Origin of the sequence: Vibrio sp. MM46 (assembly GCF_027587135.1) — a bacterium.
In the GTDB taxonomy this organism is placed as follows: domain Bacteria; phylum Pseudomonadota; class Gammaproteobacteria; order Enterobacterales; family Vibrionaceae; genus Vibrio; species Vibrio harveyi.
The window spans coordinates 57,672-115,342 of the sequence record NZ_JAPPTO010000015.1 but is presented as its reverse complement, the minus strand read 5'-3'; the positions used below and the strand labels follow the sequence as shown (position 1 = coordinate 115,342).

The 57,671-nt window shown below is 44.7% G+C and carries 51 protein-coding genes (2 of these 51 cut by a window edge); 17 read left to right on the top strand and 34 right to left on the bottom strand.

All coding sequences use genetic code 11. The annotated features are described in order from the left end of the window. Nucleotides 1-651: the final stretch of a heavy metal translocating P-type ATPase gene (locus tag OH459_RS17470; protein WP_050936830.1), read on the top strand. Its footprint begins 1,410 nt before the window's first position; only the last 651 of its 2,061 coding nucleotides appear in the window; its start codon lies off the left edge, out of view; the stop codon is at nucleotides 649-651. A gap of 90 nt (nucleotides 652-741) precedes the next feature. On the opposite strand, the gene OH459_RS17465 is transcribed toward OH459_RS17470, so the two are convergent. The 8 genes from OH459_RS17465 to sohB all read right to left on the bottom strand — a co-directional run bounded on the left by OH459_RS17465 (nucleotide 742) and on the right by sohB (nucleotide 9,659). Continuing rightward, a complete protein-coding gene (locus tag OH459_RS17465; protein WP_269987816.1) occupies nucleotides 742-2,589 on the bottom strand; it encodes an extracellular solute-binding protein in 1,848 nt (615 codons plus the stop codon). Nucleotides 2,590-3,012: 423 nt separating this feature from the next. Beyond that, nucleotides 3,013-3,714, bottom strand: a complete 702-nt coding sequence (gene pyrF, locus OH459_RS17460) for an orotidine-5'-phosphate decarboxylase (protein WP_005444860.1) — start codon at nucleotides 3,712-3,714, stop codon at nucleotides 3,013-3,015. 83 nt (nucleotides 3,715-3,797) lie between these two features. Further along, nucleotides 3,798-4,973, bottom strand: a complete 1,176-nt coding sequence (gene lapB / locus OH459_RS17455; protein ID WP_005444858.1) for a lipopolysaccharide assembly protein LapB — start codon at nucleotides 4,971-4,973, stop codon at nucleotides 3,798-3,800. 18 nt (nucleotides 4,974-4,991) lie between these two features. Beyond that, entirely contained in the window at nucleotides 4,992-5,285 is a 294-nt protein-coding gene (locus OH459_RS17450) for a lipopolysaccharide assembly protein LapA domain-containing protein (protein WP_005444857.1), read from the bottom strand. A 140-nt stretch (nucleotides 5,286-5,425) separates the two neighbouring features. Then, on the bottom strand, nucleotides 5,426-5,710 hold the full coding sequence (gene ihfB / locus OH459_RS17445) for an integration host factor subunit beta (protein ID WP_005444856.1): 285 nt from the start codon (nucleotides 5,708-5,710) through the stop codon (nucleotides 5,426-5,428). A gap of 213 nt (nucleotides 5,711-5,923) precedes the next feature. Next, nucleotides 5,924-7,594 carry a 30S ribosomal protein S1 gene (gene rpsA / locus OH459_RS17440; RefSeq protein WP_005444855.1) on the bottom strand — a complete coding sequence of 557 codons (1,671 nt, stop codon included), beginning with the start codon at nucleotides 7,592-7,594 and terminating at the stop codon, nucleotides 5,924-5,926. 110 nt (nucleotides 7,595-7,704) lie between these two features. Further along, complete coding sequence (gene cmk, locus OH459_RS17435) at nucleotides 7,705-8,385, bottom strand: (d)CMP kinase (protein ID WP_010449241.1); 681 nt, start codon at nucleotides 8,383-8,385, stop codon at nucleotides 7,705-7,707. A 212-nt stretch (nucleotides 8,386-8,597) separates the two neighbouring features. After that, nucleotides 8,598-9,659 carry a protease SohB gene (gene sohB / locus OH459_RS17430; protein ID WP_005444853.1) on the bottom strand — a complete coding sequence of 354 codons (1,062 nt, stop codon included), beginning with the start codon at nucleotides 9,657-9,659 and terminating at the stop codon, nucleotides 8,598-8,600. Nucleotides 9,660-9,937: 278 nt separating this feature from the next. Between sohB and OH459_RS17425 the strand changes: the two genes are divergently transcribed. The 4 genes from OH459_RS17425 to OH459_RS17410 all read left to right on the top strand — a co-directional run bounded on the left by OH459_RS17425 (nucleotide 9,938) and on the right by OH459_RS17410 (nucleotide 16,018). Continuing rightward, the gene (locus OH459_RS17425) at nucleotides 9,938-10,684 is read left to right on the top strand and encodes a YciK family oxidoreductase (protein ID WP_017189398.1); all 747 of its coding nucleotides are present in this window, start codon (nucleotides 9,938-9,940) and stop codon (nucleotides 10,682-10,684) included. Nucleotides 10,685-10,815: 131 nt separating this feature from the next. Continuing rightward, on the top strand, nucleotides 10,816-11,508 hold the full coding sequence (gene imuA / locus OH459_RS17420) for a translesion DNA synthesis-associated protein ImuA (RefSeq protein WP_049536751.1): 693 nt from the start codon (nucleotides 10,816-10,818) through the stop codon (nucleotides 11,506-11,508). Nucleotides 11,509-11,512: 4 nt separating this feature from the next. Beyond that, nucleotides 11,513-12,916 (top strand): Y-family DNA polymerase, encoded by a 1,404-nt coding sequence (locus OH459_RS17415; RefSeq protein ID WP_239923332.1) that lies wholly within the window; start codon nucleotides 11,513-11,515, stop codon nucleotides 12,914-12,916. 27 nt (nucleotides 12,917-12,943) lie between these two features. Further along, nucleotides 12,944-16,018: an error-prone DNA polymerase gene (locus OH459_RS17410; RefSeq protein ID WP_239969892.1), complete on the top strand. Its 3,075-nt coding sequence runs from the start codon at nucleotides 12,944-12,946 to the stop codon at nucleotides 16,016-16,018. Nucleotides 16,019-16,362: 344 nt separating this feature from the next. On the opposite strand, the gene OH459_RS17405 is transcribed toward OH459_RS17410, so the two are convergent. After that, nucleotides 16,363-17,310, bottom strand: coding sequence for a chemotaxis protein CheV (locus OH459_RS17405; RefSeq protein ID WP_005444843.1), 948 nt, complete (start codon nucleotides 17,308-17,310; stop codon nucleotides 16,363-16,365). Nucleotides 17,311-17,542: 232 nt separating this feature from the next. Then, entirely contained in the window at nucleotides 17,543-18,760 is a 1,218-nt protein-coding gene (gene mlc / locus OH459_RS17400) for a sugar metabolism global transcriptional regulator Mlc (RefSeq protein ID WP_005444840.1), read from the bottom strand. Between the two features lie 319 nt (nucleotides 18,761-19,079). Here mlc and pyk point away from each other — a divergent pair, with 319 nt between their 5' ends. After that, nucleotides 19,080-20,522 (top strand): pyruvate kinase, encoded by a 1,443-nt coding sequence (gene pyk, locus OH459_RS17395; protein WP_269987815.1) that lies wholly within the window; start codon nucleotides 19,080-19,082, stop codon nucleotides 20,520-20,522. Nucleotides 20,523-20,571: 49 nt separating this feature from the next. Here the strand turns inward: pyk and OH459_RS17390 are convergent, their stop codons facing one another. Beyond that, on the bottom strand, nucleotides 20,572-21,717 hold the full coding sequence (locus tag OH459_RS17390) for a patatin-like phospholipase family protein (RefSeq protein ID WP_269987814.1): 1,146 nt from the start codon (nucleotides 21,715-21,717) through the stop codon (nucleotides 20,572-20,574). Between the two features lie 18 nt (nucleotides 21,718-21,735). Then, nucleotides 21,736-21,828, bottom strand: coding sequence for a cytochrome bd-I oxidase subunit CydH (cydH, locus tag OH459_RS17385; RefSeq protein WP_005444835.1), 93 nt, complete (start codon nucleotides 21,826-21,828; stop codon nucleotides 21,736-21,738). Between the two features lie 127 nt (nucleotides 21,829-21,955). On the opposite strand from cydH, the gene OH459_RS17380 reads away from it, so the two are divergent. The 3 genes from OH459_RS17380 to OH459_RS17370 all read left to right on the top strand — a co-directional run bounded on the left by OH459_RS17380 (nucleotide 21,956) and on the right by OH459_RS17370 (nucleotide 24,586). Continuing rightward, nucleotides 21,956-22,546 (top strand): outer membrane protein, encoded by a 591-nt coding sequence (locus OH459_RS17380; protein WP_017817853.1) that lies wholly within the window; start codon nucleotides 21,956-21,958, stop codon nucleotides 22,544-22,546. 481 nt (nucleotides 22,547-23,027) lie between these two features. Further along, on the top strand, nucleotides 23,028-24,488 hold the full coding sequence (locus tag OH459_RS17375; protein ID WP_009699396.1) for a sodium-dependent transporter: 1,461 nt from the start codon (nucleotides 23,028-23,030) through the stop codon (nucleotides 24,486-24,488). Beyond that, nucleotides 24,488-24,586 (top strand): MetS family NSS transporter small subunit, encoded by a 99-nt coding sequence (locus OH459_RS17370; RefSeq protein ID WP_005444829.1) that lies wholly within the window; start codon nucleotides 24,488-24,490, stop codon nucleotides 24,584-24,586. The genes OH459_RS17375 and OH459_RS17370 overlap by 1 nt, the downstream gene beginning before the upstream one ends. A gap of 62 nt (nucleotides 24,587-24,648) precedes the next feature. On the opposite strand, the gene OH459_RS17365 is transcribed toward OH459_RS17370, so the two are convergent. The 15 genes from OH459_RS17365 to yceD all read right to left on the bottom strand — a co-directional run bounded on the left by OH459_RS17365 (nucleotide 24,649) and on the right by yceD (nucleotide 37,803). Beyond that, nucleotides 24,649-25,050, bottom strand: coding sequence for a hypothetical protein (locus OH459_RS17365; RefSeq protein WP_269987813.1), 402 nt, complete (start codon nucleotides 25,048-25,050; stop codon nucleotides 24,649-24,651). Between the two features lie 232 nt (nucleotides 25,051-25,282). Then, nucleotides 25,283-26,713 carry a PTS glucose transporter subunit IIBC gene (gene ptsG, locus OH459_RS17360; RefSeq protein ID WP_005439576.1) on the bottom strand — a complete coding sequence of 477 codons (1,431 nt, stop codon included), beginning with the start codon at nucleotides 26,711-26,713 and terminating at the stop codon, nucleotides 25,283-25,285. 445 nt (nucleotides 26,714-27,158) lie between these two features. Continuing rightward, a complete protein-coding gene (locus tag OH459_RS17355; protein WP_009698484.1) occupies nucleotides 27,159-27,926 on the bottom strand; it encodes a TatD family hydrolase in 768 nt (255 codons plus the stop codon). Next, the gene (locus OH459_RS17350; protein WP_199451092.1) at nucleotides 27,917-28,879 is read right to left on the bottom strand and encodes a DNA polymerase III subunit delta'; all 963 of its coding nucleotides are present in this window, start codon (nucleotides 28,877-28,879) and stop codon (nucleotides 27,917-27,919) included. Before OH459_RS17350 ends, OH459_RS17355 begins: the two co-directional genes overlap by 10 nt. A gap of 24 nt (nucleotides 28,880-28,903) precedes the next feature. Continuing rightward, complete coding sequence (gene tmk, locus OH459_RS17345; protein ID WP_050924523.1) at nucleotides 28,904-29,536, bottom strand: dTMP kinase; 633 nt, start codon at nucleotides 29,534-29,536, stop codon at nucleotides 28,904-28,906. Continuing rightward, a complete protein-coding gene (mltG, locus tag OH459_RS17340; protein WP_269987812.1) occupies nucleotides 29,533-30,549 on the bottom strand; it encodes an endolytic transglycosylase MltG in 1,017 nt (338 codons plus the stop codon). The genes tmk and mltG overlap by 4 nt, the downstream gene beginning before the upstream one ends. Beyond that, entirely contained in the window at nucleotides 30,546-31,361 is an 816-nt protein-coding gene (pabC, locus tag OH459_RS17335; protein ID WP_005444813.1) for an aminodeoxychorismate lyase, read from the bottom strand. Before pabC ends, mltG begins: the two co-directional genes overlap by 4 nt. Nucleotides 31,362-31,468: 107 nt before the next feature. After that, a complete protein-coding gene (gene fabF / locus OH459_RS17330) occupies nucleotides 31,469-32,716 on the bottom strand; it encodes a beta-ketoacyl-ACP synthase II (protein WP_005444811.1) in 1,248 nt (415 codons plus the stop codon). 93 nt (nucleotides 32,717-32,809) lie between these two features. Continuing rightward, the gene (gene acpP, locus OH459_RS17325) at nucleotides 32,810-33,043 is read right to left on the bottom strand and encodes an acyl carrier protein (RefSeq protein WP_004406112.1); all 234 of its coding nucleotides are present in this window, start codon (nucleotides 33,041-33,043) and stop codon (nucleotides 32,810-32,812) included. Nucleotides 33,044-33,288: 245 nt separating this feature from the next. Next, nucleotides 33,289-34,023, bottom strand: coding sequence for a 3-oxoacyl-ACP reductase FabG (fabG, locus tag OH459_RS17320; protein ID WP_005444803.1), 735 nt, complete (start codon nucleotides 34,021-34,023; stop codon nucleotides 33,289-33,291). Between the two features lie 34 nt (nucleotides 34,024-34,057). Further along, nucleotides 34,058-34,981, bottom strand: a complete 924-nt coding sequence (fabD, locus tag OH459_RS17315) for an ACP S-malonyltransferase (protein ID WP_005444801.1) — start codon at nucleotides 34,979-34,981, stop codon at nucleotides 34,058-34,060. A 75-nt stretch (nucleotides 34,982-35,056) separates the two neighbouring features. Next, nucleotides 35,057-36,007, bottom strand: coding sequence for a beta-ketoacyl-ACP synthase III (locus OH459_RS17310; protein WP_005444799.1), 951 nt, complete (start codon nucleotides 36,005-36,007; stop codon nucleotides 35,057-35,059). 5 nt (nucleotides 36,008-36,012) lie between these two features. Next, nucleotides 36,013-37,038, bottom strand: a complete 1,026-nt coding sequence (gene plsX / locus OH459_RS17305) for a phosphate acyltransferase PlsX (protein ID WP_005444797.1) — start codon at nucleotides 37,036-37,038, stop codon at nucleotides 36,013-36,015. Between the two features lie 10 nt (nucleotides 37,039-37,048). Beyond that, complete coding sequence (gene rpmF / locus OH459_RS17300) at nucleotides 37,049-37,219, bottom strand: 50S ribosomal protein L32 (protein WP_005396978.1); 171 nt, start codon at nucleotides 37,217-37,219, stop codon at nucleotides 37,049-37,051. A 59-nt stretch (nucleotides 37,220-37,278) separates the two neighbouring features. Next, complete coding sequence (yceD, locus tag OH459_RS17295; protein ID WP_005444794.1) at nucleotides 37,279-37,803, bottom strand: 23S rRNA accumulation protein YceD; 525 nt, start codon at nucleotides 37,801-37,803, stop codon at nucleotides 37,279-37,281. Between the two features lie 149 nt (nucleotides 37,804-37,952). Between yceD and OH459_RS17290 the strand changes: the two genes are divergently transcribed. Next, nucleotides 37,953-38,534: a Maf family protein gene (locus OH459_RS17290; RefSeq protein ID WP_005444793.1), complete on the top strand. Its 582-nt coding sequence runs from the start codon at nucleotides 37,953-37,955 to the stop codon at nucleotides 38,532-38,534. A 354-nt stretch (nucleotides 38,535-38,888) separates the two neighbouring features. Here OH459_RS17290 and rluC read toward each other — a convergent pair whose 3' ends face one another. Together rluC and OH459_RS17280 are read right to left on the bottom strand one after the other, a co-directional pair. Continuing rightward, nucleotides 38,889-39,833, bottom strand: a complete 945-nt coding sequence (rluC, locus tag OH459_RS17285) for a 23S rRNA pseudouridine(955/2504/2580) synthase RluC (protein WP_005444789.1) — start codon at nucleotides 39,831-39,833, stop codon at nucleotides 38,889-38,891. Nucleotides 39,834-39,984: 151 nt separating this feature from the next. Next, the gene (locus OH459_RS17280) at nucleotides 39,985-40,158 is read right to left on the bottom strand and encodes a hypothetical protein (protein ID WP_017189381.1); all 174 of its coding nucleotides are present in this window, start codon (nucleotides 40,156-40,158) and stop codon (nucleotides 39,985-39,987) included. 312 nt (nucleotides 40,159-40,470) lie between these two features. On the opposite strand from OH459_RS17280, the gene rne reads away from it, so the two are divergent. Both rne and OH459_RS17270 read left to right on the top strand, forming a co-directional pair. After that, nucleotides 40,471-43,557 (top strand): ribonuclease E, encoded by a 3,087-nt coding sequence (gene rne / locus OH459_RS17275; protein WP_269987811.1) that lies wholly within the window; start codon nucleotides 40,471-40,473, stop codon nucleotides 43,555-43,557. A gap of 327 nt (nucleotides 43,558-43,884) precedes the next feature. Next, nucleotides 43,885-45,444, top strand: coding sequence for a SulP family inorganic anion transporter (locus OH459_RS17270; RefSeq protein WP_005444782.1), 1,560 nt, complete (start codon nucleotides 43,885-43,887; stop codon nucleotides 45,442-45,444). Between the two features lie 62 nt (nucleotides 45,445-45,506). Here the strand turns inward: OH459_RS17270 and OH459_RS17265 are convergent, their stop codons facing one another. Continuing rightward, nucleotides 45,507-45,956, bottom strand: coding sequence for a low molecular weight protein-tyrosine-phosphatase (locus tag OH459_RS17265; protein ID WP_269987810.1), 450 nt, complete (start codon nucleotides 45,954-45,956; stop codon nucleotides 45,507-45,509). A 117-nt stretch (nucleotides 45,957-46,073) separates the two neighbouring features. On the opposite strand from OH459_RS17265, the gene cobO reads away from it, so the two are divergent. Continuing rightward, nucleotides 46,074-46,679 carry a cob(I)yrinic acid a,c-diamide adenosyltransferase gene (gene cobO, locus OH459_RS17260; RefSeq protein WP_005444774.1) on the top strand — a complete coding sequence of 202 codons (606 nt, stop codon included), beginning with the start codon at nucleotides 46,074-46,076 and terminating at the stop codon, nucleotides 46,677-46,679. Between the two features lie 99 nt (nucleotides 46,680-46,778). Here the strand turns inward: cobO and OH459_RS17255 are convergent, their stop codons facing one another. The 3 genes from OH459_RS17255 to apbC form a co-directional block, all read right to left on the bottom strand. After that, the gene (locus OH459_RS17255) at nucleotides 46,779-48,869 is read right to left on the bottom strand and encodes an AsmA family protein (RefSeq protein ID WP_269987809.1); all 2,091 of its coding nucleotides are present in this window, start codon (nucleotides 48,867-48,869) and stop codon (nucleotides 46,779-46,781) included. A gap of 190 nt (nucleotides 48,870-49,059) precedes the next feature. Then, nucleotides 49,060-49,701: a uridine kinase gene (gene udk / locus OH459_RS17250; RefSeq protein ID WP_005433235.1), complete on the bottom strand. Its 642-nt coding sequence runs from the start codon at nucleotides 49,699-49,701 to the stop codon at nucleotides 49,060-49,062. A 181-nt stretch (nucleotides 49,702-49,882) separates the two neighbouring features. Next, nucleotides 49,883-50,959, bottom strand: coding sequence for an iron-sulfur cluster carrier protein ApbC (gene apbC / locus OH459_RS17245; protein ID WP_005444769.1), 1,077 nt, complete (start codon nucleotides 50,957-50,959; stop codon nucleotides 49,883-49,885). A 157-nt stretch (nucleotides 50,960-51,116) separates the two neighbouring features. On the opposite strand from apbC, the gene metG reads away from it, so the two are divergent. Continuing rightward, nucleotides 51,117-53,177, top strand: coding sequence for a methionine--tRNA ligase (gene metG / locus OH459_RS17240; protein WP_101960420.1), 2,061 nt, complete (start codon nucleotides 51,117-51,119; stop codon nucleotides 53,175-53,177). A 212-nt stretch (nucleotides 53,178-53,389) separates the two neighbouring features. Next, nucleotides 53,390-54,196, top strand: a complete 807-nt coding sequence (locus tag OH459_RS17235; RefSeq protein WP_017817846.1) for a hypothetical protein — start codon at nucleotides 53,390-53,392, stop codon at nucleotides 54,194-54,196. A gap of 107 nt (nucleotides 54,197-54,303) precedes the next feature. Here the strand turns inward: OH459_RS17235 and fadR are convergent, their stop codons facing one another. Next, nucleotides 54,304-55,143, bottom strand: coding sequence for a fatty acid metabolism transcriptional regulator FadR (gene fadR, locus OH459_RS17230; protein ID WP_005444763.1), 840 nt, complete (start codon nucleotides 55,141-55,143; stop codon nucleotides 54,304-54,306). A gap of 639 nt (nucleotides 55,144-55,782) precedes the next feature. Here fadR and nhaB point away from each other — a divergent pair. Both nhaB and dsbB read left to right on the top strand, forming a co-directional pair. Further along, nucleotides 55,783-57,369: a Na(+)/H(+) antiporter NhaB gene (gene nhaB, locus OH459_RS17225; protein WP_009698498.1), complete on the top strand. Its 1,587-nt coding sequence runs from the start codon at nucleotides 55,783-55,785 to the stop codon at nucleotides 57,367-57,369. A gap of 85 nt (nucleotides 57,370-57,454) precedes the next feature. Next, nucleotides 57,455-57,671, top strand: partial view of a disulfide bond formation protein DsbB gene (gene dsbB / locus OH459_RS17220; RefSeq protein WP_017189373.1) — the start only. The gene runs 320 nt beyond the window's last position; the window shows 217 of its 537 coding nt (coding positions 1-217); it begins with the start codon at nucleotides 57,455-57,457; its stop codon lies beyond the right edge, outside the window.

The window sequence follows — 57,671 nt, the reverse complement described above, 5'->3', positions numbered from 1 at the left end:
GTGCATGAGAGTGTTGACTTCACACCATTTGAAGATGTGATCAAAAAGTATGAAGCGCAAGGTCGTCACCTTATCTTCATCTCGCATCAAAATGTGTTGATCGGCATGATTGGCTTACGCGATCACTTGCGTGAAGATGCATTAGACACGCTAAATGCACTGCACCAGTTTGGTGTCAAAGAGCTGATCATGATTACTGGTGACAGCCAATTCAAAGCCAGCATTCTTGCTGATGAACTGAAACTAGATCGAGTCTTCGCTGAAGCAGTCCCTTCAGAGAAATCAACTATCGTTGAAGCGCTTCAAGCTGAAGGACGCACTGTTATGTTTGTTGGTGACGGCGTAAATGATGCGCCGGCTTTAACCGCAGCTGATGTCGGTGTCGCAATGGGTCGAGGTACTGAACTTGCCCGCCAAGTTGCCGATGTCGTGCTTCTTCGTGATCAGCTATACGGACTGGCAGAAGCGCGTGAGCTTGCCAATATCGCCATGCATGTGATCAACTCTAACATCAAGATCGCAGAATACGTGAATAGCGGAATCATGCTTGCTGCTGCGTTAGGTTGGCTCAACCCAACGATGAGTGCTCTACTCCATAACGGCACAACATTGTCTATCCTTGGTCGCTCTGCAGCACTTAGACATGGATAAATGTACGCTTTAAGAAAAGACTCCTGAAAGCGATGAGAAAAGCCCCGACTCAATCGAGTATCGGGGCTTTTTATTACCTAAGGGAGAGCATTAGTTTGATGAAAGCTTGTAACGATCATCAATGACTGTCACTTCTGGGAACACTTTGCCACTCTTCATCGCTTTCTCTGTTTCTTTCTTCACAGACTTATCAATCCAGAAGTTACCAATATCCATTGGATGGAACATGCTCTCGGTGGATTTGGTCATTGCATCCTTTGGTGTAATCAGCCAGCGCCAATGTGCAACACGAGTATAAGGTACCATGTAACCTGGGACGATCACGTTTGCATCACCAACATACTTCTGGATCTGACGTGACAAGTCATAACGCTTTTGTTGTTCAAACTCGTTGTCATACGCTTCAATTAACTTATCTAGCTCAGGGCTACTGTAGTTCGTATGTGCATTCGTTTGCGGCTTGTTCGCATTCGCTGAGTGGAAGTATTCCCAATATGCTGGGATTTCACCTGAGCCCATATTTAGGAATGCCAGTTGGTGCTTTTTCTCTAGGATGTATTTAAACGCAGAGGAGCCATCAACAAGGTTAAGGGTAAACTCAAGACCCGCTAATTTCGCTTGTTCTTTTAGATAAGCAATTCTAGGAGTATGAGAATTGTAACCGTAAGTAATCGCAAAACTTAGGCGCTCGCCTTTGTCATTAGCACGAATACCATCCGCCCCTATTTTATCGAAACCCGCTTTCTCGAAATGCTTAACCGCTTCTGCTGGATCAAATTTTGGTGGTGTATTGTTTGGATCATCATACTCACCATGACCAAAGCCTAAACCGTGTGGCTTACGTGAATAGTCACCACGCATGATGTTTTCAATCATGCCATCGTAGTCTGTTGCAGCCATGATGCCTTTACGTACTTCTATATTGCCTAGCATCGGCATTGCTGTGTTAATCCACAGACCACCCGCACCTTGAGGTGATTGGTTGAAGCCCCAATACTTTTGGATATAACCCTTGGTGTAGCCATCGCTGTTTGTTTTGTCGTGCCAAAGGTTAGGTAGCACCATATCAAAGTAATCAAGCTTGCCTTTTTCGAAGTGCTTCATCGCGATGTCTTGGTCACGAATTACAGTGATACGTACTTTGTCTACGTTGTAACGGTTTTTGTAATAACGGTTGTTATAGCCCCACCAATCTTTACCAACGTGCTTAAAGGTAACACTCTTACCCTTTTTGATCTTATCAAGGTAGTAAGGGGCGGCGGTCGGTTCTGCCTTGAAGTTGAACTTGCGGACGAAGTTATCTGGCATACCGTCTTTGTTTTCGTCCTTTTCACCCTCAAAGAAGTGTTCTGGACGAGGTTGGAAGCCGTTACTTGGCATATTGATCAAAACCATGAGAGAGTCGTGGCTTTGCGCAACAGAAAGATTAACGCGAATTGTGTATTCATCAATCTTCTCTACGCTCACAATACTGTTTTTAAAGAAGTCGTTGTACCAAGGATCGATGATGTCTTCTGAAGTGTAATACTTCATCATAAATACGTAGTCGTCTGCGGTGATCTTCTCACCATCTGACCATTTAGCGGTTTCATCCAGCTTAAAGTAAACTGTTTTATTATCTTCACCGAACGCCCACTCTTTGGCTAATTGTGGGATCCATTTACCGGTGTTTGGATGGCGCTGTGCCAATTTAGGTGCGCCATCCATAAAGTAGTGACGTAGACCTGAGTTAGCATCAGGACCAACGCTACGAAGAGTCTGTGGAAAGCTCATCATATATGTGCGCAGAGTGCCGCCTCGTACAGCTTCATCAGAAGCGAAAAGAGGCTCGTTATTATTCGAAATCCATTCGATGTCAGCAGGTAGCTCCGCAGCATTTAACTGAAAGCTGCTCGCCACTAACATTGCCAATGCCGAGAATGGCAGAGTTTTTATCATTGTTTTCTTCCTTGTCGTGTTTGCGTAGTAAGACCAGAAGAACGACAACAAGTGAATCTCGAAGCGACTGTGTTTAATACACAGTAAAGGAAATAATGGGAGCGAATACAAAGTGAAGTCCTGTTCACTTCCGTATAAATATCAGAGAGTTTCACCAGGTCATCCTGACCTTACAACGCAGTGAATGCATCCACTCCATAGTATTCGTTACACATTTGTAACGCAACCCATCCATAACACATGGTTGCACTTTCCGAGTATCACAGCGGTTTATGTTAGCAAAGTGTGAACCTAGCAGTGCCATTAGCCATACAGTCAAGGCAAAACGATATCAATTACAGCTACCTCTATTTTTTCAGTGCAGCAAAAACAAAAAAGGCGAAGCGTTCCCACTTCACCTTTTTCGTTCGGTTCAAATCAACATTACATATTTGCTAAGCTATCGTTGATTGACTTAAGGACCGATGCAGGATCCACAGCCTGAGTAATCGGACGACCAATTACAAGGTAGTCAGAACCCGCTTGGATTGCATCTACTGGCGTCATGATGCGGCGTTGATCACCTTGCTCAGAGCCTGCTGGGCGGATACCTGGAGTGATTAGCTTAAATTCTTTTCCAAGTTCATTTTTAAGTAGAGATGACTCTTGCGCAGAGCACACTACGCCATCAAGACCAGCGTTCTTTGTCAGAGTTGCTAGGCGAATAACCTGCTCTTGAGGAGCGACGTTCAGACCGATTCCAGCAAGATCGCTCTGCTCCATGCTTGTTAACACTGTCACACCAATAAGTAGCGGGCGGTCTTTACCGTAAGGTTCAAGAATTTCACGCGATGCTGTCATCATGCGCTCGCCACCACTTGCGTGTACGTTCACCATCCATACGCCCAGTTCAGCTGCTGCGCGAACCGCTTTTGAACACGTATTCGGGATATCGTGAAACTTCAGATCTAGGAATACAGAGAAACCGCGTTTATGAAGCTCACGTACGAAATCAGGACCAAATAGCGTAAACATTTCTTTGCCTACTTTAAGGCGACATGACGCAGGATCAATTCTGTCTACAAACGCAAGCGCATCAGCTTGGTTATCATAATCCAGTGCGACAATAACTTTTTGGTCGATCATTTCATCTCCTAACTGTTTTTGGTTCTTATTAAATAAAGGTCAAAAAAATGCAGCGGACAGAAACTCTGCCAGCTGCATTAAAATTATTCACCGTCCAATCCTCGGATTGGCTTGATCGTCCCCCACCCTTTACACGATGGACAGTGCCAGTAAAGGGAATGAGTGGAGAAACCACATTTCCTGCATCGGTAGTGCGGTTTAACTTTTAATTGCTCACCAACCATCGCTTGTAGTGTAGAAAGGCTGTCTTTTGCACGACCATCTTCTGCTTCTGCAATATGGTAGTCAATAAGGCGGTAGAAGCCCTTCATAGTTGGGTTTTTCAATAGTTGTTTGGTTAGTAGTTCTTGTGCGGCTCCCACACTCTCATGGTGCGCAACTAACTGTGCCAACATCAATTCAGACGATACACCGGCTTTCTTATCGATACATGCTCGTAAAAATTCCACCAGCTCATCTTCTTGACCAAGGTGGTGATAACACTCGGCAATTGTTGGCAGTACATCACTGATAAAGTCTTTATCTTGCTCAAGCACGCCAGTCAGGTATTTGATGGTGTGTTTGTAGTCTTCTGATTCCAAGTACACGCGACCAAGAGCAATACTCGCACGGACACATTTAGGATCTTCTGAAAGTGCTTTCTTGAAATGTTGAATGGCTTTATTGGTATTGCCATCCGCTTGGTCAAGCATCGCCAGCTCACACCAGAAGTGCGCAATGTTAGCGCGAATACGAGTGCGTTTTTTGCCCATTTTCGCTAACTGGTTTGCGTAGTGAATCGCTTTTTCCCACTCACGGGTTTGTTGGTAAATAGTCACCAACTGTTGAAGGGCACTTTCACGATGGTCTGGCTCATCAACTAGCTGCTCAAAGATCTTCTCGGCACGGTCTAAAAAGCCGGAAGCCATGTAGTCTTTCGCCAGTTGCTGGAGAGCAAGGTTTTTCTGATCCAGAGTCAGACCAGAACGGGAAATCAGGTTTTGGTGGATACGAATTGCACGGTCGACTTCACCACGAGAACGGAAAAGATTACCTAACGCTAGGTGTGTATCTATCGTTTCGTTATCAACTTGGAGCAATTCAATAAAGTGGTCAACCGCCTTATCTGACTGATCAGATAAAAGCAGGTTAAGACCCGTCACGTACTGACGGGATATCTGATGAGATTGCTTCTGCTTGTCTTGCTGAGCGCTACGATGCCCCATGTACCAGCCATAGGCGGCGGCTATCGGCAATAACAAGAAGAGTAGTTCAAGCATTAAAGTTAAGCCTTATCCTTATGCCTGTTTTGCTACTGCTGGTTTAGCAGGTTTCTCTGCTTCAGCGGGCTCATACTTTTTAAGTTTCTTTTTCAGACGACGAACCTGAAGTTGAGTCTTGAATTGGATGCTAGCAAAGATAACCCATGCCAGAGCAAAGCCAACCACAAAGACCACACCTAGTAGCGTTGATAAGTGGAATTCACCCTTCGCTAAAAGGTAATTGAAAGTCACGATCTCTTGGTTTTGAGAACCTAAAGCCAGTGCAATTAAAAAGAGAGCTAAAACAGCAACGATTTTTATAATTTTCATGTTACATCACCCTTCGAGGAGTAAGTAGGTAAGATTATGCAGTAAAATGTTTCTTCAGACCATGTATATTACCAATAATCTAGTTATAAAAAAGCGGCATACACGAGAGTATGCCGCTTTTTCAAACTAATAAGAGAGCCTTAGCCAACCATATTTACACGTTCACGAAGCTCTTTACCAGGTTTGAAGTGAGGAACGTATTTACCTTCCAACTCCACTTTATCGCCCGTTTTAGGGTTACGACCTACGCGAGGCTCGCGGTAATGAAGAGAAAAACTACCAAAGCCACGGATCTCGATACGGTCACCGCTCTCTAGTGTAGAAGCCATGTGCTCTAAAATATCTTTTACAGCATCTTCTACCTCTTTCGCTGATAAATGTGTTTGCTCAGCGCAGAGTCTTTCAATCAGTTCAGACTTAGTCATAGTTGCCCTCTTTGAGTATCTTTATCACTCATTATAGTAAGTAATACTAATTCCAACAAACACTTGCTATCAATTCTAGACAAATTTTACACAAAATGCGCAATCAAAAAATGTCTTTTTTTAGCATAGTTTATCAACATTAGTATTACTACTCGCAAAGTAGCAAGCATAAAAAAGGAGCCTTGCGGCTCCTTTTTAGCTTAAGCGAGTAAATTATTCGCCTTTAGCAGCTTTGAAAGCGTCAGCCATTGCATTACCAAAAGCAGCTTCGTCTTGCTTGTTGATAGATGCCATTGCTTCTTGCTCTTCAGCTTCATCTTTAGCTTTGATAGATAGGTTGATTACGCGGTTCTTACGGTCAACACCTGTGAACTTCGCTTCAACAACATCACCAGCGCTTAGGATTAGAGAAGCATCTTCTACGCGATCGCGAGATACTTCAGAAGCACGGATGTAGCCTTCAACGCCTTCTGCGATTTCAACTGTAGCGCCTTTAGCGTCAACAGCAGTTACAGTAGCGTTAACTAGAACACCTTTCTTGTTGTCAGCAACGTAAGCATTGAATGGGTCGTTTTCCATTTGCTTGATGCCTAGAGAGATGCGCTCACGCTCAGCGTCTACTGCTAGAACAACTGCAGAGATCTCGTCGCCTTTCTTGTACTCACGTACAGCTTCTTCGCCAGCAACATTCCAAGAAATGTCAGATAGGTGAACTAGACCGTCGATGCCGCCTTCTAGACCGATGAAGATACCGAAGTCAGTGATAGACTTGATCTTACCAGTAACTTTGTCGCCTTTAGCTTGTGCTTCAGCGAATGACTGCCATGGGTTAGCTTTACACTGTTTCAGACCTAGAGAGATACGACGACGTTCTTCGTCGATTTCAAGAACCATAACCTCAACTTCGTCGCCAACATTAACAACTTTAGAAGGGTGGATGTTCTTGTTAGTCCAATCCATTTCAGAAACGTGTACTAGACCTTCAACGCCTTCTTCGATTTCAACGAAGCAGCCGTAGTCAGTTAGGTTAGTTACGCGACCAGTTAGTTTGTGACCTTCTGGGTAACGCTTAGCGATTGCTACCCATGGATCTTCGCCTAGTTGCTTAAGACCTAGTGATACGCGAGTACGCTCACGGTCGAACTTAAGAACTTTAACTTGGATCTCGTCACCAACGTTAACGATTTCAGATGGGTGCTTAACACGCTTCCAAGCCATATCAGTGATATGTAGAAGACCGTCAACGCCACCTAGGTCAACGAACGCACCGTAGTCAGTAAGGTTCTTAACGATACCTTTAACTTCAGAACCTTCTTGTAGAGTTTCTAGAAGCTCGTCACGTTCAACGCTGTTCTCAGATTCGATAACTGCACGACGTGAAACAACTACGTTGTTACGTTTTTGGTCAAGTTTGATAACTTTGAACTCTAGCTCTTTGTTTTCTAGGTGAGCAGTGTCGCGGATTGGACGTACGTCTACTAGAGAGCCAGGAAGGAAAGCACGGATACCGTTTAGTTCAACAGTGAAACCGCCTTTAACTTTACCGTTGATGATACCAACAACAGTTTCAGCTTCTTCGTAAGCTTTCTCAAGAACGATCCAAGCTTCGTGACGCTTAGCTTTCTCACGAGAAAGTTGAGTTTCACCGAAACCATCTTCAACAGCGTCTAGAGCTACGTCTACTTCAGCGCCAACTTCAACTTCAAGTTCGCCAGCAGCGTTCTTGAACTGTTCAGCAGGGATAGCAGATTCAGACTTAAGACCAGCGTCAACAAGAACGAAACCGTTCTCGATAGCTACTACAGTACCTTTAACGATGCTGCCTTGTTGGAATTCTGTTTCGTTTAGAAACTCTTCAAAGAGTTGAGCAAAAGATTCAGTCATTTATTTAATCTTCAATAAATTAAACGTCCACGGGTATCCTACCGCATGGGGTTATTAAATTCGCCAATCATCATCCTTGCGACCGACGCTCTTAGCCTAGCCGAGCGTAATTACTCAGCTAGCTTCGATTCGATATATTGTAGTGCCTTTTCTACCACTTCGTCGATAGTCATCGACGTAGAATCTAGCACAAGCGCATCCTCTGCAGGGCGTAGTGGCGCCACTGGGCGGTTACGATCTCGATCGTCACGCTCTTGGATCTCGCTCAAAAGGTCAGCAAATCTAACATCTAACCCTTTATCTTGCAACTGTTTAAGGCGTCGATTTGCACGCTCTTCTGCACTCGCATCAAGGAAAATTTTCGCTTGTGCACCCGTGAATACAACCGTACCCATGTCACGACCATCAGCAACAAGACCCGGAGCAGTCTCAAATGCACGCTGACGACGCAATAATGCTTCACGAACGCGTGGCAAAGCTGCCACTTTAGACGCCGCCATCCCAGTTTCTTCTTTACGAAGTTCACCAGAGACGTCTTCGCCTTCTAGAATCACTTTTACTAGGTCACCTTCAGCAACAAACTGCACGTCTAGATGAGTAGCAAGTGGAACAAGCGCATCTTCTGACTCAGTGTCTACGCCGTGGTGAATCGCTGCGAGTGCAAGTACACGATAAATTGCGCCAGAATCAAGAAGATGAAAGCCCAACTTCTTCGCCAGCAACATACATAAAGTGCCTTTACCTGCACCACTAGGTCCATCTACGGTAACAACCGGAGTTTGAGAGGACATGTTCTTCTCCACCTATAATTTCTTTTTCAGCAATTTGCTCGGTTTTCGAGGCGCGTATTATACGGGTAATTGCCTTTTGGAGCGAGTAAAAATGTCGTGTAAAGCATTACACCCAACGCGCACTTGGATTCACGCTATTGAGAAAAGTTCCAATAAAAAACGGCGAGAATTTTCACTCTCGCCGTTTTAAGTTTCACTCGTTATCTTATCGATTAAACAATCGGTTTTTGACCACGCTCTGCAAGTTTAAGCACGACACTGTCTGCCACTTTACCTGCAACACCAGCGAGCTTGTCTGCCAGTTTCTTCTTCTGCACGTAATGCACTGCTAGTACGGTTTTCTCTTTGCATGCAGCGACAACCAGATCGTCGGAAGTGCTGATTTCATCCACCAGCCCTAGCTCTTTCGCTTGCGTACCAAACCAGTGCTCACCCGTTGCCACTTTTTCAAGCTCTAGATCTGGGCGACGCTCACGGATGAAGTCTTTAAATAGTACGTGTGTTTCTTCAAGTTCTTGCTTGAACTTATCGCGCGCTTTGTCAGTGTTCTCACCAAACATAGTCAGTGTGCGTTTGTACTCACCAGCCGTTAGCTGCTCGTACTCGATATCGTGCTTTTTCAACAGTTTGTTGAAGTTAGGGATCTGTGCGATAACACCGATAGAACCCACAATCGCAAACGGAGCTGAGACAATCTTGTCTGCCACACACGCCATCATGTAACCGCCACTTGCTGCAACTTTGTCGACAGAAATCGTCAGAGGCAGACCCGCTGCTTTGATTCGGTCAAGTTGAGAAGATGCCAAGCCATAACCATGAACCATGCCACCGCCAGACTCTAGGCGCAGCAAAACCTCATCGCCTTCACGAGCGACAGCTAATACTGCAGTGATCTCTTCACGTAGCGAGCCTACTTCTTTTGCATCAATGCTGCCGTTGAAGTCCAACACGAACAGATGCGGTTCGCGCTTGCTATCGAGAGAACCTTCTTTGCTCGCTTGTTTGATTTCTTTCTCGCGAGATTTGTTCTTCTCTTTCTCTTCTTTCTTGACTGCTTTATCACGAGCTTTGATGAAAGCGTCATCGTGCAGGTGATGCTCCAACTGCTCTACCGCATCTTTATGACGTTCAGAAAGGTTGGTAACTTCCAATTCGCCTTTTGCTGCACCCGACTTACCACTCGCTGATTTTGCGATAATCAACAGCACAATTACTGCTGCAACAACGGTAACAATCTTAGCCAAAAACAGACCGTAATCTAATAAAAATTCCAATGAGAGTTCCTCTATCTCATACCAGTGATAGTCATCAATATGTTACGTAGAAAAATCAGAGAGAAGGCAAGAAAATCAGCAACCTCTTGTTCTGATTGATAGCGTTCAAATAACATACCGGACAACCGTTCTGGAATTGGTATAACACATGAATTGGTGTATTGTAACCAACTTGTCACGATTACCAAGATTTTCCATTGAGAAACAGGCGCATTTCTACATAAACGAACATGAAGCCTGTACGTCGGAACTAGATACAATAATAAGGATTAACTACCGTGAACTACTCCATTTCAGCAGATGCTCTAAAAGGTAAAGTCATTCTTGTCACTGGCGCAGGCAATGGTATCGGTCGCCAAGCCGCCCTTTCTTACGCTCAGCACGGTGCGACTGTGATTCTACTGGGTCGAAACGTTCAAAACCTTGAATCCATTTACGATGAAATCGAGTCTGCGGGCTACCCTCAACCAGCGATCATCCCACTCGATCTAAAAGGTGCAACAAAGCAACACTACATCGACATGGCAGAAACCATCGAAGGTCAATTTGGTCGTTTGGATGGTCTATTGCACAACGCCGGTGTTCTCAGCACGCTGTGTCCGTTTGAGCAAGTCAATGAAGAAGACTTCGACGACATCATGCAGATCAACGTGAAAGCGGAAGTACTGATGACTCAGGCGCTACTACCGATCATGCGTAAATCAGAAGCGGGTCGTATTGTCTTTACCTCTTCAACCGTTGGTCACTCTGGTCGTGCTTTCTGGGGTCCATACGCTATTTCTAAGTTTGCTGTAGAAGGTATGATGCAAGTCTTGGCTGATGAGTTGAGTGATACACCAATACGTGTGAATGCAATTAACCCTGGTGCAACTCGTACTCGTATGCGTGAAAAAGCCTACCCAGGTGAAGATGCAAACACGTTAAAAACACCGCTGGACATCATGCCGCTTTACCTTCACTTGATGGACCCAGCAGTCACTGATGTAAACGGTCAGTGCATCGACGCTCAACCAAAGCGTAAATAACCCACTTAGGTTACCTCACATAATTGATTGAAAAGGCAGCAAATGCTGCCTTTTTTCGTATTTCTGCCTATAAAAATCTTGCGACTTTCCATCACAGAAATATACTGTATGTATATACAGGTATTTTATTTATGCAAGACATCATCCAACACTTAAAAAGCCAGCATCTTGTTTGGCAAGCAAATCTAACCAAAGCTGACGATCATCAGTTCTTTAATAGTTCTGGTTTTCCGGAGCTAGATGCTCTGCTTGGTGGCGGCTTTCCTCCTCACGGTGTGGTGGAAATGGAATCCATAGGCAGCATTGGCGAGCTGCGTTTGCTTGCGCCTTACTTAAAAGCATCCCTTTCGAGAGGAGTCACGGCATTCATTCAGCCACCAGCATTGATGAATTCATTGTTCCTACACGGCATTGGGCTAGACATCAACCAGGTGTGGGTGGTCACGCCTGAACATCAGCGCGATGCATTATGGGCAGCGGAGCAGTGCCTCAAGAGCGGTGTTTGTACCAACGTTTTGCTGTGGCAAGATGAGCTAGAGATCCACCAAGTAAAACGTCTGCAAGTGGCGAGCGAGCAAGGATCTTGCCCTCTGTTTATGCTCAAACCTAATATGACAAACCGCTTGTCTTTACCTGTTTCGTTGAGTCTGAAATTGCAAGGTCATGGACAAGGCGTTAGCGTGGAAGTTCTCAAACGAAAAGGCGGTTGGAGCAAAGGTAGTGTCGACATCAATTTCCAACACCACTACCCACAATTGGTGATGCCAACCACGACTCACATTCCATCAACTGTGGTCAATTTCCCATTGGCGAATCAAGGTTAGTGGTATGGCTTTGTGGATTTATTTGCACTTCCCTCGCCTGCAGCTAGACGCACTCTTTGGCGATAACCAAGAGCAACCCGTGGTGATTGTAGAAAGCCAACGTTGTCGGATCATTCAATACAACGAGATTGCCGAGCAACAAGGCATTAAACCAAATATGGGCTTGGGTAGCGCGGCTTCTTTGTGCCGAGATTTGCAAGTGCATCCTTATCATCCGCAAACCGAATTGAGCAAGTTACAAGAAATTGCGCAATGGCTGTATTTGATCACATCTGACGTCGTATTGATGCCAAACCAAGGTATTTTACTGCGCGCAACTCCAATGCTTAATCTGTATGAAGGGCTCCAAAACTATTGGAATAAAGTCAGAGCTCACTTATCGGAGCTGAAACTGAGTTTTCAATTCGGATGTGGCTTTTCGCCTTTTTCTGCCAAATTGATGGCATTAACAGGGACGAACGTCATCAACGAAGACAAATCTGCCATACAACAAGCCTTATCGTCACTACCGTTAACACTGACAGATTTATCAAGCGCTACTGTAGAGAAGTTACAACGTGTAGGCGTCACCACACTGCAAGGCTTACTTGAACTGCCACTACAAGACATTGCACGCCGATTCGATATTGATTTGGTGAACTACGTTGGCCGACTGACTGGACAGTTTAAGCACCCTGTCGACTTTTATCACCCTACCGAATCCTTCCAAGTTTATTTAGAACTGCTGTTTGAGATTGAAAACGTCCAATGGATTGAAAAGCCACTAGCTAAGTTGCTTCGTCAGCTCGAAACCTTTCTCAAGCTGCGTGATAAAGTCGCGTTTGAACTCTGTTTAACCCTCCACCAGCGAGACAAGCAAGCACAGCACCTTCCGCTCACATCCGCACAAGGTGATTACTTGTACCAACGTTGGCAACAGCTCGCGAGTTTGAGTTTGGAATCCGTCACGTTAAACGGCCCTGTTATCGGTCTGACGTTAAAAGTAGAACGCCAAGGTGAGCCTTTAAGTTCTGCACGCGATTTTTTTGCTGGGCAAAAAGGGCAAATGAACGCATTAGAGCTGCTCTCTTTACTGCAAGCTAAATTGGGCAAAAGCGCAATACTCAAACCCAATATTACCTGCGATCCAAGACCAGAGAAAGCCAGCCAATATCGCCCAGCCGATGAGCCAGATGTCTCAATTAACACCGTTCCTGCTCTACTGCGCCCCGCGATGCAATTGCCCGCACCTATCGCGCTACAAGAGCAAATATCTCTAGTACATGGACCTGAGCGTATTGTCTCTGGATGGTGGGATGGTGATGAGATCATGCGTGATTATTACATTGCGCACACCAAGCAAGGTCGCTGGTTATGGGTATTTCGCGATCAGCACAAACATTGGTTTCTCCATGGCTATTTTTGTTAAATCGACAGTTATTTTTATTAGATCGTTATGAGTTACGCAGAACTGTTTTGTCAGTCCAACTTCTCCTTTCTCACTGGCGCTTCTCATGCAGAAGAATTAGTGTTGCAGGCGGCGTTTTATCGCTATCAAGCCATTGCAATCACCGATGAGTGCTCCGTCGCAGGCATTGTGAAAGCCCATACGACCATCGAGCAGCATAAACTCGACATCAAGCAAATTGTCGGCAGCATGTTTTGGCTCAATGATGAGTGCCAAGTGGTACTACTTTGTCCTTGTCGTAAAGCTTATGCAGAGCTGTGCCGGATCATCACTAATGCAAGGCGACGTAGCGAGAAAGGCAGTTATCAATTGTCTGAATGGGACTTGATGTCGATTCGTCACTGTTTAGTACTGTGGCTCCCTACTCATCAAGAAAGCGACCATTATTGGGGGCGTTGGCTCCAACAACACCACGCTCATCGATTATGGGTCGCGATTCAACGTCATTTAGACAGCGACGATAATGCCTACACCACACACTGTGAGTTACTGGCAAGCGAGTTCGAATTACCAATTACCGCTTGTGGTGGCGTCTTAATGCATGCGGTTGAGCGCTTACCATTGCAACATGTCTTAACCGCCGTAAAACATAGTTGTAGCGTCGACAAGCTTGGCTTTGGTCGCTTATCCAATGCCGAGCGAGCACTGCGTCCATTGAACAAACTGTCTCGAATTTACAAATCCGAATGGCTAGCAGAAAGCACTCATATTGCGAGCTTGTGCGCATTCAAGCTTTCAGAGTTGAAATACGAATACCCAACAGAACTGATTCCGGATGGTTACACTCCTACTACTTATCTACGTATGTTGGTCGAGCGTGGTAAAAAGCGACGTTTTCCTGAGGGCGTACCCTCAGACATTCATCAAACCATTGAGAATGAATTAACACTCATCGAAGAGCTGCAATATCACTATTACTTTCTCACCATTCACGACATTGTGATGTTTGCTAAACAACAAGGCATTCTCTATCAAGGGCGAGGTTCCGCAGCGAACTCGGTGGTGTGCTACTGCTTAGAAATCACTGCCGTCGATCCTAGGCAAATCTCGGTCCTGTTCGAACGCTTTATTAGCCGAGAAAGAAAAGAACCGCCAGACATTGATGTCGACTTTGAACACGAGCGCCGTGAAGAAGTCATTCAATATATTTACAAAAAGTACGGGCGCGAGCGTGCCGCTCTGGCAGCCACCGTTATCAGCTATCGCTTTAAAAGTGCCGTGCGTGAAGTAGGCAAAGCGTTGGGGATTGAAGAGACTCAATTGGATTTCTTCATCAAAAACGTTAATCGGCGTGATCGCAGCCAAGGTTGGCAAGCGCAAATCATCGAATTAGGATTGCAGCCAGAGTCGTTAAAAGGTCAGCAGTTTATCCAGTTGGTGAACGAGATCATTGGCTTTCCGCGCCATTTATCTCAACACGTAGGCGGCTTTGTGATTTCTTCTGGTCCTTTGTACGAACTGGTGCCTGTTGAGAATGCTTCGATGGAAGATCGCACCATTATTCAATGGGATAAAGATGATTTGGAAAGTTTAAAACTACTGAAAGTCGACGTCCTCGCGCTCGGCATGTTAAACGCGATCCGTAAATGCTTTCAATTGGTCGAGAAACACCATCAGCGATCACTGTCGATTGCCGAGATCACGCGATTGCAAGACGATCCGTACGTGTATCGTATGATCCAAAAAGCCGATACCGTTGGTGTGTTCCAAATTGAGTCTCGCGCGCAAATGAGCATGCTGCCGCGTTTAAAACCCGCGCGTTACTATGACTTGGTGGTGCAAATTGCCATTGTTCGCCCGGGTCCAATTCAAGGCGATATGGTGCATCCGTTTTTAAAACGACGAAATGGTGAAGAGCCAATCAGCTATCCATCAGAAGAAGTGAAAAGCGTACTAGAGCGCACTATGGGCGTGCCGATTTTCCAAGAACAAGTAATCAAACTGGCGATGGTAGCGGCAGGATTTAGTGGTGGTGAAGCCGATCAATTACGCCGTGCAATGGCGGCATGGAAGAAGAACGGCGATCTTGCCAAGTTCAAACCTAAGCTGATCGACGGAATGCGTGAGCGAGGCTATGACTTGGAATTTGCTGAGCGCATCTTCGACCAAATCTGCGGCTTTGGTGAGTATGGCTTCCCGGAAAGTCACTCGGCCTCTTTTGCTGTGCTAGCTTACTGCTCTGCATGGTTGAAATATTACTACCCTGCTGAGTTCTATACTGCCCTACTCAACAGCCAACCGATGGGCTTTTATAGCCCTTCACAATTGATTCAAGATGCGCGCCGACACGGTGTTGAAGTGCTGCCTGTTTGCATCAATCATTCCTCCTATCAGCACCATTTGGTCAAACGTCCGAATGGTCGCCTTGGTGTGCAACTGGGTTTTCGCTTAGTAAAGGGCTTTAATCAGGAAAGCGCCTTTCGGCTAGTTGAACGACGACCAAGCTCCGGCTATCGCGCTATCCAAGAAGTGAAGCAAATCTTAAGAAACCGCCGCGATATTGAGTTACTCGCTTCTGCTAATGCGTTTCAAATCCTTTCAGGTAATCGCTATAACGCTCGCTGGGCAGCGATGGATTCACTATCAGACTTACCTTTATTCCATCACATGGAAGAGCCAATGGTAAGTTACCAGGCTCAGCCTTCTGAATACGAGAACTTAGTTGAAGATTATGCCAGTACCGGACTATCACTAAGCCGCCATCCGATTACGTTGCTGGAAGAAGCTGGTAAGTTACCGCGTTTTACTCGGATGAAGCAGTTAGTCGAAAAAAAGCATAAATCTTTAGTGACGGTTGTCGGTGTTGTCACAGGCAGACAATCTCCCGGCACCGCTGCTGGCGTGACCTTTTTCACTTTGGAAGACGATACAGGCAACATCAATGTGGTGGTATGGCGAGCAACAGCACGCGCCCAAAAGCAAGCTTATCTCACTTCAAAGGTGTTGATGGTCAAAGGAATTTTAGAGCGTGAAGGCGAAGTCACGCACGTGATCGCAGGTAAGCTCATCGATTGCACGCACAATCTTGCTGAGCTGAAAAGTAAATCACGCGACTTCCATTAAGCAATCATGTTTTAGAGGTAGGAAAAGGCATTGCACCGAAAAAAGTAAAGGGAGGTCAAGCCTCCCTTTTTGATTCTGCTGAATTAATCTTCAGTCATCGTTTCCGTACGCTTAGTCTTGTATTTCCTATACAGTAACAAGGATAAAGTCATGATGACTTTCGATGTTAACCATATCATTAAACGGAAGTACCCTATATTGATAAGTCTAAATAGACTCATAAGTGAAAAGTGACGCGATATACTTTACATATTTCATTCTCAGAAATATGTAAAACAGTTTAGCAATCACCGTTCAATTAATCACCTATTCTTATGGATTAATTTAGGGCTCACTGATTAATTCTACGTATATAAAACTTGACGCATTCTGTCTTGTGCGACTTCAACCAAAAGATCAGGCTGGAACTTAGAAATAAAGCGATCACACCCCACTTTTTGCACCATGGCTTCGTTGAAGCTACCACTTAAAGATGTGTTTAAGGTGATAAACAACTTGGACATTCTAGAATCAGAACGCACTTCATGAGTCAGCCTATACCCGTCCATCTCTGGCATTTCCGCATCCGTAATCATCATCAGCAATTCTTTTTCGATGTCTTTGCCTTCATCACACCAACGTTTAAGAACCGTTAATGCTTCTAAACCGTCGCGACATTCGATGATGTTCAAACCAAGCTGAGATAAGGTGTCTCTTACCTGATTACGCGCGGTTGATGAATCATCAACAATGAGGACATTTTGTCCAATCATCGCTTGAGCCAGTTCTCGATCTAGTATGCCGTCAGAGATGGTCACGTCATAATGAACGATTTCAGCCAGTACTTTTTCTACATCAATAATTTCAACGATTTGAGATGAATCCCCATCTTTCACTTGGGTGATAGCAGTTAGGTAGTTAGAGCGTCCTGATGTAGATGGTGGCGGCTGAATCTCAGTCCATGCAGTATTGATGATGTTGCGAACCGGTCCTACAAGGAAACCTTGAATAGAACGGTTGTACTCGGTGATGATCAAGTTCTCTTCTTCAACTTCACCACGCAATGGAGGGAAACCGATCGAGCAACGTAAATCAATCACAGGCACAGCTTCACCACGCAAAGATGCCACACCACGAATGTTATAGTGAGAACCTGGCAGCTTAGTAAGCGGAGGCAGTTTGATCACCTCTTTCACTTTAAAAACGTTAATCGCAAATAACTGGCGACTATTTAGCGTGAACAGCAAAAGCTCTAGTCGGTTTTCACCTACTAGATTTGTACGCTGATCAACCGTATTTAACACTCCGGACATACCACTACCTAACTTTGAACGACTACCTTTCACTCTTTATAGAAAACTGTGTTGGAACAACAAAGTAATACTTTTTTATGAGTGTTCTACAATACTTACGAAAATTACATTAATGCTATTGATATAGCAATGAAGCAGCGCTCAGATTCGAGTTTTCTCTGCTCATATGATCAAAAAAGGGCGAACCTTCCTGTTCACCCTCAGTAAATGCCCTATTCTGATGTCAGAAAAATTAACCTTCAATCACCTTCATCAACAACTGACCGTCGTACAGTGCTTGCTTAATCAAAGCCGCTCCCGGCATGGTCGCTTGTTTATAGAAACGAGACTCCACCAGTTCAAGGTCTTGGTGGTAAACCGGCAAACTTTGTTCTTCAATACAACGACGAACAGCAGGATAAAGCACCTCTTTCGCTTGGTTGATCACCCCACCAATTAAGATCTTTTCTGGGTTAAATAGGTTAATAACAATCGCAATGGCAGAGCCTAAGTAACGACCAAGCTTCTCGATAACATCAACAGCCAGAGGGTCGCCATTTGCAGCCGCCTCACAGATACTTTCAATGCTCATTTCTTCTTGTTCAGCAAGAACTGAAGCTTCACCTTGAGCAATACGAGTCACAACCTCTTCTCGAATCGCTTGTGAGCTGGCAACGGTTTCAAGGCAACCAATATTGCCGCAATGGCAACGCTTGCCATTCGGATCGATTTGGATATGACCGAGTTCACCGATGTTACCGTGTCGACCTTGTAGCACTCGACCATCCAAGATAATACCTGCGCCTAAGCCGTGGTGAATAGAGATAAGAACCGAGTTGTCGTTGTCTTGTGAATGACCAAACAGTTTCTCTGCTAGTGCCCATGCACGCGTATCGTTGGCAATAAAAACCGGTAAGCCTGTTGCTTTGTATATTTCAGGACCTAACGCTAGGTTCTCAACATTGTAATGCGGCATTTGCAACACGATACCCTGCTCTGAGTTCACTAGACCGGGCAGAGTAATCGCAATACTGGTAACACGATCAAGTTGATCGGCGTAGGTTTGGAAGAATTCATCAATTTCGTAGAGTAAACGTTCCAGCACATCATCTTGGTCACGTTCGTGGATATCGATTTTGGTATCGATAAGAACGTCACCGCCAAGCTCGTGCAGTGCAATCGTCAAGTAGCCTCGACCTAAACGCATCGACAAGAATTGCCAACCTTCATTATTGACCTGTAACCCCACCGCAGGACGACCGCGACTGGTTGCTTCCTGTACCGTTGTTTCATGGATCAGGTGGGCTTCAATCAATTCTCGAGTGATCTTAGTGATACTCGCAGGCGCAAGCTCACTTTGCTTGGATAAATCGATTCGAGATATTGGACCCTTTAGGTCAATTAGTTTGTATACACGACCAGCATTGACCTGTTTGATATGATCAATATGGCCCGGTTGAGCCATGTACATCTTGCACTCCGAAATTCTATAACGGGATAATTTTTTTACTTTGCGAAGTAATTGTGAAGTGAATTGATAAATCCCCGTGACAAGCATCACGTATAAACATGTTTGTTTGTGTATTCAATCAAATAACTAGAAATCGACTCCTGTTAAATTGTTTGAAAAATGACTTATTTTATTCATCAAATTAGGTCACAACACCTGTGTGTTGATGTTTTTTCAGCACTTTGACCTAAATGCCAACAATCCGCGCATACTGTGCATATACTTAGCGAGAATAGAATTCGAGTTATCTAGTCCTACACCTGCATTCTTCGGAGAATCTATGACTTCCATATTAAGAAGAACCAAAATTGTTACAACGCTTGGCCCTTCAACAGATAAAGACAATGTCCTTGAAGAGATCATCAAAGCTGGAGCAAATGTCGTCCGTATGAACTTCTCTCACGGTACCAGTGACGATCATATTCAACGCGCGCAAAAAGTCCGGGCTATTGCGGCAAAACTAGGACGTCAAGTTGCCATTCTTGGTGATTTACAAGGTCCAAAAATCCGCGTATCCACCTTCAAAGATGGCAAAATTCATCTTGATGTCGGTGACAAATTCACACTAGACAGCGATTTACCAAAAGGTGAGGGAAACCAAGAGTCCGTTGGTTTGGATTACAAAGAGCTACCGCAAGACGTTTCACCTAACGATATCCTGCTCCTTGATGATGGACGTGTTCAACTGCAAGTCACCAGTGTCGAAGGGAATAAAGTTCATACACGCGTCACCGTTGGTGGCCCCTTGTCTAATAACAAAGGTATCAACAAGAAAGGTGGCGGTTTATCTGCCGATGCATTAACAGAGAAAGACAAAGCGGACATTCTCACTGCCGCAAAAATCAAAGTCGATTACCTTGCGATTTCTTTCCCTCGTAATGGCGAAGATATGCACTATGCTCGCCGTTTGGCAAGAGATGCAGGTCTAGAAGCAAAACTCGTTGCCAAAGTTGAACGAGCAGAAACGGTAGCCACCAGCGAGTCGATTGATGACATTATTCTTGCGTCCGATGTAGTGATGGTTGCTCGCGGCGACTTGGGTGTAGAAATTGGTGATCCAGAGCTTGTTGGCGTGCAGAAAAAACTCATCCGTCGTGCTCGCAGCTTAAACCGCATCGTGATTACTGCGACTCAAATGATGGAGTCTATGATTGCGGCACCGATGCCAACCCGAGCAGAGGTCATGGACGTTGCCAATGCCGTGCTAGATGGTACAGATGCAGTAATGCTTTCTGGAGAAACGGCGGCGGGCCAATTCCCAGTAGAAACTGTCAAGTCCATGGCAGAAGTATGTATGGGCGCAGAGAAGATGGCTGAAGCAAGCTTGTCGACGTATCGCTTGGATCGCACCTTTGCAACCGCAGAAGAAACCATCGCAATGTCCACTATGTACGCAGCTAACCACATGGAAGGCGTAAAAGCGATGATTGCCTTGACCGAATCTGGTCGCACTGCGCTCATGATGTCTCGTTTGAGTTCAGGTCTGCCTATTTTCGCGTTATCACGCAACGAATCGACACTGAATCGTGCTGCGCTTTATCGTGGGGTAACTCCGGTGTACTTTGACTCAAAAGGCGGCGCAGGTCTAACTACCACGCACGATGCAATTGTGACGTTAAAAGAACAAGGCTTATTGGATGAAGGGGATTTGGTGATCATCACTCAAGGTGATGTTATGGACGTGGTTGGTTCAACCAACTGCATGCGAATCCTGTCAGCATAAGTTCAACACTTGATAAGCAAGGGCACCGAAATGGTGCCCTTTTTATTATCTAGGCTGTCTCTCGACCTTCCATATTTAATTTGTCGTAAAGCTGAATCAGGTTAAAACCGGTTTGCAAACCAAGCTGATAATCATGCTCAAGAGCTTCAGGGTCACTTAAAAGAGATGAGGATTGCAACTCCTCTTTCGGCGCCAATTGCAAAATAAAAGTATCGTCAGGCGGTGCGCTAAGGAAAGCTTGCGTCAACTCGAAGGTTTGATAGTGGATCATCAACATGTCTGCTAATCCAGAATCAAAATTCTCACCAATCAAATGGCTCAAACGATAGAGGTTATCGGCTCCAAATAGCCAACGCCCCCCATTTAATAACTTTCTACCAGACAATTTAGATTGATGTGCTGCGTTAATTTTTTGCTGCAAGAAATTGCTCCAATCTTCCTTCCATTGATGGACCTTATCTTGCCAAGATTCTTGAACCGAGTTTATGGACTCTCGGTACCATTTGATCCCTTCTTCACCAAGCTCACTTTGCGCTTTGGCTTCCGATTCAGAGAAAGGCTCAGTGCGGATCACTATGATATTTCGTGCATTTTTACGCCACGCTTCTTGAACAGGAATCGATGCAGAAACGCCGCCATCAACAAAATGCTGCCCGTTTACATTTACAGCACCTTGATACAGTTTTGGAATAGCACATGTAGCCACCATCGTATTGAGCCAATCACCACCGAGTATTGGTAAGTAGTGGTCTGAGAGCGTATCGACGTTAGTGACCGCAGCAAACGCTCCTCTTTGACCTAGCGCAGAGCGACCAAGATCCAGATCGAGTTTATAAGGGTAATCTTGAATACGTTCGAGCGCCCACTCCAAACCTAAGTACTGTTTTTTACGAATGTAGCGGATCAGATGGAAGAATTCGGGAGCCGTGGTCAGATCGGTTATAAAAGCTTTACCCATACCATGTTGACGACAAAGGAAAGCACAGAGGTTAAGCGCTCCGGCAGACGTGCCATAGAATTCGTCGAATGGGTCGAAATTAGAGAGAAGAAATGCGTCTAGCACACCAGCGGTAAAAATCCCTCTCTGCCCTCCTCCTTGTGCGACAAGGGCAGTTTTGCCATTTCTAAACTGCTCATACACTTGAATGTCGAGCTCAGCATGGTTATCAGTGATAATACCGCTGTTGCGTATCATAGGCGTAATGCCGTTAGTTTAAGCCGTCGTAATCGCAATGATGCCAAAAGAGAGTAAAACTGCGAATACCGTAACGACGATGAGTAGGGCTGATTTTAGATCGTGTTCCATAGACACCTCCTTCTGTTGTAACAAATTAATAACACCAGTGTGAATTATGTTCAAGAATTGCCTAATTTAGTCGCACGATTTTGACTAAGGCATCACAATTAGCTTAGTCATAATAAGGAGATAGCAAATGAACAATAAAATTGGCTGGCTAGTTGGGAGTGTATTATTGGGCTGTTCTATGGCAGCTCAAGCAAACGTTATCGTCACTCCCTACATTGGCTTCACGGGAGGAGGCAAAGTAGAAGATGAAAACAATCGCACCTACGATCTTGACCCTTCAATTAACTACGCTTTATCGGTAGAGACCCCTTTTGAAATGGGTCGCTTAGGTTTGTTCTATTCGAATCAGTCTTCTGAACTACAAGATGTGAACAACTCAGCAGACATCCATTATCTGCAGTTTCAAAGCAGCATCTACTATCCAGTGGCGACAGGTTGGCAAAGTTATGTTGGGCTTGGATTGGGTGCTTCATATGCTGATGCTGATTGGGTGGATGACAAATACGGTTTCTCAGCTAGTGCTTTCGCAGGACTTGAGTACACATTTTCTAAAAACTTTGCATTGACCGCTCAAGTTCGTTGGTTAGGTACCGTTGTTGACAATGACACCTCAGGAGCATGCGTGCTTCCTACTGATGGTTCTTCTTGTGTAATCAAGTTTGAAACCGACTGGATGAACCAATTTCAATCCAATATTGGCTTTAGCTTCCGCTTCTAACGGCTTTCACTTCTAAAGAATCGTTTTGACGCCAAATCGTCTATAGGGTGTATCGAACGCAGAGATACGCCCTAATAATCAAAAAGAGTTTATTTGACCAAGATCACATCAATAAGACAGTCATATACTCTGAAAATAACCCCACCTCACTGATCAGATAACCTAGCAAATCACGATTTAACAATATTTAAACCAGATAAAATCCCGCCGTTAACATTTAGAATCTATTGCGATAAATAATGTAAAAAGTTAGTCTGAAGACAGAAAGCAGAAGAATATTTCAGCTTTTGCAAACACACATCAAAATTTAAAGCATTTAATTCTAATTCTTCATTGGCAAAACAAAGTAAAAAACCAGAAAGTAACAATAATACCGAATTTAGGATAGAAAACTGACGGATAACAGTTGCCCTTTATTCTGCTGGGATTTACACCTGCCAAGAAGAGCTTCATTCCTTAGGGAGTTGTACAGGAGTCAAATATGAAGCGAGAACAATGGGGATCCCGTGCGGGATTCATCTTAGCTGCAGTCGGTTCAGCCATCGGTCTGGGTAACATCTGGCGTTTCCCTTATATGGCTTATGAGAACGGTGGTGGTGCCTTTTTTATTCCTTACCTTTTCGCCATGATTACTGCTGGTATTCCATTTATGATCCTGGAATTCAGTATGGGTCAAAAATACCGTGGTTCTGCTCCGAAAACATTAGCTAAAATCCACGCCAAGTTTGAGTGGCTTGGCTGGTTCCAAGTGGGTGTAGCTGCGGTTATCGCCGTTTACTACGTCGCTGTTATTGGCTGGGCAATTTCTTACTTTGGTATGTCGTTTACCCAAAGTTGGGGTTCTGACACCAATGCTTTCTTCTTTAGTGAATACCTAAAACTTGGTGATAACTCACCAACGGATTTGGGCAGCATTCAATGGAAGATCGCAGTATCCATGCTGATTGCTTGGGCAATCACCTACACGGCCATTGTGAGTGGTGTTAAATCAGGTATCGAACGAGCATCAAAAATCATGATGCCAATCTTGTTCATCATGGTCGTGTTCTTGATCGGTCGTATGATTTTCCTTCCTGGGGCACTAGATGGCGTAAACTACATGTTTGAGCCTGATTTCAGTAAGATTTGGGACGTGAAAGTGTGGGCAGCTGCGTACGGGCAGATCTTCTTTACCCTAAGTATCGGCTTTGCCATCATGCTAGCGTATTCCAGTTATCTGCCTGAGAAATCAGACATCACGAATAACGCCTTCATGACTGTCCTTATCAACTGTGGTTTCTCCATCTTAGCCGGTATCATGATCTTCTCAGTGCTTGGTTACATGGCTCAAGAGCAAGGTAAACCACTGACTGAAGTCGTCTCTGCTGGTGTTGGCCTTGCGTTCGTAACGCTACCTGCCGCTATCAATTTGTTACCAGCGCCATATATTCTTGGTCCGCTGTTCTTCTTTGCTCTCGTTGTAGCTGGCTTAAGCTCGCACATCTCAATCATGGAAGCGGTAACATCTGCAGTTATCGATAAACTGAAATGGAGCCGTAAAAAAGCGGCAAACGTGGTGATTGGTATTGGCTTTATTGTCTCAATGGCATTTGCAACAAACGGAGGTCTATTATTACTTGACCTTGTCGACCACTTTGCTAATAACGTCGGCATAATGGTTGGCGGTCTGGTTGAAATCGTCTTAATGGCTTGGCTACTTAAACAAGTGCCAGAAGTTCGTGACTATGTAAATGAGCGTTCAGATTTCTCTATTGGTCAATGGTTTGTGGTCTGCCTACGTTTTGTTACTCCAATCATGCTAGCAATTATCCTAGCAACTAAGCTATATGCCCTTCTAACAGAAGGTTACGGTGGCTACGACCTAACTCTTGGCTGGGCAATGATTGCCGCGCTATTTGTGTTTGGTGTACTGATTAACGTGGTAAGCAAGGAGAAAGCGTAATGACAACAAGTGCAATTATTATGATGGTTATTGGTCTTGGCATCACTTGGGGTGGCGCAGCTGTGTGCATCAAGCGAGCGATGGATAAGCAGCAATAATACCGATCCTTTATCAAGAATAATGCCGGCGTTGATGCCGGCATTTTTGTATCTGCTTTAACTCAAAAGCTGTATTTAACCCCAAGAGCTACACCAATTTGAAGATCGGGTCCTTTATACAGATCGAGCTCTGGATGAATTTGCGCATAGAGATCCCATCCTTTTGAAAGATCCCAATTCACGCCAAGCGGAACACGAAAACCAAATTCATCATCCCACTCGTACCAACCACCAACACCTACATACCAGGTCAGCGGCATATTTTGCTCAAAAGAACCACGTTTCGCGATATAGTCAAATGCCATACCATCATTACCGATGATACCTCGATATTTATCATCGATTTCAACTACGACACTCAATTGCTGATCCACTGCCATACCAACGGAAAAATTCGTCGGTTGGTTTGCTGCCATACTTACACTAGGTAAAAGTGCTGATGCCAGCATTATTTGTTTTTTCATACACGTCATCACTCTAAAAAACGGCGTGCATAATTCAAACATGATTTAGTTTTGGTATGTCAGCAATGAGTAAGGGAGAGGTACGAAAAACGCTACAACTGTAAGGCTGCGTATTGTGTCACGATGTGGGACGTTAAATTAAAGATAAGCCGTTAGTCGTCGTGGTTTCAGCATGAAAAACAGGCACAAAAAAAGGAGACCGAAGCCTCCTCTTTTCTATGAATGACTGAGATTAGCCGTGGTTACGAATCCACTCATCCATTTCAGTTTTTAGGTTATCAGACTTAGTACCGAAGATAGCCTGAACACCACCTGCTACAACTACAACACCAGCAGCGCCTAGTTGTTTTAGCTTGTCTTGGTCAACAGCAGCTGTATCAGCTACCGCTACACGTAGACGAGTGATACATGCGTCTAGACCAGTGATGTTTGCTTTGCCGCCGAATGCTGCAACAAGCTCACCTGCCATGTCAGAACCAGAAGTTGCAACAGCTTCTTCAGATTCATCTTCACGACCTGGAGTTTTAAGGTCAAGAGCAGTGATTACTGTGCGGAATACTACGTAGTAGATTACAGCGTAAACTAGACCAACAGCTACCATCAGACCCATCTTCTGAGCGTGACCAGATAGAACTAGGAAATCGATCAGACCGTGTGAGAATGAAGTACCGTGTACGAAGCCTAGAGTGTTAGCAACAACGTATGCAGAACCAGCTAGTAGAGCGTGGATACCGTATAGTACAGGAGCAACGAATAGGAATGAGAATTCGATTGGCTCAGTAATACCAGTTAGGAATGAAGTCAGTGCAGCTGACGCCATGATACCCATTACTTTCGCGCGGTTTTCTGGTTTAGCACAGTGAGCAATAGCGATTGCTGCAGCTGGTAGACCAAACATCTTGAACATGTAACCACCCGCTAGCTGACCGAAGCCATTACCAGCAGCACGAGATGCATCATCTGCAACTAGGTAACAAGTTAGTACGCCGTTTTGAGTTTCACCAGCAGCGTTCACACAAGTACCTGCTTCGAAGAAGAATGGTACGTTCCATACGTGGTGTAGACCGAATGGGATTAGAGAACGCTCAACTACGCCGTAGATACCGAACGCAAGCTGTGGGTTTTGGTGTGCAGCCCAGTCAGAGAATGCAGAGATTGCACCGCCGATTGGTGGCCATACGATAGATAGTACAACACCTAGGATGATCGCAGCGAAACCAGTGATGATTGGCACAGCACGCTTACCAGCGAAGAAGCCAAGGTACTCTGGAAGTTGGATTTTGAAGAAACGGTTAAATGCCCAAGCAGCAACACCACCGACAAGGATACCACCTAGTACACCTGTGTCGATTTTCTCAACGCCCATGATGCCAGCCATAACGCCTAGCGTTGCTGTCATGATGCCGTAACCAACGATAGCAGCTAGACCAGCTACACCGTCGTTGTTTGTGAAGCCTAGTGCTACACCAACAGCAAATAGAAGTGCCATTTGGCCGAATACTGAACCACCAGCTTGTTCCATTAGGTTAGAAACCACTTCTGGAATAAAGCTTAGGTGGGCAGCACCAACACCTAGTAGGATACCTGCGACTGGTAATACTGATACTGGTAGCATCAGAGCTTTACCAACTTTTTGCAGGTTTGCAAAAAGGTTCTTAAACATGTTTATGCTCCTGATAAATTATAAGTATTATTTGGGCACTAACGGCACACCCCCGTAGCCTAAATGTTAGCACCCAATGAAAATGTAACCACACGTTGCATTATATTTTCCGGCTCTAAATATATATTGATGGCCCTCAAACTTTCCACACAGTTACGAAATTTAGTTTCAAAACAAGCCGCAGATCACACCTAAAAACCGTCGATGAAAAGGTTTGCATTAAACTTATATCATTGTTTTATAAAGATTTTATTATCTACATAATTAATTTTAAGGCGTAAATAAAATAAAGGTCGATGTTATTTTTAGTAACAAAATTACATTTGAGGGATTTGGATGCGGTTAAATCAACAAATTTAGTAAACATTAAACTAAATGATCTTTTTGGTGCATTTATCAACAAAAAAGGGGCAAAAGCCCCTTTTTTAATCTGCCTATTGATTTTTCATCGCAAAAAAAGATTTCGGAAATTTTCGCTGGTTTTTTGCCCAACTTCAGACAAGGCACACTCTTTCAGCTGTGCAATATAGGCAGCAACTTCGACAACATAGGCTGGTTGGTTCTCTTTTCCACGATGTGGAACAGGGGCAAGATACGGAGAATCCGTCTCAATAAGCAACTTTTCAAGAGGTAGGGCTTTCACAACATCCTTCAATTCCGTCGCTTGGCGGAAAGTCACAATACCTGAAATTGAGATGTAAAACCCTAAATCGAGTGCAGCTTCTGCAAAAGGCAGATCTTCAGTAAAACAGTGTATGACGCCACCACATTTTTCGGCTCCGCCATTGCGTAGAATTTCTAATGTATCTTCACGTGCATTACGAGTATGAATAATCAGTGGTTTGTTTAATTCTACCGCTAGGTCAACTTGCTGCTCAAAACGCTCTTTCTGCAGTGCGGCGGTCTCTGGTTTGTAATGGTAATCCAGCCCCGTTTCACCGATCGCCACAACTTTTTCATGGGACGCGTACTCTCGTAAGATATCCATCGAAAAGGCACTTTCAACATCAAGAGGATGAACACCACAAGACGCGTGAACGTTATTGTAAGGTGTGATCATTTCGAGCATTTTAGGGAAAGAGTCCAAAGTCACACCAACGGACAATAACTCAGTAACATTAGCTTGCTTAGCTTTGTTGATAACGTCTTCAACATTAATATGAAGGTCATCGTAATTCAATTTGTCTAGATGACAGTGCGAATCTACGAACATAATGCCTCTCGTGATTCAATTAACCAATTCATAGATAGTAGCTCAAGGTTTAAGCCTGGAAAGGTTTGTCGTTGAGCTTTCAATTCAAGCAGCTTTTGGGCCGCTTGATACAGACCGTTATATCTACCGGGCTGAAACTGAGCGGCGCCAGGAAGCAGATCCACTTCCGTAACACCAAATTGCGCTTTCTGGGCATCGGTCAACAAATACCACGCCCAGTCTAACGCTTTGTCTGGATTCTTAGCCATTAACGTCGCGCACCGAAACACATCTGACAAAGGCGAAGACAAAGTCTCAATCAAGCAGCGCTCAAACGCTTGATACTCATCCAGCTCACCACTTTTTGCTGCTTCCAGCGTATTTATTGGTGAACCCATATTCAACTTAAGCGCATAAGGGGGCACTTGAGAAGCCCCTTGCTCACTCATCCAGCTCATAGCTTGCTCTGTTGAAGGCGTAGCCACGACCCATTGCTGACAGCGACTTTGAATCGTTGGCAGTAATCGCTCATGGTTCTGTGTAACAAGCAAGAACAAACACTTCTGCCCTGGTTCTTCTAGTGTTTTCAACAACGCATTGGACGCAGACTCGTTCATTGCTTCCGCAGGTTCGATAATGAACACGCGATATCCATTTAGCTGTGATGATTCATGAGCAAGACGATTACAAGCGCGGATCTGATCAACCGTAATTGATTTGCCTTCTTTTTCCGGCTTAACCCAATGTAAGTCTGGATGACTATTAGATTGAGTTAGCTGACAACTGTGGCAAAAACCACACGCCTCACTGGTGTAGTTTTGGCACAAAAGAGAGTGGCTGAAGAGTTCAACCAGTTTTTCAACGGCCAACCCTTTCTCACTTTGTAGTAACAACGCTCCGGGAACTCGCTCTGAATCCAAACTGATTTTGAGGTTATCCCAAACGGGTTGTAACCATGGAAAGTCATTTAACATGAATCACCTCAATCTACCCTCAGCTTACTGAGCTGCAAGCCATACATTTAGTGCAGCTCTGATATCGTGTGCCACTTCGTCAATCGCCTGCTCTGCATTGATAACTACGATAGAGTCATCTGCATTAGCCAACTCTAGGTAACGCTCACGAGTGCGTTCAAAGAAGCTGATGTCCATTTTCTCAATTCGATCTAGCTCACCGCGACCACGAGCACGCTCAAGACCAACACGAGGATCGATATCCATGTACAACGTAAAAGCAGGTTTGAACTCACCAAGCGTAGTGTCGCGTAAGTTTTTCATCAGCGACGCATCGATTTGACGACCACCACCTTGGTAAGCTTGAGAAGACAAGTCATGGCGGTCACCCACCACCCATTGATTGTTTGCAAGTGCTGGCTTGATTACGTTTTCCACAAGCTGGACACGAGCTGCGTAGAGTAAAAGCAGCTCCGTCATATCTTTCAAATCTTCGCCTTCGTGCTCTTCTTTAACCAATGCACGCATCTTTTCAGCGAGAGGGGTTCCGCCGGGCTCACGAGTATTAACGATATTTTCAATACCTGCAGCTTTCAGCGTATCCAAAACCGTTTTGATTGCAGTACTTTTACCCGCGCCTTCTAGGCCCTCAACGACAATAAAGTTTGCTTTCATCATTTGTTCTTTCTTAGTTCTCTTAAATAGGCACGTACAGCACGGTTGTGCTCAGCAAGGGATTTCGAAAATACATGTCCGCCCTTCCCACTTGCTACGAAATATAGATAGTTACTGTTTTCAGGGTTTAACGCGGCTTCAATCGAAGCTTCACCCGCCATGGCAATCGGCGTTGGTGGCAAACCATTGATTGTGTATGTGTTGTATGGTGTAGGAGTGCGCAAATCTTTCTTACGGATATTACCATCATAGGCATTTCCCATACCGTAGATAACTGTAGGGTCTGTTTGTAGACGCATACGTTTGTTAAGACGATTTACAAATACAGATGCGACACGCTCACGCTCCGAGTCTATCGCCGTCTCTTTTTCAATGATAGAAGCAAGAATCAGCGCTTCGTATTTGTCTTTTAGTGGCAGTTTCTCTTGGCGCTCTTCCCACTGAGCATCCAAAATCTTGTTCAGCTTACTATGAGCACGCTCTAAGATCTGACTCTCACTTGTACCAGCTGTGTAGTGATAGGTTTCGGCAAGGAATAAGCCTTCAAGCTTTTCGCGCTCTATCCCCAGCTTTTCAGCCATCTGCTTTTCCGATAATCCGGTCAAATCATGTTTAACATAAGGCGCTGCACTTAACTGCTCAACCCACTCAGAAAAGCGACTGCCTTCCACAAAGGTAATCGCAAACTGATGTTCTTTACCTGTGTTTAGTTGTTCCAACGTGTCATATAGAGAGGTGTTAGGTTCTAGTTGGTAAGTGCCTGCTCGCACCTGAAGAAGCTCCGGATAGAGATGAGGCATTAAACGAGTGTAGTCTGAAGCTTCGATGATGTTACCTTTCGCCAAGTCACGCATTACTCGGTGAAAGCTGGTGCCATTTTCAACGGTAAACAGCTGAGGCTGCTCAATAAGAATTGGCGAGTTAACGTATTGCTTAGTCTGTGAAACAACGTAAAAAACACTTGCTGCACCAATAACGGCAATCAGTACAACAAAAGCAAACAGTTTTTTAATCACGTATTTAGATTCCCTTGAAGTCGTCGAGTCAATTTCCCAATTGGAAAGTCAATCTTGTTCTCTGGTGCTGAAATACCGGAAACCGGTGCTACACCCAATAATGAATTACACATCCACACCTCATCTGCATCGAGCAAATCTGTCAGTGTGAAATCGGCTACCTGCACTGAGTAACCTTCGCTTTGGAGATATTCCAAAACCTTACGGCGCATCACGCCAGCCACACCGGATAAACACAAACCGGGTGTGAACACCTTTTCATCTTTAACCCAAAAAAGGTTTGCCATTGTAGTTTCAATGACATGATTTTGCACATTTAACGTCACAGCATCAGCAAATTCAGTACCATCAATTTCTGCCTTTGCGAGCACCTGCTCTATACGGTTATTGTGCTTATGTCCGGCAAGTAATGGCTGGATTCCAAGTCGGGTTTCACAAACACCTAATTGCACGCCACGCTCTTGCCAAGCAAGGTAGTGAGCAGGGAATGTAAAATTCGAGATAGTGACAACCGGACCTTCGACACCGCTAGGACTATACCCTCGACCACCACAACCGCGGCTAATATGAATTTTGATTCCGGCAGATTCATCTTTTAAAGTTGCCGACATCGCCCAATCCAAGACCGTACGCCAATCAGGAAAAGGGATTTGTAATGTCGTTAAGCATGCTTCCATACGTTCAACATGCGCTTGCCAATGCTCCAACTGCCCTTTCTTGGTTTTGATGGTAGAGAAACAGCCATCACCATATTGGAAAGAGCGGTCACCGAGTGGAACATGTGTTTGTGGCAGTCCATTTACCCAGAACATTCAGATACCCTTGCTTTCTGATCGACAAATAAAACAAAACGGCTCAATGCTAAGCATCGAGCCGTTAGAATACAAGTATCGCTACTCTAAAACTGTGTTAGAGACTTTTACTCAGCGATTTTTTTGAATACAAGCGAACCGTTAGTACCGCCGAAGCCGAACGAGTTACAGATTGCGTATTCCATATCAACTTTGCGCGCAGTATGCGGCACAAGGTCGATATCTAAACCTTCTTCTGGATCATCTAGGTTAATCGTTGGTGGAACAATTTGATCTACCAATGAAAGAACCGTGATGATTGCTTCTACTGAGCCTGCTGCACCTAAAAGGTGACCAGTCATAGATTTAGTAGAAGAGACAAGAACCTGCTTAGAGCCTTCTTCACCAAGTGCGCGTTTCACACCCTTGATTTCAGCCACATCACCTGCTGGTGTTGATGTACCGTGAGCGTTCACGTAACCAACTTGAGTACCTGTGATGTTTGCGTCACGCATCGCCGCTTCCATTGCCAGTGCGCCACCAGAGCCATCTTCACTTGGAGAAGTCATGTGGTAAGCGTCACCAGACATACCGAAGCCAACAAGCTCTGCGTAGATCTTAGCACCGCGCGCTTTTGCGTGTTCGTACTCTTCAAGAACCATCACGCCCGCACCGTCACCTAGAACGAAGCCGTCACGACCTTTATCCCAAGGACGTGATGCTTTTTGCGGTTCATCGTTACGAGTCGATAGTGCTTTTGCAGCACCGAAGCCTGCCATACCAAGTGGAGTAGATGCTTTTTCTGCACCACCAGCAACCATAGCTTCCGCATCACCGTATGCAATCATACGAGCCGCGTGACCGATGTTGTGAAGACCTGTAGTACATGCAGTAGAGATCGCGATGTTAGGACCACGAAGACCACGCATGATAGATAGGTTACCCGCAACCATGTTTACGATGGTCGAAGGAACAAAAAATGGGCTAACTTTGCGAGGACCTTTCTCAACTAGCGCTGAGTGACCTGCTTCGATTAGGTCTAGACCGCCAATGCCTGAGCCGATTGCTACACCAACTCGAGCCGCGTTTTCTTCGGTAATTTCTAAGCCAGAGTCATCCAATGCTTGGATACCCGCAGCAATGCCGTACTGGATAAACAAATCCATTTTACGAGCATCTTTCTTAGACATGTACTCTGTGCAATCAAAATCTTTTACAAGACCAGCAAAACGAGTCGAGAAGTTCGTTGCATCGAAGTGCTCGATGTTTACGATACCGCTTTGACCTTCTAGCAGGGCTTTCCAAGATGATTCTACTGTGTTGCCTACCGGTGACAACATACCCATGCCAGTGACAACTACACGACGCTTGGACACGATATAATTCTCCGGGAATTGAATGTTTCTATGAGAGGATAGAAGAAGTTAGAAAGAACACAGGCGGTCTAGGAGACCGCCTGGGAGAGATAATTACTGAGCGCTGTTTACGTAGTCGATTGCAGCTTGAACAGTAGTGATTTTCTCTGCTTCTTCATCAGGAATCTCAGTGTCGAATTCCTCTTCTAGAGCCATTACTAGCTCTACAGTGTCTAGAGAATCAGCACCTAGATCGTCAACGAAAGAAGCTTCGTTTTTAACTTCTGCTTCGTCTACACCTAGCTGTTCAACAATGATTTTCTTTACGCGTTCTTCGATGTTGCTCATTTTTCTTTTCCTTTACAGATTTCGCCTAATGCGATGATTCCGTAGTTTATTCGAACTATTGAAGTTTGCAAGGGGGTCCTTGCTGGTCAAACCACAAAATTAGCGAATTTAACCGAATTTCAATACATTTTTGACTTAAATCATGCACAAATCTTGCGCATGAGCATGACAACTTAATGACAGTTAACAGCAACTATAGGCTATTTTTCATAAAGTAAAATAGCTTATTTTGCACGAACTGTGCATTAAACCATGTACATGCCACCATTTACATGCAAAGTTTCACCAGTAATGTAAGCCGCTTCAGGTGAAGCAAGGAATACAACTGCTGATGCAATTTCACGAGGGTCACCTAGACGACCTGCTGGCACGTTCGACAACGTTGCTGCGCGTTGGTCGTCATTTAGCGCCTTAGTCATGTCAGTTTCGATGAAACCTGGAGCAACCGTGTTCACTGTTACACCACGAGAAGCCACTTCACGAGCCATTGATTTAGTGAAACCAATCACACCCGCTTTTGCTGCTGCATAGTTTGTTTGACCAGCGTTACCCATAGTACCAACAACAGAACCTACGTTGATGATGCGACCTGCGCGTTTTTTCATCATGCCACGTAGAACCGCTTTAGACATGCGGTAGATTGGCGTTAGGTTTGTATTGATGATGTCGTTCCACTCGTCATCTTTCATACGCATTAGCAAGTTATCGCGCGTGATACCAGCGTTGTTTACTAGAATATCGATTGCACCAAACTCATCATTGATGGTTTTTAGTGTTGCTTCGATAGACTCAACGTCAGTTACGTTAAGTGCTAGACCTTTACCGTTTTCACCTAGGTACTCGCTGATCGCCGCTGCGCCGCCTTCAGAAGTCGCAGTACCGATTACCGTTGCACCGCGTTCAACAAGAAGTTCAGCAATCGCACGACCAATGCCACGGCTTGCGCCTGTCACTAGAGCGATCTTACCTTCTAGATTCATCATGTTGTGTTTTCCTTTTCTTATCGTGAACAGATTACTTAGCGGCTTCTAGCGACGCTACGTCGTTAACTGCTGCTGCGCTTAGTGTTTTCACGATACGTTTAGTCAGACCTGTCAGAACTTTGCCAGGACCAAGCTCAAGAAGATTTTCTACACCTTGCTCGTTCATTAGCTGCACGCTCTCAGTCCAACGAACTGGGCTGTGAAGTTGACGAACAAGTGCGTCTTTGATTTTTGCAGGATCAGTTTCAGCCGCCACATCAACGTTGTTGATAACCGGAAGTTGTGGTGCGTTGAATTCGATAGACTCTAGCGCGACAGCTAGTTTCTCTGCTGCAGGTTTCATTAGTGCGCAGTGTGAAGGCACTGAAACAGGAAGAGGAAGTGCACGCTTAGCACCTGCCTCTTTACATAGTGCACCAGCACGTTCTACCGCGTCTTTACTACCTGCGATAACAACTTGACCAGGTGAGTTGAAGTTTACTGGAGAAACGACTTCACCTTGTGCTGCTTCTTCACAAGCTTTTGCAATTGCTTCATCATCTAGACCGATGATCGCGTACATTGCACCAGTACCCGCAGGTACCGCTTCTTGCATCAGTTGACCACGTAGCTCAACCAGTTTGATTGCTTCTTTAAAGTCAATCACGCCAGCACACACAAGCGCTGAGTACTCACCTAGGCTGTGACCAGCTAGGTTTGCTGGTTGCTCAAGACCAAGCTCTTGCCATACACGCCAGATAGCAACAGATGACGCTAGCAAAGCTGGTTGAGTACGGAAAGTTTGGTTTAGATCTTCTGCAGGTCCATTTTGAACAAGCGCCCATAGGTCGTAACCTAGTGCGTCAGATGCTTCTGCAAATGTTTGTTTTACTACGTCATATTGTTCGCCTAGATCAGCAAGCATACCAACTGCTTGAGAACCTTGACCTGGAAATACGATAGCAAACTTGCTCATGTTGTTTTCCTTTAAGCAAAGTAAAAAGAAATAAGATGCACCGTAGCGCATCTTAAATTTTGAATCTTGTGAAACTTAGAATTTCACCAGGGCAGAACCCCAAGTGAATCCGCCGCCAAACGCTTCAAGAAGTAGAGTTTGACCACGTTTAATACGACCATCACGTACCGCCTCATCCAGTGCTGTTGGCACGGTTGCTGCTGATGTGTTGCCGTGTTTATCAAGTGTGATCACGACTTGGTCTAGTGACATCGAAAGCTTTTTCGCTGTCGCTGAAATAATGCGGTAGTTCGCTTGGTGCGGAACCAACCAGTCTAGTTCAGACTTGTGCATATCGTTTGCTTCAAGCGTGTCTTTCACTAACTTCGAAAGCTGAGTTACTGCCACTTTGAAAACTTCGTTACCCGCCATGTGCAGCCATTTATCTGCATCTTTACCACGCTCAGGTACAGGAAGGCTCAGAAGATCACCAAATTGACCATCTGAATATACGTGTGTCGAAATGATGCCAGGTTCTTCGCTCGCACCAATTACCACCGCGCCTGCCGCATCACCAAATAAGATGATAGTTGAGCGGTCAGTCGGATCACACGTTTTCGATAATGCGTCAGCACCAATCACAAGTACGTTTTTACACATACCTGATTTAATGTGTTGGTCAGCTACAGACATTGCGTATACAAAGCCTGAACAAGCAGCGGCTAAGTCGAAAGCAGGACAACCTTTAATGCCAAGCTTTGCCTGCACCTGACACGCAGATGAAGGGAAAGTATGGCTACTGCTCGTGGTAGCAACGATAATTAGGTCGATATCATTTTTATCAATGCCGGCCATATCGATAGCGTTTTCAGCTGCGTAGAATGCCATGTCCGCAACAGTTTCATCTTCTGCTGCAATTCGACGCTCTTTAATACCCGTGCGAGCTACGATCCACTCGTCACTTGTATCTACCATTTTCTCTAGGTCTGCGTTAGTACGCACCTGAGATGGCAGGTAGCTGCCAGTACCTAAAATTTTGCTATACATGAAGACTAATAATGCCTCTCGAGTAAAACCGCTTCCAAACGATCGCTAATACGGCTTGGTACTTGTCGTTTGACCTCGTGTACTGCCTCGCCAAGTGCATTGACAATCGCAGATACATCCGCACTTCCATGGCTTTTTATGACAATGCCGCGCAATCCTAGCAAACTTGCGCCGTTATACTGGTCGGGGTTCAGTGTTTTTAGTTCATTAAATAGCCGAGAAAACAACTTTCTAGCAATCCAACCCTTAATCGTCGATTCCATCATGCTGGTTTTTAGTTTTTCGATGAAGAGTTGAGCTGTTCCCTCGCTGGCTTTTAAGCATACGTTACCGACAAAGCCATCACAAACAATGACATCGGCTACGTCATGCAAAATTTGATTACCTTCAATATAACCGACAAAGTTGATGGCGTCGGTTTGAGAAAGCATTTCAGCACAGCGTTTGACTAAATCGTTACCTTTGATTTCTTCTGCGCCAATGTTCAGCACCGCAACACGAGGAGGTCGACCTAGGTGTTCTTCTGCTAATGCACTGCCCATCACGGCAAACTGGAATAAACTGTCGGCATCACACGACACATTTGCTCCCAAATCTAGCATCCAGGTGCGTTTTCCACTGATGGTCGGTAACGCAGAAACTAAAGCAGGACGCTCAATACCAGGAAGCAGCTTAAGAATAAAACGTGACAGCGCCATCAATGCGCCGGTGTTACCACCACTCACACAAGCATCAGCTTCATTTTCAGAAACCAGATCAATCGCCATACGCATAGAGCTATTTTGGCTATTGCGAAGGGCCAAAGACGGTTTTTCTGAATTAGAAATCACTTTCTCGCTATGAAGAATGCTCAAACGAGAACTGGTAGAGGTACCAAGTTGAGATAATTGAGACGTGATCAGAGATTGATCACCTATAAGAATCACTTTTAGCTCTGGGAAATGAGACAGTGCCTGCACGGCGGCAGGCACTGTTACGCGTGGACCGAAATCCCCGCCCATTGCATCAAGTGCAACGGTAATACTTTGCAAAGGTTCAACCTTACTTGTTGATAACCTTTTGACCACGGTAGTAACCTTCAGCAGTTACGTTGTGGCGTAGGTGAGTTTCACCAGAAGTCGCGTCTACAGATAGTGCAGCTGTAGTTAGCGCATCGTGTGAACGACGCATACCGCGCTTAGAACGAGTTTTACGGTTTTTCTGTACGGCCATTGACCCTACTCCTATACTATTGGGTTAAAAACCTAAAGAAGAAGCGGCTACCACACCAGTTACTTTTTCAGATTTTTCAAAACGTCGAATGGATTCGGTTTTTCTTCCTCAATTTCTTCAGGAATTTCACCAAAAACCATGTTATTTGAGTCAACGCTACAATCCGCATCATCGTGCATTGCGATTTGAGGTAATGTTAAGATGAACTCGTCTTCAACCAGTTGTATAAGGTCTAATTCACCGTACTCATTTAGATCTACCAAATCATAAATTTCTGGTGCTTCCTCTTCCGTCTTCTCACCGTAGTAAGGAGTGTAAAGGAATTCAACTTCACACATGTGTGTGAATACCTCATTACAACGCTGACACTCTAAATCAACTTCGATGTTAGCTTTACCAGAGATAACAACAAGTCGCTGTTCATCAATATCAAATGACAATGAGACTTCTGCGTCGCGTTTTACGCCTTCAGTTGTTTCCGCTAAGCGCTTGAAAAGACTAGCTTGGATGATGCCATCGTAATCTAATCGTTTCTGTGCGGACTTTGCTGGATCAACCGTTCGCGGTATTTTTACCTTTTGCATAGGGCGCGAATATTATCTTCCAAATCAAAATTAGTCAAAGAAAAAGGCAAAAAAGTTGTACTTTTTTACGCTTAACATATAGAGCATTAGCCAGAATCAATTTTGATCGATTATCCTATTGGAAATGCTCGCGTGAATTGTAATTCAAAATGAAAAATTACCAACTGGTTTTAGCCTCAACTTCCCCTTTTCGTAAACAACTGCTGGAAAAGCTATCAGTACCGTTTACTTGTTTATCTCCGCAATGCGATGAGACCCCCTTCCCCAACGAAACACCTTTAGATTTGGTGCAAAGGCTTGCGATTGGAAAAGCGACGTCTTGCGATACCGACCAAGACAGCTTGGTGATCGGGAGCGATCAAGTTTGTGTTATTGACGACAAGATAGTCGGCAAACCATTAGACCGAGAGAATGCCATCAAGCAATTATTGGCTCAAAGCGGTAAAACCATCACTTTTTATACTGGGCTTGCGGTACATAATACTGCCACGAATCACACTGAAGTCGGCTTCGACACCTTCGAAGTTCATTTTAGAGATTTGACGCTTGAACAGATTGAACGATACGTCGACAGAGAAGAACCATTTTATTGCGCTGGCAGCTTTAAAAGCGAAGGAATGGGAATTTGTCTTTTCAACAAATTAGCCGGCAAAGATCCGAATACGCTAGTAGGTCTGCCTCTCATTGACTTGATCGACATGCTACAAAAGCAAGGGTTTGAGGTTTTGTAAAAAGTACTATGTAAAAGATATTGTGTAATAGGTATTGATAGTTAATAAACGTTAAAGGGTTGGCATGAGAAAGCGCCAACCCTTTTTTAAATGCCAGTGCGAGAAGATTAAAATCACAGCGTCAAACTAATCACTCTATATCTAAGATAGAGATTCCCGACAATGCTCTTTCGTCGCTCTCGGGAAAAACGCTGTGTCAGCCCATTCCTCTAAAAATAAGAATTACCCACTTAGATTCAGAAGTCGCAGCGCGTCATCCTCAAGAGTGAGAAACGAGCGAGTTGGGGATCTCTTTTCTCATCTTTCGAAGCGAAGCAGTCTTGCTATCCCATAGGGTGAAGCCCGCTCTCACCTCTACTTCTTACGCAGACCCGCGAGTACTTTCTCTAATCTCGCTTCCATCGGCGCATTGATTTCCATCCACTCATCATTCGATGGGTGCTGGAACTTGATGTTCGCTGCATGAAGGAACAAACGGTCTAAGCCCACTTGCCCAGTGTAAGCATCGAAGCGACGGTCGCCGTAGCGATCATCCCATGCAATTGGGTGACCCGTGTATTGAGTATGCACACGAATTTGGTGAGTACGACCGGTAATTGGGCTAGCTTGGATAAGCGTTGCTTGGTCAAACTTTTCCAGAATCTTGAATCGAGTTTCTGACGGCTTCCCATTTGGGTTCACACGCACGATGCTATTCACTTCGTTTTTAAGTAGCGGCGCATTCACGACCTTACAGCTGCTTTTCCATTCCCCCATCACAAGGGCAAAGTAGAACTTCTTCACGGTCTTTTCGCGAAATTGCGCTTGCAGATGGCGCAATGCTGAACGCTTCTTAGCCACCAATAAAATACCAGAAGTATCGCGGTCGATACGATGAACAAGTTCAAGGAAGCGAGCTTGCGGACGTAACGCACGAAGTGCCTCGATAGCACCAAATTTAAGACCACTGCCACCATGCACAGCTGTACCAGAGGGCTTATTTAGAATCAGCATATGATCGTCTTCAAAAATGATCATATGTTCTAGCTCTGCTACTTTGTTCAACTTAGTGCTTGGCGCAACGTCGTCCTCTTTTTTCTCTACCGTTACTGGTGGAATACGTACGAGATCGCCAGCCTTGAGTTTGTACTCGGCTTTAATACGCTTTTTGTTAACGCGCACTTCCCCCTTACGCACGATTCGGTAAATCATGCTCTTAGGGATATCTTTTAATTGGTTACGCAGAAAATTATCAATGCGTTGACCTGCCATATCTTCGTCGATATCAACGAACTGGACTTTTGTTCTTATTTCGCTCATGCGCGGTATTGTAAACCCAAATCTGTGCGACTTCACATTATTCTTGCTGCAAAAGAAACACTCGTTGTCATAAATTGTTCTAAAACTCGCCAAGCTTTTGTTTAGATTATTAAAAGTCTTTATCAACTTCTCGTTTTGATTTGTGTCTTTCTCAGTTTGCAAGACTCAAGTGCTTATGAAACAGCCAGTTATAAATTACAAAAATTGAATTTAGCGCCAAATTTTCCATCGTTTGCGCTAAAGCAGATTGCTGATATCCACCTGCACTGCTATAGTTCACAGCTGCTAAGGAAGGTTTGGTTACATTTTGTTCATTACCAATCATTTATCCCCAAGCAATGTGAGTAGATTGTTGAACGTCAGGTGCAGCATTGGCGTAAGACACGTTGAGTTCAACACACTTGTCACTCTACTCCTCGCATATTCACGTTGAGTATCTACCGCCCGAATAGCGGGTCACAAGTTAACGTTTCCAACGAAACCCAAAGCAATTTGTGATGACTGAAGTGCCCTAGAGCATCCCCTTCCAGCCGGGAGGCTGCAAAATATAAGCCATGGGATCAGGCACCGTGAAAGAGCGAAAAGCCAGTGACAAGTTGAAAAGAAAGATAAAAGAAAAGACAACGAGAAATTTTCAATGAAAAGAATGTTAATTAACGCAACTCAAAAAGAAGAGTTGCGTGTCGCTCTGGTTGATGGCCAGCGACTTTTCGATCTTGATATCGAGAGTCCGGGTCATGAATCTAAAAAAGCGAATATCTACAAAGGACGTATCACACGTATCGAACCAAGCTTAGAAGCCGCATTTGTTGATTACGGTGCTGAGCGTCACGGTTTCCTCCCTCTCAAAGAAATTGCCCGCGAATATTTCCCAGAAGGTTACACTTACCAAGGTCGCCCAAGCATTAAAGAAGTGCTGACTGAAGGTCAAGAAGTTATCGTTCAAGTGGAAAAAGAAGAACGTGGTAGCAAGGGCGCAGCTCTTACTACTTTCATCTCTCTTGCGGGTAGCTATCTTGTTCTTATGCCTAATAACCCTCGTGCCGGCGGTATTTCTCGTCGTATCGAAGGCGATGAGCGCACTCAACTAAAAGCCGCTTTAAGCACGCTAGAACTGCCGCAAGGTATGGGTCTAATCGTACGTACTGCTGGCGTAGGTAAGAGTGCAGAAGAACTTGAGTGGGACTTGAACGTACTACTTAACCACTGGGGTGCAATTAAGGGCGCGGCAGATTCTAACCCTGCTCCTTTCCTAATCCACCAAGAAAGTAACGTAATCGTTCGTGCAATCCGTGACTACCTACGTCGTGATATCGGTGAAATCCTAATCGACAGCAACACCATTTATGAGCGTGCTAAAGAGCACATCAAACTGGTACGTCCTGATTTCATCAGCCGCGTTAAGAAATACGAAGGCGAAGTACCACTATTCAGCCACTACCAAATCGAAAGCCAAATTGAATCGGCTTTCCAACGTGAAGTGCGCTTACCATCAGGTGGTTCTATCGTAATCGACCCAACGGAAGCTCTAACATCTATCGATATCAACTCGGCTCGCGCAACCAAAGGCGGCGATATCGAAGAAACAGCGCTTAATACTAACCTAGAAGCAGCAGACGAAATCGCTCGTCAATTGCGTCTACGTGACCTTGGTGGTTTGGTGGTTATCGACTTTATCGATATGACACCGGTGCGCCACCAGCGTGAAGTTGAAAACCGTCTGCGTGAAGCCGTTCGTCTAGATCGTGCTCGTGTACAAATCGGTCGCATTTCCCGCTTTGGTCTGTTGGAGATGTCTCGTCAGCGTTTGAGCCCTTCTCTAGCAGAAGCAAGCCACCATATTTGTCCTCGTTGTAGCGGTACAGGTGTTGTTCGTGATAACGAATCTCTAGCACTTTCTGTACTTCGCCTGATCGAAGAAGAAGCTCTAAAAGACAATACAGCCCAAGTACTAGCAGTAGTGCCTGTGCCGATCGCATCTTACCTTCTGAACGAAAAACGTCGCTCGGTCAACCACATCGAACGTATTCAAGAAGTGAAGATTACGGTTGTACCAAACTCAGACATGGAAACGCCTCACTTCGAAGTTATCCGTGTTCGAGAAGGCGAAGAGTTTGACCTGCTTTCTTACCTACTTCCTAAGAAACTGGAAGCAATGAAAGAAGCAGAAGGCAAAGAGCCAGCAGAGGTTGATGTCAAGCCTAAGCGTATCGAAGAGCCTGTATTAAAAGGTTTTGCTTCGCCAGCGCAAACTGCTCCTACGCCAGCAGCAACTTCTAAACCTGCTCCAGCAGCGAAGAAGAAAGAAGCAGCTCCGCAAGAAGAAAAACCAGGTCTATTCAGCCGTCTGTTTAAAGCAATTGGTAGTTTCCTATTCGGTGGTTCTGAAGAAGTTAAAGAAGAACCTAAGAAAGAAGAGAAAAAACCAAACCGCGATAACAAGCGCAACAAGCGTGACCGCAACGATCGTCGTCGCAACAACAACCAGCGTGATAACCGCGAAGGTCGTGACAACCGCGATAACAAACGTCGTCGTAAACCGCGTGAAGAACAAGCGACTGAACAGAACGAAACACAACAGCAGCCTAACAAGCAGCAAAACCGCAACCAGAAACGTAAACCTAGAGCTCAACAAGCTGAAAAAGCACAAGAGCCTAAAGTTAACGCGAAAGTCGCGGAAAAAGGTCTGCAGCTAGCTGCTGAAGCTCGTACTGGTTCAGAAGCGAAGCCGGAAGAAAATAAAGCGAAGTCAAACGCAAAAGCAGAGAAAGTGAAAGAGCGCCGTCAACGTCGCAAGCTAAACAAATCTGTACGTGTTAAAGACCAGCAAGCGGCTGAGCAAGCAGAGCTGGAAGTACCAGCACAACCTGTTGAAGCAGTTGAAGCAACGGTTGAGAAGCCAGTTGAGGCAGCAGCAGAAGCGCAACAAGACAACAAAGCAGAGTCTAAACAGCGTCGTAACCGCCGTTCACCACGTCACCTACGTGCAAGCGGTCAACGTCGTCGTCGTGGTCGCGATCGTCGTCCTAACCCATTCCGCCTACGTAAAGGTGGTGTAGCATCTCCTGAGATGGCAATGGGTAAAGTGATGCCACGTTACATTCCAAAACCAGCGCCTAAGAAGGAAGAGCGAGTGAAGGAAGAAGTAGTGGTAACGGCAGCAGCAGTTCCTGCAATTCAAGGTGGTTTTGCTTGCCCTGAAATGGCGATGGGTAAAGTTATCATCCGTCGTGAACAACCTGCAGTTGTTGAAGCACCAGCAGTTGAAACGAAAGTTCAAGAATCAGTAGAAGCGAAAGTAGAAGCGCCTGTTGCGGAAGCGCCAGTGGTAGAGGTTGTCGTTGCTGAGCAAGCTGAAGCTACAGTAGTTGAAACAACGCAAGTAGAGCCAATCGTTGAAGCACCTGTTGTCGAAGTGACTGAATCTGCAGTTGAAACAGCGCCAGCTCAGGAACCAGCCGTTGAAGTAGCAGAAGAAGCGGTAACAGAAGTTACAGCAGAAACGCCAGTAGAAACGCAAGAACCTAAAGCAGAAGTTATCAAAGTAGCTGCTAAGCCACGCGCTAGTGCTCCAATGACTAAAGCGCCAGGTCCTCAAGAGCTTCGCGAAATTACGGTTACAGCGGCACCGTTTAAAGCTGAGCGCTACGCACCGAAAGGCGCAGGTAGCCAAGTAGCAACAAACCGTGCATCAGCAGTAATGACAAAACCGAACTTTAACTAAGTTTTACTTTGTCATCGCATTAAGCGAAATACGAAACAAAAGGCTGCCAATCGGCAGCCTTTTTTGTTGAAGTAAGTGTTAACTCTAATTAGCTATATTAATATCAATGACTGATCACATTTGTGCGTCAATATCCCCTTCATTGTTGAACTTAATCACACTTTTCGGTAGCATTCGCCGACTCAAGTTTTCGACACCATTCTGATGCGGCTCTTTTTTTAATACGGTTTGTGCTGATAGAAGTGACTTCACTTTCACCAGCAGTACTTGTGCAAATACGAATATGTGTCGGGAGAAATTCATCGCCAAGAGAACTCAATACAAAACATGTTCGAATTTCCTCAATTTTCTAAGCACTCCGTAAAAAACGACGTGCTATCAGGTCTAACTGTTGCGCTCGCATTGGTTCCTGAAGCCGTAGCATTTGCATTTGTTGCTGGTGTAGACCCTATGGTTGGTCTTTACGCAGCCTTTATTGTCGGTCTTATCACCTCTATTTTCGGTGGTCGACCAGGTATGATTTCCGGTGCGACTGGCGCAATGGCAGTTGTTATGGTGTCGCTTGTTGCAACTCACGGTGTTCAATATCTATTTGCCGCAATTATGTTGGCGGGTATTCTTCAAATTGCAGCCGGTCTATTTAAGCTAGGTAAATTTATCCGAATCGTTCCTCATCCGGTGATGATTGGTTTCGTAAACGGTCTGGCTATCGTTATCTTCCTTGCACAACTAGGTCAGTTCAAAGCACCAGACCTTAACGGTATGCTAACGTGGCTACCACAAGACCAAATGCTGCTAATGCTAGGTCTGGTTGCGCTAACAATGGCTATCATTCACTTCCTACCAAAGATCACAACGGCAGTGCCTTCTTCTCTGGTTGCGATCGTGACCGTTACTGCACTTGTTGTTGGCTTGGATCTAGAAACACGTACCGTAGTTGACTTCCTACGTACTATGTCTGGCGATGAAGCAGCGACTTTGGCGGGTTCTCTTCCGACCTTCTCTATTCCAGCGGTACCTTTCACTCTAGAAACTCTGCAAATCATTTTGCCTTACGCAATCATCCTTGCCGCTATCGGTCTGATCGAGTCTCTGTTGACACTAACAGTGCTGGATGAAATGACTAACACTCGCGGTCAATCTAACCGTGAATGTATCGGTCAAGGTATGGCAAACATGACGTGTTCTGTGTTTGGTGCAATGGGTGGTTGTGCGATGATTGGTCAGTCAATGATCAACGTGAACTCAGGTGGTCGTGGTCGTCTATCAGGCATCGTTGCGGCTATCGCTCTGCTAATGTTCATCCTGTTTGCTTCTTCACTCATTGAGATGATTCCACTTGCTGCACTCGTTGGTGTCATGTTCATGGTGGTTATCGGTACATTCGAATGGGCAACCTTCAAACTTGCACGTCGCGTACCTAAGCAGGATTTCTTCGTTATCGTTCTTGTAACAGTAGTGACGGTACTGACTGACCTCGCTGTTGCAGTAGCCGTGGGTGTGATTGCATCTGCGCTAATGTTTGCATGGCAACATGCTAAGCACATCTACGCAGATACGCGTCTAAATGAAGAGGGCTCAAAAGAGTACAAGATCCACGGTCCTATCTTCTTTGGTTCTGCGGCAAACTTCCTAGAATTGTTTAACGCACATGGCGATCCAAAAGACATCATCGTTGATTTCGCGGACTCTCGCGTAACAGACCACTCTGCTATCGAAGCGATTGAAACGTTGGCTGAGCGTTACGCCGCACTTGGTAAAACACTTCACCTACGTCACTTGAGCCCAGATTGCCGTAAGCTACTAGATAAAGCAGGTAGCTTGGTTGAAATCAACGTAAAAGAAGACCCAAGCTATAAGGTTGCAACCGACGTACTTGCAGGTTAATAAAAACAAAAAGGGATGAGCATGACTCATCCCTTTTGCTATCAATTTAAGCTAATAAATACTCAGATTTTTTTCAAAATCGCCTCTGACGCCTCTTCAATCAAATCCAGTACCAGTTCAAAACCAGCATCGCCACCGTAATATGGGTCTGGGATCTCGTCATAATCAGAGTCACCATGACTTAAAAACAACGACACTTTAGGACGGTGTTCTACCGGGCAAATATCCAATAGATCGGCGAGATTGGCTTTGTCTGCAGCTAACACCATATCAAATTCACCGAAGTCTCCAACTGTTACCTTGCGAGAACACATTCCTTTGAACGAATAACCGCGTTGCTTTCCCGCTTGCATGGCGCGAGCATCAGGCGGATTTCCGGCGTGGTAACCAATGGTCCCTGCAGAGTCCACTTCCACTGATATGTCCAGTTCTTTGGCTTTAGATCTTAATACCGCTTCACCAGTTGGCGAACGACAAATATTTCCCATACAAACAACGAGTAATTTCTTCATTTTATTCCCTGAATTATCGATGGTTTTTCTTCATCAACTGTTGGTCTATCATAACGAGATAATTCAATGAACCCAAATCGGCTTGGGTCAGTTCAAAAAAGGAATTGAGGAAGCATTATGTCTATCGACGAAAACAAAGAAGCACGCCACAAGGCGCGCCAACAAAAAGTAAAAGAGCAGGTAGACGCGAAAATCGCAGCCGCCCAAGAGGAGAAAGGTTTATTACTGATCATCACTGGTAATGGGAAAGGCAAATCGACTTCCGGTTTTGGTACAATTGCGCGTGCAGTTGGTCATGGTTTGAAGTGCAGCGTAGCGCAGTTTATCAAGGGTACATGGGATAACGGCGAGCGTAACCTACTTGAAAAGCTAGGTGTTGAGTTCCAAGTTATGGCAACAGGCTTTACTTGGGAAACCCAAAACAAAACAGCCGATACTGAAGCCGCCCAACTTGTTTGGCAAGAATGTAAGCGTATGCTTGCCGATGAATCAATTGATGTGGTTCTGTTCGACGAACTAACGTATATGGTGAGTTACGGGTACATAGACTTAGACGAAGTCGTCGAAGCACTAAATAATCGCCCTAAAATGCAATCGGTCGTCATTACAGGACGTGGAGCGCACCGTACTTTGATTGAAATGGCAGATACAGTATCAGAAGTGAAAAACGTTAAGCACGCCTTTGAATCCGGAGTTAAAGCTCTGAAAGGCATAGATTGGTAAGCGTCCGCCGTTGCTTCCGAAAAGACTAAAAACTAAAAAGGGTTGGCTCAATGCCAACCCTTTTACTTTACCTATATCCTCATAAAGAAGCTTGGTCCTTTAATTGAACAAGTTCTTCAACAAACCATCTACCGCCTCTTTTGTTTTCTCATCTTTGATCTTGTCCGTGAGCTTCTCTACTCCACGATCAATTTCTTTCTGAGCTTTTTGTTTCAACACGTCATCAAAGACTAGCTTGAACTTAGGATCTGCCCATTTGCCAGAAACGTTGATAGGGATAGTGATGTCTTTCAATTCATCAATGGTCTTACCACCCTGACCTTCCAATGAACCCACTATCGAAGTACTAATGGTGAAATCAACAGTTTCATTCAAGTAGTTTGCCTGCCCCTTACCACGAACACGAAGAAGTGGAGACTGCGCTTTCATGTTATCCGTTGAGACCGTGCCTTTATTTAACTTCAACGTCGCGGTCATCGCACTGAAGTCGGTTTTCTTAACTTCATCTGTGCCTTCAATGCTTTGACCTTTAAATCGCGCGTAGTTTTCGCGGATTAGCTGAGCAACGTTAATGCCATTCACAGCACCATCTGCAAAATTGATCACCACTGTACCAACAAGGTTCTTTTTGATGCCAGTTGGCGTTAGGCTCTTACCACTCACATTGACATCAATGTTACCAGTACCTTCCAGCATGTCGTTATTTGCTACATCGACAAGTAACGGTTGGACTTGTACACCTTTGATTGATTTCTTCGCAGAGTATGTGGCAGGTGATTTACGCGCGTCCAGTTTGGCTGTCGCAGTGATCGTGCCTTGGTACAACTTAGAGCTGAATGAAGTAAGATCAAAGACACCACGATTAACAGAGAAGCTTGCTTTCACTGCTTCCATCTTCGCATTAGCCGCCTTAAATTTGTCAATCGTAATATTGCCTTTCACATCAAGCGTTTTTAGTGCAGACAAGTCCGGCTCAACTTCAGGACCAGTAGATGCACTACTGTTGCCACCTGATGCTGGTTTATCACCCGCAGGAGCTTGCTTATTCAAGCCAAGGAATTCGTCCAAATCGATATTAGGACTATGCACTGCAAAACGTACTTTAGGAATATCACCCAGAGTCACATCTGTTTTACCATCGAGCGCAATTGCGTTCGCCGTAAGTTTCTCGAGCACAAAGCTCAGATGATTCTTAGTGAGGTCGAATGAAAGGTCAGAGACCATATCAACTTTCATTGGTGATTGCGGTAGCGCATCTCCCTCAAAAGTCGCATTCAACGTCAGCTTATTCAGTTGTACCTTACTGATCGCCTTATCGATACTTAGCTCACCACCACCTTGCATATCGAGCTTCATACCACCAGCGTCACCTTTCAATGCATAGCTCAAGTTATTCACTTTATCGAACTCAAACGAATCTAGGCCAATAGTTGCTGAGTCAATTTTGTTTGCAGGATCAGCGTAAGTCGCATCAAAGTTGATGTTTTTCAGTGCGTAGCTCGCCAGACCTTTTGCTACTTTAAAGTCCGCTTTGCCTTGTGCTGTGAACGTTTGGTCATTCATCTCACCTTTCATGCCGAAATCAGCCGTTGTCCAGTTATCAAAAGCAAACTGAGAAAGGTTTAAAGAAATGTCAGAAAGCTTAGTGTAGCTGCCTGTTTGCTTGTCTTGGATTTCAACATAGCCATTTGAAATGCTGACTCCAGCGAGATTGATCGTCCAATCAGAAGCAGCACTTTGTGAGTCTGCCGCTTTTTCTGGCGAAGCTTCGGTCGTTTGCTCTGCTTGTTGAGTTTGTGCTTTGGTTAACGCATCAATGTTCTTCGTGCCATCTTTCAGTGTTTCAAGATAGAACTCCGCACCATCAAGGGTGACATTACCAATCTCCAGCTGTTTGCTTAATAGCGGGGTAACCGAGACATCAACACCTACTGTCTCGACTTTAAATAGGTTTGGTTGACTAAAACCTTGTGGGTTTCTCAGTTCAGTACGACCCAATTCGAAACCAATCGACGGGAAAAACTGCCAGCTGATATCCCCTTCGATTACGAGTTCCAATCCAGTTTGCTTTTGCGCTTGCTCCACGATAAGTGGTTTAAATTGGTTTGGATTGACAAAAATAACCAACCCTAAAATGACAGCTAAGATCGCCACAATTGGAATGGCAATGATTAAGAGCAGTTTCTTCATTCGCTTTTTCCTTGCTCGAGTGTTTTTACAATTATAAGCACAGACTTGTTTTATCGCTGACCGTTCCACGAAAGCGTGAAAAATGTCCGATTTTGTAGTGCAACTGACTAATTTAAAAACAAAAAAAAGAAGTGGCACCTAAGGTGCCACTTCTTCATACAAAAATAAAGCGATATAGCCGTCTAAACGCTTAAGCTTTCAGAAGTTTTGCAATGTGCGCTTTAAGAACATCGATTGCGATACGGTTTTTACCACCGCGAGGTACGATGATGTCCGCGTATTGCTTAGAAGGTTCAATAAATTGCATGAACATCGGACGTACTGTCTGCTGGTATTGCTTAAGAACAGATTCCATTGTACGACCACGCTCTTCAACGTCACGTTTAACACGACGCAATAGACAGATATCTAATGGCGTATCCATAAATACTGTCGCGTGCATTAAGTCGCGAAGACGCGGATCAGTCAGAAGCAAGATACCTTCAAGAATGATGACCTTTTTAGGGGTCATTGGAGTGGTATTGCTTGTACGAGTGTGCTCAGTGTAGCTGTACTCAGGTACTTCTACTGCTTCGCCACGAACCAATTTTTCTAAGTGTTCACACAGCAGGTCGTGGTCTAACGCGCTCGGGTGGTCGTAGTTAGTCTTTACACGCTCTTCCATGCTTAGTTGGCTTTGGTCGTTGTAGTAGCAATCTTCCGTGATGACACCGATTTGATGATCGCCCACTTTCTCGCGAAGCTCATTGTAAATAGTGCTCGCGATCAGACTTTTTCCAGAAGCAGAAGCGCCAGCAATACCTACGATGACGCATTGATTATTATCAGACATTAATTTGCACCCGATGATGATTTTCTAGTCACATAAAAAGATAAACTGCCTGATTATAGGGAGTTCACCCGTTCGTTACTAGTTGGAATTAGGGTTTCGTTATAAGTTTCTGTCAGCTCAGAGGATTAACCTCCGAGCAAACGTTTAAATGAACAATATTCAACCAGTGCTAATATTAAACTCAGTTCACCATAGTAAAACTGATTGCATCAGGTTTGGCTTTGCCTTGCCAATACATTGTACAACAAACACGATCAGCAAGTTGTTTATAGTAACCAGCGTGTTCACTATTCGGACGTCTCGCCACGGTCGGAATACCAGCATCAATGTCTTCTCGCATAGAGATATGAAGCGGAATTTGCCCAAGCAGCGCCAAGCCAAATTCTTGTGACATTTTTTCTGCACCACCAGTACCGAAAATATGCTCAACAGCTCCACACTGACTGCAAATGTGGTAACTCATGTTCTCAACGATGCCGACAACAGGCACGTTGACTTTATGGAACATCGCCGCACCTTTACGTGCATCCGCCAATGCGAGATCTTGCGGTGTTGTAACAAGCACCGTACCTGTTACTGGAATTTGCTGAGACAGCGTTAGTTGGATATCCCCCGTACCCGGTGGCATATCAATCACCAAGTAATCAAGCTCTGGCCAATCCGTTTCTGTCAGTAGCTGTGATAAGGCCTTAGAGGCCATGGGACCACGCCAAATGGCTGCTTCCGATTTATCGACTAAGTAGCCAATAGAATGAGTATAGATTCCGTGGGCAAAAATAGGCTCCATCCACTTAGCATCACGAACTTCAGGCTTAGCGTCTTCTTGACCAAGCATCATAGGAACCGATGGACCATAGATATCGGCATCTAACAAACCTACTTTTGCTCCGGATTGCGCAATTGCGAGGGCAAGGTTTACTGCTGTGGTTGATTTCCCAACCCCACCTTTCGCGGAACTTACCGCAATAATGTTTTTAACGCCCTTTACCGCATTGGTGACTTGAGTCTCAAGTGCTTTAACGTTGAGCTCAATCTGGAAATCAAATGCAGGAACGTCACCTGATGCTTGTTGCTCTTGTATCCAATCGGATAACGAAACTTGAAGTTCGTTACTCGCGAACGGTAAAGTGATTTGAATGCCACCTTGTGCGGGAATCACGACAATACCGTGAATGTCCGCCCAGTTTTCCACCAACTGTGGATGTTGGAACTGGTTGAGCCAATGACAAAAATCTTGTTTTGAAGTGAACTGATGCATGAGACCTCCTTTATGCATCTAATCGTAGCACCCAGCGGCGAGATTCAGAACCCCAAAAAAACTAAGGCAATCCATGGTTTGATGCCTTGGCGTTAGGAAGCTCATGGGGTAGTATTACTCTCTATTTTTTATACCTATCAAAAAGCGATTATTAAGTATGGCAAACGATCCAAGAAAACTGCTGGTAACTTGTGCCCTTCCGTACGCTAATGGTTCGATTCACCTAGGTCACATGCTTGAGCACATTCAAGCTGATATCTGGGTTCGCTACCAACGCCTACGTGGCAACACTGTAAACTTCATCTGTGCTGACGATGCTCACGGCACGCCAATCATGCTAAAAGCACAACAGATGGGAATTACACCAGAAGAGATGATCGCTGCAGTAAGCGAAGAGCATCAGAAAGACTTCGCTGGCTTTGATATTAGCTTTGATAACTACCACAGCACACACTCAGACGAGAACCGCGAGCTAGCGTCTCACATCTACCTTGAGCTGAAGAAAAACGGCTTTATCTCTAGCCGCACTATCTCTCAGTTGTTCGACCCTGAGAAAGAAATGTTCCTACCGGATCGTTTCGTAAAAGGTACTTGTCCTAAGTGTAAGTCAGAAGACCAATACGGTGACAACTGTGATAACTGTGGTGAGACGTACAGCCCAACTGAACTGATTAACCCGAAATCAGCAGTATCTGGCGCAACGCCAGTCATGAAAGACTCTGAGCACTTCTTCTTCGACCTACCTCAGTTCGAAAGCATGCTAAAAGAGTGGACTCGTTCAGGTTCTTTACAATCTGAAACTGCTAACAAGATGCAAGAGTGGTTCGAGTCTGGTTTGCAACAGTGGGACATCTCACGTGATGCGCCTTACTTTGGCTTCGAAATCCCAGGCGAGAAGAACAAATTCTTCTACGTATGGCTAGATGCACCAGTTGGCTACATGGCTTCTTTCAAGAACCTATGTGACAAGACTGAAGGTCTAGACTTCGACGAATACTGGAAGAAAGACAGCTCAACTGAGCTTTACCACTTCATCGGTAAAGACATTGTTTACTTCCACTCACTATTCTGGCCAGCAATGCTAGAAGGCAGCGGTTTCCGTAAACCAAACAATGTATTCGTACACGGCTACGTAACAGTAAACGGTGCGAAGATGTCTAAGTCTAAAGGTACGTTCGTTAAAGCAAGCACTTACCTAAACCACCTAGACCCAGAGTGTCTGCGTTACTACTACGCTGCAAAACTAAACAGCCGTATCGACGACCTAGACCTTAACCTTGAAGACTTCACTCAACGTGTTAACGCTGACGTAGTAAACAAAATCGTTAACCTAGCTTCTCGTAACGCTGGCTTCATCTCTAAACGTTTTGAAGGCAAGTTGGCTGAAAACTTTGCAGAACCTGAGCTATACAACGAATTCGTTGCAGCAGCAGACCGCATTGCAGAGCTTTACGAAACTCGTGAGTTTGGTCGTGCGATCCGTGAAATCACAGCACTAGCAGACAAAGCAAACCAATACGTTGACGAAAAAGCACCTTGGGTTGTTGCAAAAGAAGAAGGCAAAGATCAGGAACTGCAAGAAATCTGTTCTGTAGGCATTAACCTGTTCCGCGTGCTGATGACTTACCTAAAACCAGTGATGCCTGCACTAGCAGCGCGTACTGAAGCATTCCTAAACGAAGAGCTAACTTGGGAAGGCATCGCTGCACCACTGACTGGTCACGAAATCACTAAGTTCAAAGCGTTGTTTAACCGTATCGATCCTAAGAACATCGAAGCGATGATCGAAGCATCGAAGGAAGATGCTGCGGTAGAAATGGCAGCAAAAGAAAAAGCGGAAGCAGAAAAGAACAAAGCTAGCCAAACTGAGCTAGATAAAGATCCAATCGCTGAAGAGATTGAGTTCGATGCTTTTGCAGCGGTTGATATGCGTATTGCTCGCATCATCTCGTGTGAAGAAGTGCCAAAAGCAAACAAACTGCTTAAGTTCCAACTAGACATCGGCGGTGAAACTCGTCAGGTATTCTCTGGCATCAAGTCAGCTTACAAACCTGAAGAGCTAGAAGGCAAGCTAACTGTAATGGTAGCGAACCTAAAACCTCGTAAGATGAAGTTTGGTATGTCAGAAGGCATGATCCTAGCAGCGGGCCCTGGTGGCAGCGACCTATGGATCCTTGAGCCACATGAAGGTGCTCAACCAGGCATGCGTGTAATGTAATTCGTCACTTTACGATCAAACGTAAAAATCCCCGCCCAATTTGGCGGGGATTTTTTTGACAAAATTCACACTTTTGGTGAAATTACGCACCAAAATCGTACAGTTCTTTATTCATAAAAAAGCTAAGCTACTGTTTTAAAACAACTTAACTATTGGCATCAAAGATGCTCTTACTTAGTTGCTAGGTCAACAGCACTAACAAGGAGTTGGTTATGTTTGTTTTGATTTCTACTTTGATCTCGATTGCCATTCTGGCAGGGATCTATCATTTGGCAGCGAAGCGAGAAAAACAACATGCTCGCAAATATCAATTACTCACCTTATTACGCGATGTGGTTCACCTACTACGCCGTCACCGAGCGGTGACCCACTACTCTATCCAATACCAACAACATCATGAAAAAGAGATAGAGCAAATTCATCAGGAGTTAGGTTATAAACTGCATCAGCTCGTGGAAACTTCTCGCTTTGAGAACAAACCCATGTATCGCGTGCTGCAAATCAAAATCGATAAGTTGATAGAACAATGGCAGGACAACACGGTAGCACGGAATCAGATGGAGCATGGCAAACTGATCCGCCATAGTTTGTTCTTAATGGATGAGGTTACCATCGCATGGCTCGCTATTGCCCAGAGAGACGAGTTACATGACGAGTACCATATGAATTGGCAAACCGTGATTGATAGCTTAGAAACGCTGACACAGCTCCGTATCAGCATTCAAGACATGCAAGACAGAGGAGGACCTGAAAGGATGAGAAATTACGCATCGGTAATGATTAGAAGGCTCAATCAATTGGCAGTAATTAGCCCCTTGAGCGTTGCCTCTCCGATGTCCGCTAGGTCGATTCAATCTCTAAATGAATATATAGAAGGTGAAATACTGTCACTGAGCGAAGAGGAGTTGTACGACATTACTTCTGATTTGTCCCTTACTGTGTTCAATACCTATGACCAGATGCTCTCAGACATCATAGAGACCCTTTACCTACCATTGCCCAGACTGTCCTTAGCTTAACGATTCGATGATGGTTTGACTGCTCTCGGTGAGCTACTAATAATAATAAAAAAACCGCAGGTACATGCCTGCGGTTTTGTATTTGAATCTTTTGCTAAGAGCGCTGATTAACTGTCGTCTTCCGTGAAGTTGGTCGGCAGTTCTTGCTTCATCTCATTCCAGATCTGAGCACTTTCCATACCATAGTGACGAATCACAACAGGAAGCTGATCACGTTGGCCGGTTTCACACGTTTCTAGAAGTTGGCGGTAGAAGCGCAGCGCTAGATCTCGTGATGCTGGATTTGAGAAGTAGTAGCTGCCCACACGATCGTACAGTTTTCTCAAACCATTAAAGATCAAACCGTAAATTTGGTTGCCAGAATGGAACGCTAAGCGTTGGAACAACATGTAATCATAGAAGTTGAACGTCTTAGCAATCAGGATTTCCTGACGTTTCGCCTCATCCTTCTCCGTGTCTTCTTTCACGCTTTGCAGAATCTTATCGGCATAAGGAGATGCCGCGATAAAATCGTCCCATGAAGGTGCTTTTACTAGAGCTTCACATGACTCGATAACGTTTTGAATAGTACGCTCAGACGCTTCTTTGTTTGCTTTGAATGCATAACGCATGAAGATAGGGCTGATGTTAGTACGTGCAGCAAGCAGGTCTTCGACGATGTTTGTCGCGTTATCAACATCTAGAGTCATCAGCGTGTCCAAGATATGCAGACCAGATGTCTCCATAAATTGGTTCACTTTGGTTGGCTTACCGTGCTGAATAGTCAACCAGCCATCACGAGCAAGACGTTGAAGTACTTCACGTAGAGTCGTACGGGTAACACCAATTAGTTCAGATAGCTCACGTTCAGCGGGTAAAATTGAGCCAGGAGGAAAACGGCCGTTCCAAATGCTCTCGATAATGTATTTTTCTGCGAAACCCGCAGGGCTTTTAGCCTTAATGACCATTCTGTTTTTATCCAATCTTGATTTCTAAGGGTCGATACGACTCATCATACCACTACTTAACGATTTGCGAAAATTAACGATCAATAAATGAAACGAAATCTCAATATAGAGTTAATACTCTACATATATTTTCAATTTAAAACGTTAACCACTTGGAACCAAACGCGCAAAATTTATATTTTGAATAAAATGTACAGACCACAAACTCAGGAAAAATAAAGCCTACCTCGTCACACTTTTCTGCTCAAAATATGCAAAATAAATTTGTGTTTTACGATTAATATTCTTTCTTAATTTATCTTTTCTAGTAATTGACTTGGTTTTAAATTCCAAGGTGATTTTTTTTAATCTTTTCGTGGTATAGTAACGCCGTTTTGATCGCGTTATTACAAATAAAAAGCAGTTTTAGTCGGCAGCATCACGTTTTGTTATTGACTAATAAATGCCGGGGTGTAGAGTTGCGGTCGAAAGTGAGCGGTGCTTAAGTTCAGGGGAAGTAACTTGGCAAGACTACAGTAAAACAATGGATTGTTGTTTTTCTAAGTTATTGTTTTAAAAGACTAAATAATAAGTCTAACAAACAGATACTTAAGCACTATTGTAGTGTCTATTCATAATTTTGTTATAAAGAGAATTATCATGCCGATGTCGCTCGGAAATGCCTTTATCAAGAATTTCCTTGGTAAAGCGCCTGATTGGTACAAAGTTGCCATTATAGCCTTCCTAATTATTAACCCGATTGTCTTCTTCCTAATTGACCCATTTGTTGCAGGTTGGTTGTTAGTTGCGGAATTTATTTTCACACTAGCAATGGCGCTTAAGTGTTACCCACTTCAGCCAGGTGGTTTACTTGCAATTGAAGCGGTCGCTATCGGGATGACTAGCCCTGCCCAGGTGAAGCATGAGCTAGTTGCGAATATCGAAGTACTTCTACTATTGGTATTCATGGTTGCCGGTATCTACTTTATGAAGCAGCTTCTGCTGTTCATCTTTACAAAGATCCTGCTTGGTATTCGTTCGAAAACGCTACTCTCCCTCGCGTTCTGTTTCGCCGCAGCATTTTTGTCAGCATTCCTAGATGCACTGACTGTAATCGCAGTGGTTATCAGCGTAGCGGTAGGTTTCTACTCGATTTACCACAAAGTCGCTTCTGGTAACCCAATTGGTGATCATGACCATACTCAAGATGACACGATTACTGAGCTAACACGTGACGACCTTGAGAACTACCGTGCTTTCTTGCGTTCACTATTGATGCACGCAGGTGTGGGTACCGCGCTCGGTGGTGTAACAACCATGGTTGGTGAACCTCAAAACTTGATTATTGCTGACCAAGCAGGTTGGTTCTTTGGTGAGTTCTTGATCCGCATGGCTCCAGTAACGTTGCCTGTATTCTTCTGCGGTCTGATTACTTGTGCCGTTGTTGAGAAGCTTAAAGTGTTTGGTTACGGTGCGCAGCTGCCTGATAACGTTCGTCAGATCCTTGTAGATTTCGACCGTGAAGAGCGCAAGACTCGTACTAACCAAGACGTAGCAAAACTATGGGTTCAAAGCCTAATCGCGGTTTGGCTGATTGTTGCGCTAGCGCTTCACTTGGCAGCCGTTGGTTTGATTGGTCTTTCAGTGATTATTCTAGCAACATCGTTCACTGGTGTTATCGAGGAACACTCAATGGGTAAAGCGTTTGAAGAGGCACTGCCTTTCACCGCGTTACTTGCTGTTTTCTTCTCGGTTGTTGCGGTAATTATTGACCAAGAACTATTTAAACCTGTGATTGACTCTGTACTCGCAGTTGAAGATAAAGGCACACAGCTCGCTTTATTCTACGTAGCAAATGGTCTGTTATCGATGGTATCGGATAACGTGTTTGTTGGTACGGTTTACATCAATGAAGTGAAAGCGGCATTGATGGAAGGTTTGATCACTCGTGAGCAGTTTGACCTACTAGCAGTAGCAATCAACACAGGTACTAACCTACCGTCAGTTGCAACACCAAACGGTCAAGCCGCATTCCTATTCCTACTAACATCAGCACTGGCACCATTGATTCGTCTATCATACGGTCGCATGGTGATCATGGCGCTTCCTTACACGGTTGTATTAGCGCTTGTTGGTCTGATGGGTATCATGTTCTTCCTAGAACCAGCGACAGCATTCTTCTACGATGCAGGCTGGATTGTACCTAGTAGTGGTGATCTAGCTCCAGTTGTGTCAGGTGGACACTAAAAATTTGAGTTGATTAGGAAACTTATCCAAGTTAAAAAGCTCTGAGTAATCAGAGCTTTTTTATATTTCAAACAGGATCGTAATCGTGAGTATTTTTGCATCACTAAACCAGTTTTCGAAGGGACGCTTATCTTGGCTCCTCCTTCTTTTAGCTATCATCTTTTTTGAAGCTTGCGCCCTCTTCTTCCAACACGTAATGATGCTGGCACCTTGTGTCATGTGTATTTATGAACGTGTCGCTATGATGGGGATTGGCGTGGCTGCCATGATTGGTCTTGTTGCACCCAATAACCCATTAGTAC

Bases quoted from the DNA above. Each gene is read 5' to 3' on its own strand.
- OH459_RS17465 (WP_269987816.1), bottom strand. From the start codon at position 2,589: ATGATAAAAACTCTGCCATTCTCGGCATTGGCAATGTTAGTGGCGAGC.
- pyrF (WP_005444860.1), bottom strand. From the start codon at position 3,714: ATGATCGACCAAAAAGTTATTGTCGCACTGGATTATGATAACCAAGCT.
- lapB (WP_005444858.1), bottom strand. From the start codon at position 4,973: ATGCTTGAACTACTCTTCTTGTTATTGCCGATAGCCGCCGCCTATGGC.
- OH459_RS17450 (WP_005444857.1), bottom strand. From the start codon at position 5,285: ATGAAAATTATAAAAATCGTTGCTGTTTTAGCTCTCTTTTTAATTGCA.
- ihfB (WP_005444856.1), bottom strand. From the start codon at position 5,710: ATGACTAAGTCTGAACTGATTGAAAGACTCTGCGCTGAGCAAACACAT.
- rpsA (WP_005444855.1), bottom strand. From the start codon at position 7,594: ATGACTGAATCTTTTGCTCAACTCTTTGAAGAGTTTCTAAACGAAACA.
- cmk (WP_010449241.1), bottom strand. From the start codon at position 8,385: ATGTCCTCTCAAACTCCGGTTGTTACCGTAGATGGACCTAGTGGTGCA.
- imuA (WP_049536751.1), top strand. From the start codon at position 10,816: ATGCAAGACATCATCCAACACTTAAAAAGCCAGCATCTTGTTTGGCAA.
- OH459_RS17415 (WP_239923332.1), top strand. From the start codon at position 11,513: ATGGCTTTGTGGATTTATTTGCACTTCCCTCGCCTGCAGCTAGACGCA.
- OH459_RS17410 (WP_239969892.1), top strand. From the start codon at position 12,944: ATGAGTTACGCAGAACTGTTTTGTCAGTCCAACTTCTCCTTTCTCACT.
- OH459_RS17405 (WP_005444843.1), bottom strand. From the start codon at position 17,310: ATGTCCGGAGTGTTAAATACGGTTGATCAGCGTACAAATCTAGTAGGT.
- mlc (WP_005444840.1), bottom strand. From the start codon at position 18,760: ATGTACATGGCTCAACCGGGCCATATTGATCATATCAAACAGGTCAAT.
- pyk (WP_269987815.1), top strand. From the start codon at position 19,080: ATGACTTCCATATTAAGAAGAACCAAAATTGTTACAACGCTTGGCCCT.
- OH459_RS17390 (WP_269987814.1), bottom strand. From the start codon at position 21,717: ATGATACGCAACAGCGGTATTATCACTGATAACCATGCTGAGCTCGAC.
- cydH (WP_005444835.1), bottom strand. From the start codon at position 21,828: ATGGAACACGATCTAAAATCAGCCCTACTCATCGTCGTTACGGTATTC.
- OH459_RS17380 (WP_017817853.1), top strand. From the start codon at position 21,956: ATGAACAATAAAATTGGCTGGCTAGTTGGGAGTGTATTATTGGGCTGT.
- OH459_RS17375 (WP_009699396.1), top strand. From the start codon at position 23,028: ATGAAGCGAGAACAATGGGGATCCCGTGCGGGATTCATCTTAGCTGCA.
- OH459_RS17370 (WP_005444829.1), top strand. From the start codon at position 24,488: ATGACAACAAGTGCAATTATTATGATGGTTATTGGTCTTGGCATCACT.
- OH459_RS17365 (WP_269987813.1), bottom strand. From the start codon at position 25,050: ATGAAAAAACAAATAATGCTGGCATCAGCACTTTTACCTAGTGTAAGT.
- ptsG (WP_005439576.1), bottom strand. From the start codon at position 26,713: ATGTTTAAGAACCTTTTTGCAAACCTGCAAAAAGTTGGTAAAGCTCTG.
- OH459_RS17355 (WP_009698484.1), bottom strand. From the start codon at position 27,926: ATGTTCGTAGATTCGCACTGTCATCTAGACAAATTGAATTACGATGAC.
- OH459_RS17350 (WP_199451092.1), bottom strand. From the start codon at position 28,879: ATGTTAAATGACTTTCCATGGTTACAACCCGTTTGGGATAACCTCAAA.
- tmk (WP_050924523.1), bottom strand. From the start codon at position 29,536: ATGATGAAAGCAAACTTTATTGTCGTTGAGGGCCTAGAAGGCGCGGGT.
- pabC (WP_005444813.1), bottom strand. From the start codon at position 31,361: ATGTTCTGGGTAAATGGACTGCCACAAACACATGTTCCACTCGGTGAC.
- acpP (WP_004406112.1), bottom strand. From the start codon at position 33,043: ATGAGCAACATCGAAGAACGCGTAAAGAAAATCATTGTTGAACAGCTA.
- fabG (WP_005444803.1), bottom strand. From the start codon at position 34,023: ATGAATCTAGAAGGTAAGATCGCTCTAGTGACAGGCGCAAGCCGTGGC.
- fabD (WP_005444801.1), bottom strand. From the start codon at position 34,981: ATGAGCAAGTTTGCTATCGTATTTCCAGGTCAAGGTTCTCAAGCAGTT.
- OH459_RS17310 (WP_005444799.1), bottom strand. From the start codon at position 36,007: ATGTATAGCAAAATTTTAGGTACTGGCAGCTACCTGCCATCTCAGGTG.
- rpmF (WP_005396978.1), bottom strand. From the start codon at position 37,219: ATGGCCGTACAGAAAAACCGTAAAACTCGTTCTAAGCGCGGTATGCGT.
- yceD (WP_005444794.1), bottom strand. From the start codon at position 37,803: ATGCAAAAGGTAAAAATACCGCGAACGGTTGATCCAGCAAAGTCCGCA.
- OH459_RS17290 (WP_005444793.1), top strand. From the start codon at position 37,953: ATGAAAAATTACCAACTGGTTTTAGCCTCAACTTCCCCTTTTCGTAAA.
- rluC (WP_005444789.1), bottom strand. From the start codon at position 39,833: ATGAGCGAAATAAGAACAAAAGTCCAGTTCGTTGATATCGACGAAGAT.
- OH459_RS17280 (WP_017189381.1), bottom strand. From the start codon at position 40,158: ATGATTGGTAATGAACAAAATGTAACCAAACCTTCCTTAGCAGCTGTG.
- rne (WP_269987811.1), top strand. From the start codon at position 40,471: ATGAAAAGAATGTTAATTAACGCAACTCAAAAAGAAGAGTTGCGTGTC.
- OH459_RS17270 (WP_005444782.1), top strand. From the start codon at position 43,885: ATGTTCGAATTTCCTCAATTTTCTAAGCACTCCGTAAAAAACGACGTG.
- OH459_RS17265 (WP_269987810.1), bottom strand. From the start codon at position 45,956: ATGAAGAAATTACTCGTTGTTTGTATGGGAAATATTTGTCGTTCGCCA.
- cobO (WP_005444774.1), top strand. From the start codon at position 46,074: ATGTCTATCGACGAAAACAAAGAAGCACGCCACAAGGCGCGCCAACAA.
- OH459_RS17255 (WP_269987809.1), bottom strand. From the start codon at position 48,869: ATGAAGAAACTGCTCTTAATCATTGCCATTCCAATTGTGGCGATCTTA.
- udk (WP_005433235.1), bottom strand. From the start codon at position 49,701: ATGTCTGATAATAATCAATGCGTCATCGTAGGTATTGCTGGCGCTTCT.
- apbC (WP_005444769.1), bottom strand. From the start codon at position 50,959: ATGCATCAGTTCACTTCAAAACAAGATTTTTGTCATTGGCTCAACCAG.
- metG (WP_101960420.1), top strand. From the start codon at position 51,117: ATGGCAAACGATCCAAGAAAACTGCTGGTAACTTGTGCCCTTCCGTAC.
- OH459_RS17235 (WP_017817846.1), top strand. From the start codon at position 53,390: ATGTTTGTTTTGATTTCTACTTTGATCTCGATTGCCATTCTGGCAGGG.
- fadR (WP_005444763.1), bottom strand. From the start codon at position 55,143: ATGGTCATTAAGGCTAAAAGCCCTGCGGGTTTCGCAGAAAAATACATT.
- nhaB (WP_009698498.1), top strand. From the start codon at position 55,783: ATGCCGATGTCGCTCGGAAATGCCTTTATCAAGAATTTCCTTGGTAAA.